Raw genomic sequence first — 57,671 nt, forward strand, 5'->3', positions numbered from 1 at the left:
TTCGGAGCCGCTTGGCTGTCCGCTCTCTCAACATCGTTCTGCTTTGCAAGGGCGCGCAGCGGCGAAGCCTCCCTTGTAAAGCAGGTTGTGGGGAGAAACGGTTAACAGCCTGCATGCCCGAAAATGATGCGAGTGAAAGAAAATCGGCGCATAAGAAAACAAGCCCTTACACGAACTTATTCGAAGACAGAGAGAACAACGAGGAGGAAACGACAAGGCGCTATGACTCTTAGGACAATAACGGGGTTCAAACAAGGCCTAGCTGCAGGGGAACCAAGGCAACGATAAGAGTCATGATTAAAGACACGTTTAAAGTGTTAGTCTTTACAAGGAGAGAAGGCCCAGAACAGGTAATAAGACGCTTCAAGTGTCATGTTCATCCGTGCTAGAAGTTAAGTCCAAACTAAGGCTCTATGAAATGTCTTAAAATAGATACAGAGCCTTAAAAGCAAATATGTATTACATAGGTAATACATATTCAATTCATTTTATTAATCAACTCAACGAGCTCTTCATCATCTATCTTGTCTCGATATAAAGCCAAAGCTCGGTACAGTTTCGCTGCAGACACATTTCTCTCTGTCTGCTCTTGCAGATTTGCTACCCAATCGGTTATCCGTTCTTTATCAGTAAGTGACATTCTAAGAGTCAGAGGAGGCACCATATAAGATGTCGTCACTTTCTTTTTGACAGTCGTAATTCCAGTCGACTTACTTGAACCTTCGTTCTTGTCAGTAGAGATAGCTGTTATAGCTCCTCGTTTTTTCAACTTGCTCATATGTATTACCTATGTATTACATCAAATTCAAAAGAAACGCAGCCAGTTTTCGGTAATCGTTATTAACAAGAGATCCCGATTTATAAAAGCGCACAGGAGAGGAAACGGCATTAGCTTGTCCAACATGCTCAGAACGACGGACAGATACTGGTAGCAATTTATCTTGTACTACCTCCAATTCCTCATCAATGAACTCATTAATAATAGTGTTTCTTGAGTCGACCTCGTTCCTCAAGATCAGATAATTGCCTTCATCCTCCTTAATTTCATAGACAGCTTCGAGTAAAGAGCTAATGCCGTCTAATGAAAATGCACCTGAATCTACAGGGATCAAGATAAGGTCTGAAGCCTGGATTGCGTTAAGAGTCGTTAGGGATAAGTTTGGTGGAGTATCAAGAAGAATGAAATCATAGGTATCACCTAACTTCGCTAATTGCTTTTCTAAAATTCGTTCACGATTAATCTTTGTCAGTGATGTTTCGATGACACGTGACAACTGAACATCAGCGGGAACGACATAGAGGTTTTCAATAGAGTTCCCATTAATCTGTGCAGGTTGAATTAAATCGACAATGGACACAACTTTAGGCTTATCAAACAAAGCAGCCACCGTCTCTTCAAACTTAAAATCACGTTGTCCGGTTAACGTTTTAGAGCAGTTCCCTTGAGGATCGAGGTCAATAACTAACACTTTTCGTTTTCGTGCAAGCTCAGCCCCTAAATTGACAAGAGTCGTGGTTTTTCCAACGCCACCTTTTTGGTTCGCCGCGCTGATGATCTTAGTTTTCATAATAAACACCTCATGTATTACATGTGTAATACACAATAAAAAACAAAAAGCACACTGTCAATGTATTACATATGTAATACACTTTTTCTATCAACACTTAAAGTTATTCCCCCGTTACCAGTCGATGATGTCAAGACACTAAAAATCCTAAAGAAAGTGACACCAGCCGCGAGATCACTATCCGTATGAATCAAGTTATTAGGCTCCTCACCAACCAAAACTTCTTGGTTAAGTTAATCCCAACACTAGAATCAAAGTCAGTTCTGAAATTGAAAATATTGTGACTACGACGGGGGACACTGTTTAAGCATGAATCGGATTCATCAAGTCCCGACGCGCCATCGATATTTGGAGCTATCTGACTCACACCAGAAAGACGCGAATTTAAACCCAAAGAATGGCTAAGTTTTGCCTACTGGCGTGATGAGCAGCGCCAACTGGTTGAACGCCACGACAAGATTGAGTCACCCACTGGGCAGAGTCATGGAAGTGAAATCCCACTGTTCATTGCGGCTGTTTGTAGAAAGGTGTTCCCAAAAGAAAATACCCATAATGAATGAGAAGCCCATTGAGTCTTCTACTCTTAACACGACATCGCCCTGATCTAATAACTCGCCCATCGCTTGTTGGTAAGCTTCTTCGACGATGGTTTGTTCCCAAATACGCTCGTATTCGGGTAAGACTTGTTGTCTAGAGATGGTCGACACCCTGAAGCTTAATGCGCCCTCGATACGATGTCGTCGGCTGGTGATCAGTTTAACCTCCGTCCATGAAAGTACTGGTTTGGCGAGGCGCCTAGATTGGCGTTCCTTTTTCTTTTTCGCCATACTCGAGTCTTAACGGATGTAGACCATCAGCTTATCAGAGGTGGCACAGACGCTTGACTGTTTGCTCATACAAAAATCAACATAAACCTTGCTCCGCGCGCATCACAAACAAGATGTACACCTTGTCCCCGTCTTGCTTGCAAAAAACACGACAAGGGTTGACCACAACTTCTCGGTAATTGAGGTGTTCAACTTTGTCGAAAATATTTTGAATCATCTGCTTGGCCGCAACCAGATATTCAAGGGCAATGTATTTCGCGATATCCTTGAGGTCCGATCACGCGGCTCACTCCAAATCACTTCAGCCATTTTGACATCTTGTCCTTAGCTTCATCCTGACTCAAGGACTTGCCTTGTGAAATGGCGCGCTCACCACATGCGATCCCTTCAAAGATAACCAAACGGTTTTGCATAAAATGATAGTCGTCCACATCAACCAAATACGCAGAAGGTTTACCGTGTTCGGTGATTAGCACAGGTTCTTTGGTGTCGTGTAAGTCCGCTAGGATTTGGGACGCTTGACGCTTGAGGGAAGTAACGATCTCGACTTTCATAAGAGTAACTCCAAAATAAGAGTAATAAAGTGATACTGTCGTATCACTTTCAAGGTGCCAGGTTTAGCGCAGAGATATTGAGCGTTAAGAATCACTCTTAAGTCATGCTTCTTATGAGTAGGAAACTCACTCAACAACACACAAACAGCAAATGGCGTCACTTGGGTTTCGGCCTTAGAGCCTTGCTATTCTTGTGATAAGATACCCTCACCAGAAAATAATCGATGTGAACAATGTCAGAACATTCATACCATCAACTTCTTAAGTCGACCTTCGAAAACACTCTTCTTCACCTTTACTTCAAAGTAAAAACTTCCAGTCACTTTGTTAAAGAAGAGCAACGAAACAAGATCATCATTGACTTCTTAAAGCCAAAAATCAAACAAGCTCGATATAGCCTTATCAAGAAAAAGCTTAAAACTGTTTGTTTGATGAAGAGTAAATTTGGCTCAATCGAAAAACACTTAGAAAGCGTTTTATCTCAATATTCAGCGATAGAGAGCAAAAACGACGTTGATAAGCTTTATGCCTTGTTAGAACGCTTTGAGAAGAGCGGATTAGAAACAAAACTTATTGAAGAGACCCCTAAGCAGGAAATGGACGTTGTTTATATCGACAGAGCACATATTGATCATTGCTTCGATAATGAAAACCGTCAGATTGCACCCATTTCGCTGTTTATACATACGAATGAATTAGACAGATTCACTAAGAGCTTAGCAACCCAACCTTATTTCACATATGAGTTGTGCCAAGCAAGTGAAGAGTTGAATAACTATCATTACAAAGTCCACCCAATTAGCTAACCATACTGCTTATCACACACTGTTTAGCCTTAACTGGTCCAAGACTCTTGTGAGTGCTTACCTGTACTTTTCCATCAATTGTCTATCCTGTACCTTAGTAATTGTCCCACAGCTATATGAAGCGCCAACTAACACAACCAAATCTAAAACGTTGGGCACTTCCAGCCCAAATCAAGATGTGTTGTACGCGATTTACCAAGCGGTACTACCGTCCTTTTTTCATCACAATCAAGGCCAATCTTTTGATCTTCTAACAGTAAGCTGATCAGATATAAGCCTAACGCTGAATGATCTTGGCCATTCGTCTTCACCGCTACGGCTTCAACAATGAATTCAATTCCTGTTGACAGTGTCTCTTTATCTTTAAAAGACATAACTCCTCCCTTAAGTTACTGTGTAAATATACAGCAATATGGAGCGGGTGAATCCATATTTAAACAAATTGAGACATCAATCACATTGAACAGGGTCATGTCGACTCACCCTTAGAACACATTTCATGTCTTTAAAAAGGAGCTCGCGGACAAAAAGTAAGAGAGGAGATGATCGGGTGTCCAATAAATGCAACCTAGTCTCAACTCCATAATTGAATTTACTAAGGGACCTCGTTTTTAGTCGATAGTTACTCATTATTATTTAACTCAAGGAAAAGCCGACTCAAGCACCGCCTTCTTTTTCCCTACTTCATACTCCGCCCTCTCTAACGTTATAGGGGCAGATATCTGATGAACAGCATAATTACCACGAGGCTCTGGCCCATTTCGCCTACTTTCGGATAAAGCAGACTTGACCCATTCAAACAGATAGACGTAACGACTGACGGTCTGGCGACACAAGTTCGCCTTACGCGCCACCAAACCAATCGTGAGCTCCTGATTTTTGCGTAACAGAAACAGACAGGCGCGGATAATTCGGCGAGTGGTCTTCGTCCGACGAAGGTTATGAGTTCTTCTGGCCGCTCTACGCTGCCTTTCCTGTAAACTTAATCCACTATCCAACCTCATCACACCTCGCTGGCAGTCTGACCGAGCACAATATTTATCCCAGGTCCAACGAGAGACGCTTTTTACCACCGCTAACACCTCACTGCATGGCAAAGACGGCTTACCCACCAAATTGGCATTATTGATATGTGCAAAGCTCTCTACACGGCCTTTAAAATTCGTATAGCTGCCCTTTTCCCTTTCTTCGTCGACGATGTCATAAGCGAACCGGCGAGTACGTTCAAACAAAGTACAATTCCGGGAATAAGAAACGTCACTCTCTTGACGAAGCCACGGCCGCGTACTCTCCAGTTCAAGCGAATCCGCTAACTCGTTAAGTTCATAGACACTGCGGTGAAGTTCGGTTGTCTGCCACCAAGGATGAAAGGGCGTTTTGGCAACAGGCCCTGAATAACTCAAGTCCGCCTCCAATCGCAAGGCTAACGCGCGATAAATGGCTTTGAGGTACTGAATGGGTTTGGAGCGAGCCTGATCACTGGTGCAAACCGGTACAATGGCATAAAAAAGGTGGGCTTTATTACTGGTACGGTTTCGGACAATCATATTGGGGGGCGGCAACCCTTCATCTTGCCAAATGTAGGGATTGGGGAAAGCTCGGTGTTCATGATCAATATCGAAAACCATCCACGCCTGCATCTCTTTTCGATTGACCTGCATATAGGGCCATCTGACGGCGTAGTTTCGAGGTCGAATTAGCATCGCGGTTTTGTTGTCACTGCACCTCGACAAATAAGGCGCTTCCTCAAGCAACCGGCTCAAACACGACATAGACGAAGACGCAGCGTATTCAGAATGAGCCGTCATCGGCTCGCCCTCACCGTCCCTTGTCCACGTTGACTTCCTGACTCGCTCTGGATAAACACCCTTTCCAAGGCCTCGTACGTTACGACCGAGTTGACGCTCTTAGTGGCGCCCAATAAGCCTGTCGAACCTGATGAATCCTTTCCATTCAGGCGTTCAATTGTTAAGTGTTCGTCATTTCCCCTCACCCCGCTTTTCACAGGACAGCGGAATGCATCACGCCATTGGTCTTCGCTCACTACCGCTAGATAGAAGACCGCTTCTTGGCTTGTTTGAAGCACCTTACCGCCTATGACCGCCCACTCATGATTATTCATCACGTTTTCCTTGGCTAACAGGCTCTCCTTTGGGAGCAGCCAATGACGTTACTCAGGCTAAGGACAACGCGTTAAAGCCAACGCTGTCTGATTCTTTGCATTCGCTTTTCAAGACCGAATAAACGAATTCGCAGCCGTACTTGTTCAAACACCCGATTCGAATGCCTTAATTGATACGTTAACCTCATCCACTCAACCAATAATGGCGAAAGTTGACGGTCACATAACTCGCGTCGGATGCGCCTGATATAGCGAAGGCCTCTTCGCTTATCTTCCTCTGTTAATCCATGACCAGACCTTTCAGAAGATGGCTTATGATCCGGAGCAATGAGCATCACCCCTCCGAATGAATACTTGAAACTGATATACCACTAGCGCCCACCTTTCCGCCCTATCGCTTTGAGCAGACCAACACCTTGATTCAGTTTTTCCAAACTATTGAGGAGCAAAACCTGACCGCTGATATTCGCGTGTACGGTCTGAACAATCTCATATTTCTGTGCCCGAGTAAGCCTAGGCTTTCCTGCATACTCCAAAGCCATTCGAGACAACTCACCCGAATGGGTCGAGCTCTCTAGTGCGCACAAAACAAAGGCATCATCGGTAGTGTTGGGCGGTATATAAGCGGTGACCACCCCAAGTCCAAGAAGTAAGCTGTTTACAATAATGTGATTACCGCTCACTTTGGCGAGAGTGATGGCTTCAACACAACTCAGGACATGAGGCTGATCAGGATTAAGTTTATTCCGCAGCATGGTCGGACTCATCCCTATGACCTCTGCCAGCCTAGCCATATTCTCTGACCTAGCGAACACGCAACACGCCTCATTAAAGGCCCCTTGTTTTGTGCGAGAAAATTCGCCTATTGAGTCAATTCCGTTCATAACCAATACTCAATTGAAGAAAGACGAGATGACAACGAAACTCCAACCAAGAATGTTAGCCCCAACGGACAAAGCTCTTTGGTCGAAGTTATGAAAGATAAACGCATGGCTATTTACCCCATTCTCTCCAACGTTTCACGCGTTGCCATTTCTAGCAACATGACCATATTGATGAGAGGGGTTTCTTTACCTTTTGCTTTAGTTTTAATAGGTAAGCGACCATCAGCTACCCAATCCATGATGGTGCGTTTCGGCATTCCGGAGAACTGAGAGTATTGGTCGTACGTCATGAAAGGCGTATTTAGGACTACTTGATATGAGAGCATAATGATATCCTGCTTGGTCATTGAATGTTTAATTTCGGAATGACGAGTTGCACCCCACCATTTCGAACTCAATTGCGATTATTGATCACATATGAATAACAAGCAACTTAAAATAGACCAAATATCGTATTTGGGAGGTAGAGATATTATCAAGAAGTTGATAGATATCACGAATTCAGACCGCCAACAGGACGTAGCAGACGTATTTGGCATCCCAAAATCAACAATCGCGACTTGGCGACAGAGAAACCTTACTCCCTTTGAAATTGCAGTAAGGACTCATTTGAGCACTGGAGTCTCACTTGAATGGTTACTTCTAGATAAAGGCGAACCGTACCCTAAAACACCAACCCAAAAGCATATTAATAAGAAGAACGAATCGAAAACTCTTTTCGATATCGACTGTTTCTCTATTGACGACGGTAAATTGGTTGGGAAAGGGATACTTGCATTCGATAAAGCTCTTCTAGACGAGTTAGGTGTGAGTAATGTAATAGCAATCAAAGATGGAACTACTACGTTCCTTATAAATAAAGAATCTCACCATGCAGTAAGCGGTACATACCTAGTTGATATGGACGGCCTACTCTCGCTAAACGACATCCAGCGCTTACCAGGCAAAAAGCTAGCAATCAGCTTTAACGGTTCGATTCTAACCGTCGAAGAAGATGAAGTAAGTGTTGTAGGTAGAGTCGCGTTAGTGATAGAAAAGCGTTAACTGTTGCACTCATCTGTTTGAGAGCACTGCAGCTAATTTGATTAATAGCGTCACCGATACTTAACGAGCCTCTTATCACCCTACCCTCGTGGGGAGTGGCACTTGCAAAGAAAAAGACGGCCTTATGGCAGTCTTCTTCTTTGGCTCAATGTTGGACAAAGACGTGTCAATGACTCTCCCAATTTAGCCGCGCCTGAATATCTTTTAGTATCTCAAAATGCGGAAAGGCACTGTTGCTACAGGTGGCGATTTTGATAAGAACTAGGCAGTTTCTTCTATCTTCAGTTCATTGTGTCGGGTTCACTTGATGCAATTTTATTTGCCGAACATTCAACTCCCCCTGAATCGCTTATACCCCTTAGTCTCTGATGTGAATACTTAACAGCAAGTTCAAGTATTAGTTTTAAAATACTTCCAGTTATTGCTCAAGGTAGATAAATACTGTACTAAATCTTTCTGGCTCTATGTCGGCATAGCCTACCAATCATATACAATTGACATATATATCAATATCTTACATTTAGATCTTTATCAACATAACTAAAGTATTTAGCTGGTAAATTGCACAAAAATAATATGCATTTAAGTGAAAAAAAATGAAATACATGGCCATTGGATTAGTGCTAATCGCAAGCTCGGTATTTGCCAATCCACTCGATAACCTTAACTGGGAATATGAAGGTATATATGACGTACCAAATCAAGACGCAACGATCCTAGTTATGACTGAGCAGTCTTTGGTTAGAGGTGATGACGCAGCAATTTTAGAAGAAGAAATTAATGGAGTTCCTAGCTCTCCAAATGCAGTTCTTTTAAACCAAGATTTAAGCAGGTTTATTATAACAGAAAGCAGACCTGGCTTTATAAAAATGGATGATTGGGAAGAAAGTATTGATAGCAATGATTTACTTCAAGAGCTTATCGATAGTACAGAGGATGATAATAAGCATAGGAAAGGCGCGCTTCTCTTTATTGATGGATGGGCAGAGAAACCAACATTAAACAAGAAAGAAGCAACGATGTATTATGCTATAAGGGCGCACAGTAGTGAGAATGAGAAAATAGTTAATGCAAGAGCATTGAAATTATCTAGAGAAGGTTATAGTCAAATCACTTGGGTAGGATCTCAAGAGCAATTTATATCAGCGGAAGATAACTTAGCGCCGACTCTAGAACAGCTAAAGTATGAAAAAGGCCATACCTATAAAGACTTTGTTCCAGAGACTGATACGGTTGCAGCTTTTGGAGCTGGTGCTTTGATGTACAAATTGATCACAGGAAAGGTTGCAGGTAAAGGTGGATTAGCTATTGGAGCTCTCTTACTCGCCTTCGGGAAAAAGCTATGGTTTCTTATATTCTTGCCTGTGGTTTGGTTAAAAAACAAACTATTCAAAAAAGACAAATAGCAGTGAGGTTAATTACTGGGGCTACTGTACTATTTAGTCCAGATATCCTCGCAGTCATCAATAAGTGCACGCAATTTGGCCAGTTGCGAGATATTACTGCCAACGAGAAACACAATGATGCATACGAAAATTACAAGCTGAGAACATCGTCTGCGCACACTTTTGGGAGATTCCTTTCACTACGCTGCTAGTCGCAACCATGAGAAAAAGTACTGTAATTTCAGTGTCACGATTTGTCACTGAGTCATTACGTTAGTATTTAAAGGGGCACTTTCGTGCTAGAAAGTGCCACAGGTAAAAATTAAATATAATTTAAGCGGTTTAAGCGGTTTAAACACGTCTCTGGACAAAACCGCGCCAGCGACATTTCTAAATTAGCATTTAACGGATTATCTTAGGTATAGAAAAACCTCTAACCTAGTGGCCAAATTTACTTATCTATTCCACTAATTGAGGGTTTTATGCACTAGCCCCAACGGTTTTTTTTACTCGATTTTGGTATGAGAGTCGATAATTAACGGGTATTGCTGATCCAAATATCAGCTCTTGCTCTAGTTCTGTAAAGTTACGTAACATGTTGGCAGTAAGTGTGTTGATTGTTAGTTACGCAAAGTAACATTGATTTACATCCCACATCTAAGCTGTGATATATGAATGTGCTTTACTGTATTTTGATTCATCTTAAAGATGTGTTTGAGAATACTCTGAAGCGACTAAAGAGCTTGGAGCATGATGGTTTATACGGCATAAGGGGTTAGATATGTTGGGTTTTGTGTTTATTTTAGCCTCGGTGACATTACAGGCATTCGCTTTGTCTCGTGTTAGTTTCCAGTTTAGTAGTGGGGAGATTATGATTTTCTCTGCGACCTCCTTTTTCCTGTGCTCGATATTTTTTCTGTGCAAACTGGTGGTTACGAAAAAGCTGAATCTCACTAGGGAGAAGGTGCTGTCGTTGGCTAAGATGAATTTATATACCTTGTTAGCATTCTTCTCGTTTCATTTGGCTTTGACCTATATTCCAGCTTCCAGTGCCGCTCTATTTGAGTCGGCAGTGGCCGTGGTTGTAGTGTCTGTGATCACTCGTGAGACTTTAGGTAGGTTGGCGCAGGCTTTCACCATCGCTTTGCTAACTCTTTTGTTTTCAGTTAAGGCCAACGTGATGGATGTAGCGTTGTTGCTGGGTTTGGTTTTAGCTGCATTGGCCGGGATCGGTGCTGCACTAATTTCATTAAAGTCGAACGCTAAGTTTATGGGTGATTTGTCTATTGATGAGATCTTAGCATTTCGTTTTCTATTATCAGGTATTGTCGCTACGAGTGTGGCCCTCTCAACGGGTGCTAGTCTTGGCGGGGAAGTAAGTCTAGCTGAGGTGTTCGGGCTTTCTGTATTTGGTTTTGTACTCCCGTTCTTTTTACTTCAGAAAGGAATGGAGGTGACTAAGCCTGTACTGACGGTCTGTATGCTATCAGTGATTCCTGCGATCTCTTACTTGTTTGAGTCGACGCTATATTCGGAGCCTTCAATTCAAGAAGTAATGTTAATAAGCAGCTCGGTGGCCTTGATTGTCTGGTTTTCGATATCGGACATTATTAAAACTCGAACCAAATCGGTACCGGTGGAAGCTTAGCTAAATCGAGTAGGAGGAGGCCTCGCGGCCTCCGTCCTCTCACACCACCGTACAAGCGTGGGTCGCATACGGCGGTTCCAAGGTATACCAACATTCGTTGACCTAGATGAACTGTCTAACTTCAACGCCACTGTGTCTTGTCTCTCTTCGTTAGTTGCAGATCCGTTTCCGACTTCTCCACCTATTCCTAACGTAGCTGTAGGGTTTCTACTCTTTACTGAGACTCCGCACACACTGAGAATTTGTTATCCGTTTATCTAAAACCTTGGTTCAGGCCTTCCCTACGACGTAGGTACTATGCCCTCTGCTGACTTCTTATCAATCTTCGTCTAGCATCACTGCTAGCCTAGTCTCGAAGACAATTGATAAGATCTCCCGAGGTAAGATGCCACCCTTTCCCATAGCTCCTGCCTGATTTACATAATCACACTTCTGTTCGAGACTTTGGGCTATTCTATCTGTTGCTAGGTTACCCAAGTTGATTATGCCTATTATCAGATTTCTGTTCGTCAAAGCTATGTTTTGCCATTTGCTTCCTTCAGATTCCACCTCACGATGGATACCCTTGCATAGGCTAACGCTTCCCGCTCGACAAGGCACGTAGAGGACTTTCACCTCTTAGGTTGACACCATGCTCGGCGCACAACTATAGAGACATCATATTGATGTCTTTTTTCTATTTATAGAGTGAACGGGGGCTCAAGTTGCTTATCCAAGGTCAGTCAGAACATTAATCAACTAAACATACCAAGTTACATTAGCAAAATTAGGTCAAATTTCGATAATGAAGAATGATGAGAATAAAAGGTCTAAGTTGATGTATGGAATCCACTCCCTCTCTGCCAGTCTACACTTAGCAGAGTGCCATTATAACGAGGGCTCCAATATGTTGACTAAAAATGTTATCGCTATCGACCTAGCAAAAAATGTTCTGCAAGCCTGCCATATCAGTGTTCACGGTGAGATGCTGTCCAATAAACCTCTAAGTCGACAGAAAATGAAAGAGTTTCTTGCCAAGGCTAAGCCTTCCATTGTCGCAATGGAAGGGTGTTGCGGATGTCATTATTGGGGTCAGTTAGCTCAAAAGTTTGGACACGAAGTGCGGATTATCAACCCGAAGAAAGTGAAAGGCTACCTAGAAGGACATAAAACTGATCATAATGATGCCCTTGCTATCGCTAATGCCGCTATCCAAATTGGTATCAAGTACAGCCGTCCAAAGTCATTAGAACAACAATCTATGCATTCATTAGAAACCAGCCGTAGGTTCTTATCTCGTAGTGTGGTTTCCTTAGGGCTTCACATTAGAGGGACGATTTTGGGCTACGGGATAGCAAACCCTAGAGGTGAAAAAGGTTTAAAAGCGTCGGTTCAAACAGTACTTGATGGAGAGACCTCAATACCAGCAAATGTTGTATCCGTTCTGTCCATGTTGTGGGAGCAATATAAAGAACTGAAAGCAAAACTCATCGCGTTCGAAAAAGAGAAAAATGCTTTAACCCGCCAGATAGAACCATGCCAACGATTAATGGAAATTGAAGGTGTTGGTGAAACAACAGCTGCGATGCTCTATACAACTCTTGGTGATGGAAAGCAGTTCAAGAATGGAAGACAAGCTTCAGCGTTTGTTGGTCTTACACCCAAACAACACAGTTCAGGTGGCAAGGTCTTTATGATTGGGATCGATAAATGCGGTGGAGTGAAGGAGCTACGCTCCCTTCTCTATCTTGGTGCAATGTCTTACGTTGGACGACTCCCCGAAAAACCGAAGACTCAAAAGGATGCTTGGTTGAGGAGTATCATAGATCGTATCGGCTTCAAGAAGGCCTGCATTGCACTGGCGAACAAAGTGGTACGGACTGCGTGGGCAATGCTTCGGTATGAGACTGAATACAAACCAGTATTACTTACTAATTAATCACTAACAAATTCTAAAATTTTACAAAATGATGAAGCATAAAAGGTAAGACCAACCTACTGAAAACCTGGCCGTTCTGTCATGCTAAGCAAGCTGCTAACTCGATAAGGACAGTAGGTGCGCAAAACATCAAAGGCTAGAAGGTAGCTCCTTCAATAAGAAGCCGAATATACGACCGCATCTTAACTTTTATTACCAAAATCACTTTGTAAATACGTGGATTCCATATAGGCGAACAAAGTGGTACGGACTGCGTGGGCAATGCTTCGGTATGAGACTGAATACAAACCAGTATTACTTACTAATTAATCACTAACAAATTCTAAAATTTTACAAAATGATGAAGCATAAAAGGTAAGACCAACCTACTGAAAACCTGGCCGTTCTGTCATGCTAAGCAAGCTGCTAACTCGATAAGGACAGTAGGTGCGCAAAACATCAAAGGCTAGAAGGTAGCTCCTTCAATAAGAAGCCGAATATACGACCGCATCTTAACTTTTATTACCAAAATCACTTTGTAAATACGTGGATTCCATATACGGAATGGGGCACTTTCGAGTTAGAAAGTGCCATGAGTCAAAATTCAGGTCTATGAAGCCTCTGGACAAAAATGAGCTAGCCAACCTGCTAATCTATAAGATCAAGCCGACAATACGGACTGTAAGTTTCTGGCCTAACTGATTTATAAATTATCACCTCTACATTAAAACAACCCAAACACATTATTTTTCCCATCTTGTTCAAGGCCTTTGATCTGATGGTGCTTTGGTTCTCCACCAAACAATAAAATATACAACTTCCGGTCTTGATACGTCCCCACTACATAATGGTCTTTTTGTATCACGTACTCGATAGTTTCGGCTTCTTCATCAGTACACAGATATTTAATATCAACTAGCTTCACCCACTTCAAGCCGATCACATTTTCAGCTTCTATAAACCCACCAAATGGTGCCGTAAAGCGATTACCTAGTTTCAAAACCGCGTCAATCTCACCTTGGTTCTTCTTACTTACTCCAATTGGACCATCACTGTTGATTTTGAAATGACTGTAGCCAGCAGTCACATGAATTGATTGATACATAGCAATAACCTATTAGCTTTCTTAGCACTTTGAGAGAGGAGCCTAACCTGTGCTTTTTGTCCGATATAAAACATTGTTCTACGTTTCAGCTCTAATTATACTGTTTTTATATACAGTAATCTTAGGCTTTATTATGTCTATCCGCAATTTAAAAGATGGTTCTACCAAACCTTGGCTCTGCGAATGTTACCCAAATGGGCGAACGGGGAAGCGTGTTCGTAAAAAGTTTACGACTAAGGGAGAAGCAAAAGCTTTTGAGCTTCACACGTTGAAGGAGATTGACGATAAGCCATGGATGGGAAGTAAACCCGATCACCGTAGAATGAGCGAACTGTTAGACACTTGGTGGAACATACACGGTCATACGTTGAAATCAGGTAAACAAGCTCGGGATCTAATAGCCAAAACAATTGAAGGATTAGGTAACCCGATTGCCTACCACCTTAAAGAACGAGACTACTTGGACTATCGTGCAGCGCGAATACCCTACCGTGGCAAAAATAAATCTGTTGAGGTCTCACCAACAACACATAACATGGAATTGATTTATCTAAAGGGAATGTTCAAGAAACTAATCAAGTACAATCAATGGATATACCCCAACCCGATTGAAGCTATCGATACAATCAAAACTAGCGAGAAGAACCTGGCATATCTAACCAAGCCACAAATTGAAGAGTTCTTAGTTAACTTAAAGAATTGCAACCGAGTCATTACAGTCTCGATTCCACAGCTCATTGTAATTTCTAAGATTTGCTTAGCCACCGGTGCCCGTATAAGTGAAGCTCTAACTCTTACCCGTTCACAGGTAGCTGAATTTAAACTGACTTACACCGAGACAAAAGGTAAGAGGAATCGAAGTGTGCCCATCTCACCAGCTTTATATCAAGAGATCTTAGATATCGCCGTGAGCGACCATGAAATTTTTAACACGAGTTACAAGGACGCCTGGCGCTACATTAAAAGAGCTTTACCAGAGCACGTTCCGAGTGGGCAAGCGACGCATGTTCTACGGCATACCTTTGCTTCGCATTTTATGATGAACAAAGGGGATATCTTGGTGTTACAGCGTATTCTTGGGCATACTAAGATTGAGCAGACAATGGCGTATTCTCATTTTGCTCCAGAACATTTGATACAAGCTGTACACCTCAATCCATTAGAGAATTAATGGCGACAAAGTGGCGGCAGACACTGTAATCGACCGTTATTTAGCGGTTTTATTCGTAAAAAAGGCGACAGTTTTCACTGTCGCCTTTTGCTATTTAGAGCCTAATTTTTTCTATTCCCAATCAAGGATAACCTTGCCAGAAAGCCCACTACGCATAGCATCGAAGCCAGCTTGGAAATCATCAATTTTAAAGTGATGAGTAATGATTGGTGATAGGTCTAACCCTGATTGAATCAAACTCGCCACTATATAAAAAACAAAAATAACCATTAAATATCAATAGATTATGCTGATTATCAATTAAAAATGGCTACAGAGTGGCGACAAAAAAGGCAACAGTTTTACCTGTTGCCTTCTGATATTCAAAACCGGTAATAACTTACTCCCAGTCTAAAATCACCTTACCAGACATACCAGAACGCATCATGTCGAAGCCTTTCTGGAAGTCGTCCACTTTGTAGTGGTGAGTAATGATTGGTGTTAGATCTAAACCTGACTGAATCAAAGAAGCCATTGTCTACAACGAGAAGATAAGTAAATTTAAAACAAACACTTACAAAAAAATAAAATTACTAATGGCGACAAACTGGCGACAAATTTTTCTCTCCAAGATAAAAATAAGGTCAACAATAAGCCTATTTCCCGTCTTACTTCCAATCCAGCTTCTTTGACCAATCAAAAGACAATAAAAAACAATATATAATTAAAATAACTTTACGCTGCCCTCCGTCCCGTGTTTTTTTGACTTTCCATTCACCTTCGTAGTAAACCTTAAGGCCAGTAGCATCAATGACTTGGTCCTGACTTGCTCCTCTCGTTTTAGTACTAAATGAGACCTCAACTTACTTTGTTCCACGACTGAGGCAGGTCTAATGCGGACAACTTAACGGAAAATTGGCTAGCCTAAATATTGAATAGATAAATCATTGTAAAGCCCCCAGTGGCATAGAGAAGACTCGCTTCACCATGAGCGGCAGTGTTAAACGCTAAATAACTAAACCGATGTGGTCTACCACGCCAGTTTTGCATGCTTTGGGCCACCCGCTTATGGATTCCTCATCAATCCAAAAAGTCAGAGAACCACGTTTAATGAGTGCTCGGGTTGTATTGCTTCCATTTGGTTGTTTTGTAACGAGGCTTAGACATGAGGCTACGAGGAAAAGTGAGTGTTGCTGAACAGAGTGTAGGTTGTAGATTTAGTTTCCTCGAATTACGCAACAAAGCCCAACGTATGCCTTAACCACCTAACAATCAGACACTTTAAAAATGCTTTCCAGATGAAGTTAAATCAATCATTGTATGAGAATTAAAATAAAAAAGCCGGCTTCAAAAAGAAGACGGCTTAGATTAATGTTTGAAATTATAGTTTATTAGCTATGCAAAAGCGTTTTTCCCTCTAGAAACATCGGACCATGCCTTAGTGATAGCAACTCGAGACTTACTATCAAGGTTATCCATAAAGCCATTGTCGCCACCCTGAGGCGCAAAACCACTCATAGCTTGAACCAATGCGTCAATCGAGGTGGCAGATAACGCGGTATAATCTCGTTCACCTTTCGCATCCTTATCTCTCATATCAACAACAACTTGTGCACGATTACCATTGAAGTAATCAGCGAAAGTGACAGAACCAATATGTTCAAACTTCGCTTGGTTAGTATCGCTTTCAGGATCACGTAATATAGAAAGTTTTAAATCATAACCACTACGCTCAAACCACAGTTTATTCCAATCAATGCCATTGAACACAATCTTATCTTCACTACGGATGTCTTCAACAAGGTTGTCGATAACATCACCGCTCACGACAAAACTGTCGACACCAGTCCCACCTTTGAATGTATTTTGGTATCCACCAAGTACCATCAAATCATGTCCTTCACCGCCATTGAACTGACTGAACTTTGACATGGCCGCTGCAATCAAGTGATCGTCCCCTTCCTCGCCGTTCAACACTGCGTGATAACCCAACAGCTTGACCACATCGTTACCAGTGTCAGCATTGATACGATTATAGTTCCCAAAGACATTGGCAAAGTCGTTCCCCGAACCTAACTCTACTTGGTTGTTATTACCGATCGTAACTGAGTAATCTTGCTCATCACCTGTATCCACGCGGTTATAATTACCAGAAGTCACAACATAATCTCGCCCTGTTCCGGTATCAATTTGTCCACCTTCCCCAAAGACAAATGCTTGATCATTACCAGCACCAAGGAAAACATGGTTAATTCGTCCAGCGACCACAGCAGTATCATTACCTTCACCACCAAACATCATATTTTCACGCCCCATAAGAACGCCCATATCATTACCTTCACCGCCGGTAAAAATATTGGATGTACCAGTTGCGTAATACACATCGTCACCTCGACCGCCCCAGAAGTTGTTGTTATCCCCTAGATAAGCCCCTAAATCTTTGCCGTCGCCACCCCAGTTGAAGTTATAGTTTCCTAGAGAAACATGGACATCACCATCCCCTTTTAAATGACCACTCTTACTTAAGAAATCGAATGTTTTTTCTTTCATATTCAGTAGATCTTTCGTTAGGTTCCCTTTCAGGTTTTCTACCAACGATTTCATCTCTTTTTGCTTATCTTGGCTAAAGATAGTCGTAAACAAGTTAGGTAGACTGAACGAATTAAAACCAAATGCACGATCTTTTTTCGGGGTTTTTTCAGGCGTTGTAGCCTCATCGCGACTTTTTTGAACACCATTTACGTTGGTCCCATTAACGGAAACTGATGCTTTATCCTCTTTCTCTTCTGGCGTTTTTTCTTTCAAACCATGAGTTTCTGCGAACGACTTAAGGCCATCTGCGCCCATATCAATTCCCGATTTCAAATCGTCTAACAGCTTAGTAGGATCGACGAAAGCTTGAAGTTGATCACCACTAAACTCACCAATCACTTCCAGCATATCTTTGAGGATTGCAACCCCGTCTACCGGCTTACCATTACGAGCAAGAATTTGCCCAGATGCGGTGTAATCCACACCGAAGATGTCCCCAAGTGTCGTATCCGCACCCACACCAGACAACTGGCCAAGTAGTTTATTCTTTAACTGTCGGGGTAAATCTTTAGGGTTATATGTGAAGGTTGTTTTCGCTTGACCTGTTGCAGAGAACTGCTGTGTCATTAAGCCAAACAAAGAACCTAGATTGGTATCAAGGATAGACTGGATATTGTCACCAAACATAAAATTCCAATTGCCCGACGTGACCTGAATATCCGCACCTTGGCCACCAACAGCGAAGTTAAATGCTAACTTCTCATTCGCTTGACGAAACTTATCTGCGCGACTTAGTTTGTTTGCACTGGTGTCATTACCACCTAACCATTTGTTGAACTTCTTGTTCAGAACAGCTTCAGTGTCATTCTTCAAACCTCGGCTACTACGTCCATTTTGCGAATCCAAACTCACAAGAGTGTCATAGTCAACACTGCTACTTTGATCTAAACCAGACATATCTTTAACGAACTTCTTCGCGCCTGACAATGTCCACTGTTGATTTTGAGCAGAAACCCAATCTTTGCCTTTGCCCGAATTTGCTATACCTTGCAGAACTCCAGAAATACGAGCGGCCCCATCAAACGGGTTAACAAGTGGTGGGGTTGGGATCGATTTATCCAGCATCACAATCAAATCATTGCTTCGTCCTAAGTTGAAGCTCACGTTGCGATTTCCGATAAACATCTGCGCACCTTCCAGAGCCTGATAGCCACCGATATCGAAGCTGTGTTTGCTCTGACCATTACCGATATGAACCATCACATTGTTATCACCAAATGCCAATGACTTAAAGCCACCAGTGCCCACTTTAATGCTAACGTTAGATGTGCCCAAATTCACCGCGGTAAACTCGCCATCGCCCACATTCACTTGGATGTTCCCAGAGTAGCTGAGCTGATTGCTGTTTCCTGAAGTTGAGGAGGTTCCTTGATTTATTTTTCTTTTTTCTGGTGCCTCAAAAACATTGTTGTTTTCACCAATAGCCCCACGGACAGACTCGTCCGTCTTGCTCATACCAACGTGAGAAAGATTAATGTTTCCTTCAGCAATGCCATTTCGAATACGCTCTTCTTTCGTCGTCACTTCACCTTGAGCATCCAAACTAAATGTAACTTTGTGTTGTGTCGCTTTTTGTACCCAGTCGCCATTAGCATCACGAGTGTGTTTACGACCAGTTGAGTCAACCGCAACCTCTGAGCTCCGGACTGAAACATCGCTACGAATTCCATTTATATCCATCGCTTTAATAAGCTGCTTACCAAAGCCTTTCTGTTTGTCATCACTAATTAAAGAACAGCCCACGACGCTAATATGATTAGGTTGAGTGGTGATGCTTCCTGATCCACTGAAGGCTTGATTCAATTTAGCAAGCTTGACTGCTAATTCATCAGCACTATAACCACTCATGCGCATATTATTGTTTTCTGAATCACCACGGCCATGACCAACTAATTGCCATCTAACCTTTCCATCAAGCTTCGAGGGGTCACCAAACACCACTCGATAGTTTCCGTCTGAATCAAGTTGAACTACCACACTCTTATCAGGATGTTTACCTGCTAAGTTCCCCGCAGCTTTAGCCACCACAGGGTCGTTCTCCATTTGAACAATAACTTGTCCATCAAATCGAGTTTCCCCGCCACCCGTTTGAGGTAGAACTTCAACACGCTTCCAACTATCAACATGTTTATTATTAACATGACCGTCCTCTCCACTTAAGGAGCTAGTGAAAACAATCTTTGGTTTATTCACGACATCTTCGTAAACAGCACGTAGACTCACATCATCCTTCTCAATCTTGAATTGGTTCGTTTCACTCACTTTAAGTGCCGGTAAACCTAAACGATGGGTAATGCCAGGAACAAACCCTTCAATGCCTTTGTGAGATTGCAAATGTGCTCTCCCATAGATAGCAACAAATTTTTCACCCGCTGGCAATTTTTGCAACGTGTCTACCGCTATATTATTTGCAGCTCCAGCCCGATACATCAACCCATGCTCTGTCCCTTGAATGTTAGGGCGAGCCGTAATATTCGCATCAAGAGCAACAATGCGCATACCATTTGAACGTGCATTTTCAAACAAAGTAACGTCTATATGCTTAGTTTTGAGCATTGCACTTAATTCATTGGACATCACACCAGTAGCCAGATAATTGTCAATCAGTGGCTGCGCAAGATCCGAACGCAGGTGCTCTAGACCAATGACAGTGATACCTTGCTTCTTGAGTACATCCATTTGCTCATTAACAAAGCGCAAACCATTAACATCGCTGCCATGTACTTCGCCAATTAAAAGACCTTTACGGTCATTTAGAAGTAGAGAAAGCTGCTCTTCGACATTCTTCTTTTCGGCAAGTTTCTTACTTAGGTCTTCGTATCCAATACCAGAATATTGGCGATCCCAGCTCTCAACATCTGTCTCATGACTACTGTGGTAAATACCTTTAATTTGATCCATTCGACCGGCTTCAACTTGAGAAACATAGTTTCTGTCTGCGAATTTCTTTAGCAAGATCATTTCAGCTGAATCGCCGGAGCTCCGATTCGACGACTTAGCTGCTTCTTTCAAGAAATAGAAAGCCATCTGAACAGACTCAACCCCGGTCAAGTCTTGAAGCTCTTGGTAACTGTAACCCAAGTGGACAGTTTTCGTCGCTTCATCCAAGACAGCTTTGCTTAGTAAATCGTTCGCCTGTGATTTTTCCAACCATTGTTTGAAGTCTGAATAATGTTCGCCAAGTTCGATGTGATATTTAGCGTCAAAGCCCAAATCCTTCGGAGTCTCTCCATTATATCCTTGCTTTGGCGATAAATACGGGTCTTCATTTGCCCAACGGACCATCATTTCGGTTAGACCCGCATGTTCACCATTGGCTTCCTCGATCGCCACCATATAAATGTCAGCGGCAAGTTCGGGGCGTGTCTTTGCAATAGCGTCAATGGCCTTTTGGGTAACTTTCATTTCCCCTTTAAATAACTCAGTACTTACCTGCTCTTTCAATTGCGTTAGTGCATGATTACGACCGGAGGTTGGATGTTCAGCTAAATAAGCGTTAATCTTATTGCAAAGTTCAAAGCTCGCGCTCATCTGCTCTTGACCATTGGAATGATGCACCAAATCAACTTGGTCTAAGATACTTTGATAAGAAGCACCAATCGGTTTAGCAAAAATTTTCGCTCTATCTTTCAGCTCTTGCTTCGTAAATACTTGAGATAAATCTACTTTTAATCCGGTCTTTTTTCCTAATGATTCAAGATCCGCAACTTTGTCACTTGTCGCCCTCTTAACTGGTAACACTTCCCCTGGTTCATCTGATGCAGAATTAGCATGCTCTTTGTAGAACTTAAGCGTTTTATCCAATGCCTTGTCCAGCGCATCGCGCACTGTGCCCTTTGAGCTATCATCAACTAGGTCTATCAGATCCTGATAGTTGGCGGTGTAGCTTTCCAATACTTTTTTGCGATCCTCTCCCGTTTCCTGCAAAGCTTTGTACACAGCAAGGCTTTCGTTGACTGAGTGACCGCCGTCAAAAACTAAGAAAGACAAGGTGTTTAGGTAAGCTTGATCAACAGAGAATCCTGGATTCTTACTCGCAATATGTTGGTTCAGGTGCGTCATGATATTGGTTGAACCCGACGCGCCCGTCACTACCGGCAGACCATTATTCAAGGCATTACTTTCGAATGTTGTCTTTTTACCCGGAGTAAGAATTCGACCATCTGCGACACTGCGGCCTTCTATAAAGTCATCGTAGTTATCACCTTTCGGTTGATATTGAAGCGCCGTACCATAATCACTGGTTTTCTTTTCAATAAGGGTAACTTTGTTTTCACCTTCAACCCCTGATGATATTACCGCATCAGTTGAACGAGCCTTGGTGATAACATTCCGATAGAAACGGTCCCCTTCAGCTTTCCACGGGGCCATTTCCATTCCCAAACCAGGGGTAATTGCCATTTTCACAGCCAGGAAAGGAACTTTTATAACACCGAAACCATCATCAACTTGTGTCATCATAGTTTTGAAGTTGTCATAATTCGGTGTTTCAAGGAATTGAGTTAAGGTCGGGACGCGACTAAACCATGGACGCTTGTCTTTAGCGATCTCTTCTGCAAACGCTTCCATTTTTGTCTGGATTCGCTCAGCGCGCAACACATCGTCTCCCGCATCCGGCAGCAAGCCATGTATCCATTCGTCAAAATCATTAACTAAACTGGTTCCGATTTGAACTGAAGTATTAATCGCTTGTTCTGTCGGTGTTTTCACCAACTCATGAGCTATTTCAGAGTCAAAACGACGGCCAAACAAATTATCGAGATATTGACCTGTCGCTTTATCTTTCTTTGCATCAGCCAGTAATTTATTTGCCAGTGTTTGCAGTTTAGGGTGTTCTGCTAACTTTTCATGAGCCTCGCTAAACAGCTTAACCGCTTTCTCTTGAGTCACACTTCCGCTCATCCATAGCGTTTTAGCTTGCTCTACTAACTCATGTATTTCATTCGCATAAGTTTCAGTAGTCTCTATCTGACCTAGCTTATAAATAAATTCAATAAGGCTCTCATTTTCAGTTTTTGGCGCATCTCTCTCTGAAGTTGAATTCGTCAGGGTCGGTGAAACCACTCCGAACGACTTTAAGCTATTGATTTCGTGCTCGGTCAAAGGTTCAATCAAACCAACCACACGACCAATACCGTCAAACACGAGCTTAGACTCAAACGCTTCAACAGCTTTCGGATCAATTGCAATACCAAAGACATTGGCGTCCTTCGAACGGTTCCTCTGAATATGGCTTTGCAGCGACACCATTTCAAATTGGAGTGTCTTAACTAACTCACCACGTTGAGCGAACTCTTTTGGATTTTTTTGCTGCCACTGGTGAAGAGCCAACTCTAAGGCAGCAAGATTCTTTTCAGATGGGGTACGCTGAATTGACTGAATGTTACTTCTTACCACTTTCAACTCTTTACTAGGTAAATCCGTTAAAAGCTTGCCAATGTGTCGCTTAGTCGAATCGACAAATCTTGCATCATTAGAGCCAAGCAATGAGAAGTCAAAACCATCTACGCCTTTTCTTACAGCTAAAGAAGTGTCAGCCGCTTCACCCAGCCCGTGAAGATTGACACCTGAAATGCGAATATCTTTTCGGTTTACATCTTGTGATGCTCGATTTACAACTCTGATACTGTCGGTATTGCTCTCAGTGAACATGGAAGTGATAGCTCTTCCGGTATTTTTAGAGCGAATACCTGCATTGATTTGTAGTCGGTTTACGGCTTGAACAGCATCGTTTAACGCTTCTTGCTCTTGCTCGCTCAATCCTTCACTGAATCGGCCATCGGCGCTTGACTTGTTGTTGGCATTCACATGGTTACCCGTGACGCCTGCACCTTCTATTCTGCGTGCTTTACCCGAAAGTCCACTGCCCACAGCACCTTGACGATCAGGACGATCCTCTTCGTTCTGCTTTGAACCTTTCGCATCCGCTTGTGCTTGATCCGCTTTGTTTTCAGCATTTCTTGCATCACGATTACCACGTTCTTCAGCGTCTCTAGCTGAATTATTCGCATTCGATTCAGCTTGTTTAGCTTCATTAGCTTTCGTAGTGGCGTCTGTTTTACGCGCATCAGCGTCGGCTTTAGTATTCGCAATATCTTTCTCTGCACCAGAGCGATTCTGTTCGCCTTTCGCAACGCCTGCTTCTGATTTCGCCACAGAATCGTTGACACTTTTTTGGTTGTCTACGTGCGCTTTTTTCGCAGCGATGATGCTTTCCCCAGCAACATCTTTAGCCTGACCTAATTTGGTTTGAGCATCCTCTAAAAGACCGTCTGCGAAATGGTTGCGCCAATGCTCACCAGATTCACCTACATAAACCGCTTTGTTATCCAGCACATCAAGTCCCTGGGCCAATGTCGTCAGATCTTTAGTTACCGCTTCAGACTCTTCGCTCACAGCATCACGCTGCGCTTGACCATTGCTCTTTAATGCTTCTTGATCGGTGGATTCTAATTGAGCCTGAGAACCCGATACGGCTTCAAGTTGTTTCTGCTTTTCTTGCTCTAAGCGTTGACGATCGGCTTCCGCTCGTTCTTTGTCAGACATTGCATTTTGCGCAGCTTGATTTTGTTCCGCATTATCGGCAACAGCATTAGCTTGGTGTGATGTTTCAGATTTCGCCACAACATTATCTAAAACATAGCCCAACCCATCATCATGGCCTGTGCCTTTAAATTCTATTCGGTTGCTGCCAGAATTCGCAGTCAACTTAAGTGTTTTTTGTTGCCAAGCTGTTTCATCGCCAGAAGTTGAGAATACAACATTACCGTTCCAGAGAACTTCTATGCCTTCGTTGCTTGAAATACCTGCACGTTTTGCAAAATCAAAGCTAACCGCAATGACTTCACCTTCCGCTAAATCCGTTAAATCTTGAGAAAGACTTGTATTAGTATAAGTATCTAGCTCTGTAACAAGTGAACCATGACCATCACCACTTACGCCATAATCCTTACTTGAAGAGGCAACTTCAACACCGTGAGTCGATTCCCATCCCAGACCACCTTGCTCAAAATCACCATTGACGATCAAGTTAGGTGTTTGCGTTTGATTTGAAGATTCTTCGATGTTGAGTTCATTTTCCATGTTGCTGAGATCAGGCGTTTCAACGTTGGTCACGCTTCCACTTAAACCGTCTCCTAGATCGGAACCCACTTCTTCGATTTCATCTAAGTCGAAACCATCAAGTTTAGTGATTTCAGGCGTTGAAATAGCACCTCGTCCTTTCTGAATTCCTGATGAAGAAGCTTCATCACCTTGAACTAGGTAATTAATCGCTTGGCTGCCACCCACTCCAAGAAGAGTTTGTTTAATATTATCAAACAGTGCGGAAAGCTTATTGCTGCTCGTGTTACTTGACGCGACGGCTAGGCTATAGAAATCACCGTTACCCACTTTGATAGCAACGTTATTTCTGGCATAAGAAGCGTTAATCCCTAAGCCATCACCTACGTGAATATTCACGTTTGCTTTGCCTTTCATCACCGCAACATTGAGACCGTCACCCACTTTGGTGTTAACGTTATATTTGCCCCATGCAACGTTCACTGAAATACCGTCACCAATTTTGGTGTTGATATTCGCATCACCATAGGCCGCCGTTACACTCAGGCCATTACCCACGGTTGTCGTAATATTGGCTTTACCTTTTGCCGCCGTGACCTGCATACCATCACCGACTTTAGTGACGATATTGCCTTTGCTCCAAAGTGCGTTGAAGCTATCTCCGTCACCCACTTGAGTAACGATGTTCGCTTCACCTTTCGCTAAAACAACATTACGGCCATCACCCACTTTCGTAATGATATTCGCTTTGCCCCAAGCTCCCGTGTAATCATCGCCATTACCGACGTGAGTAATGACATTCGCCTTACCTTGAACCACAGAAACTTCTTGGCCATCACCGATTTTGGTGATGATGTTCGCTTCACCTTTGGCGAAGTTGTATCGATCACCGTCACCAACGTGAGTGAAGATATTTGCTTGTCCCCAGGCCACGTTAACGCCTAATCCATCGCCCACTTTTGTGATGATGTTAGCTTTACCTTTCGCCAAACCAATAGTCGTACCATCCCCCACATGGGTCATGACATTGCCCACTTTTGATATCAGTAAACCAACGGTGGTTCCTTCGCCAACTTTGGTTAAGATATTACCTTTACCCGCCAACACAGCTGCGGTTGTTGCATCACCAACATGGGTCACTACGTTTGCTTTCGCAGCTGCGACAACACCCATGAAGTCATCACCGACTTTCGTTATGATATTCGCTTCACCAAGGGCTAGTACGCCAGTAAGACCATCTCCTACGTGAGTCATAATGTTTGCTTTACCAAACATCGCGGCTAAGGTTGTGCCATTACCCACTTTCGTCATCACGTTTAGTTCGCCAGCAAATAAACCTAAGCTTGTGCCATCACCAACGTGAGTATAGATATTCGCTTTACCGATCATTAATGCAGCAGTTAGGTCATTACCCACTTTCGTCATGATATTGGCTTGGCCAAGCATTGCAGTAAACGTGCTGCCATTACCCACCTGAGTGAATATATTTGCGTTACCTACCATCGCGGCTATCGAGGTACCATTACCCACCTTAGTCGCGATATTACCTTTTGCTATCATTAATGCGACTGTTGTGCCGTCACCAATATGCGTAAAGACATTCGCTTCTGCGACCATAAGCGCTAATGCATCACCATGACCAACCTTGGTAAATACATTGCCTAGGCCGCCCATTAGCGCCCACGCGTTCCCTTCACCAACGTGAGTGAAGATATTGCCTACGCCGATCATAGCGGCTATTGAAGTGCCGTCGCCTACTTTGGTGAAGATATTACCCGCAGCACCCATTACGCCAAGTGTTTGGCCATCGCCAACATGAGTCAATACGTTACCAATACCCAACATAATGCCTGTGGTATCGCCATCGCCCACCTTGGTTAGAATGTTCGCCCCACCAACCATGACGCCAGTTGTCGAGCCATCACCAACATGTGTAAGTACGTTGGCGCCTCCTCCCATAACGGCAAGCGCATTGCCATTGCCTTTTTTGGTTAGGATGTTTGCACCACCAAGTGCGACTGCGGTCGTATTTGAGGCCGTATCATCACCGCTAATATGAGTAATGATATTGGCGCCACCAAGCATACCCGCCGTGAGGTCACCGTCACCCACTTTAGTCATGACATTCGCGCCACCGACAAGTACAGAAGCGATGTCGCCCTTACCAACCTGTGTCATGACATTAAAGCCACCGACCGCTAACCACAACCCGTTGCCAGACCCAATTTGGGTGTGCGTGTTGTAGCCGCCTAGCATAGTCAAACGACTATTACCGTTACCTTTGTGAACTGAAATATTGCCATAAGCAAGTAAGTGGGCTAAGTACTCGCCGTCACCAATACGAACCAATACATTGACCGCACCGCCTGCGTAGACATCCATTTTCCCTTGTTTGCTCTGATGAACGAGCACGTTAGCTAAACCAGCACCACGGAAAGTGAGGTCGCCTTCATCGCCACTTTTAACAATGACGTTAGCCGCGCCGCCGCCAACAAATTCGGTATCACCAAACTTAGAGCTGTGAAGGATAACGTTGGCGAGACCACCACCGTTAAAGTAGACATTACCGCGTGTCACATTGGATTTGATGACGTTACCGCCACCGACACCATTGAACCGAACGTCCCCTGAACTTTCACCACCATCGCTAGCAGACTTAAACAATGATTGTTCATTGTATTCATCAATATCCGCTACTATTTCACTGGTACTTCTCAACGTATTAACGCTGTATTGTAGCTGACTCAACGAGTAACCATTTTTGTACCCAGAGCTGTAACCGTTTGCGGAAGAAATATCTTCACTAGACAAATTTTGGGTGTGGTCGCCTTCTTTATACCAAGGACGAGCTTGATACCTTAGTACTCCGGTATCGGGATCGTTTGCAAGTTCGACGACAACTATTTTTGTGTATGACCCCAAGACTTTTGCATAGACGTACGTGTTTGCTTTTCGATTCGATTTAACTGCTTTGACATCGACAGTCGAGCCATCCGAAGAGATAGCATGCCCACCCATTTTTGCATCAGATAATGACACGTCTTTAGCATCAATCACCGCACCGTTAGCGTAGGTCACCCACTCATATTCTGTAAGGTCTTTTTCAACGGCGTGAATAGTCACCGCTTTCTGGTGTTCAACTTTCAAATCCGACAGCGTATATGCGCCATAGACTTTAACGGGGTTAAACCCGCTCTCAGAGGAAATATCCTGGCTCGTTAAGTTACTTAAATGATCGCCTTCTTTGTACCAAGCGGTAGAATAATACTTAAGCTCTCCAGTTTCAGGATCGTTACTCAGCTGAATTTTATTTATTTTGGTGTACTTAGAATCCGAGAAAGCAAACAGATAAGTATTCGGCTCACGTGTCGATTTTATACCCGTAACTTGATGATCCTGGCCAATCCAAGTTCCACTTAGTACCGCTTGAGTAAGCACGATTTCATCGGCATTGACATGCGCCATCCCTTCGCCGTCGAAGTCTTTACCTATCCCTTTACGGGTAATATTATTGTATGCTCCCCCCCCGGAAAAACTGACATTTCCGTGGGCGACATCAGAGTAAAGGCTGTTGTACCCTCCAACCCCTTCAAATGTAACATTCCCTCGTGTTTCAGCATAAACGTCATTAGCTTGGCGTGTACGTTCAATTCGATTTGATGCGCCTGCACCCTGTAGGGTTATATCTCCAACTTTACCTTTTCGAACCAGATGATTATCAGCACCAACACCACGGAAAGTGATATTGCCAGTTTCCACTCGTGAACTAATACTGTTAGCCGCACCGCCCCCATCGAATGTCACATCACCACGTGAACCCTGGTATTTATTGAACCAAGTTCGGTCGAGTTTGTTTCCGGCCCCTGCCCCCGTAAAGGATAAGTTACCCTGGTTTGTTTCATGCCAAAGACTGTTGTAACCACCAACACCACCAAATGTCACATTACCACTTAGACCTTTACGGGTTATACCGTTGTATGCAGCTGCACCTCCATAATTTACGTCACCGCGATTACCTAAGTGGTCAATAGTAACTCCACCAGCAAGGCCGGCAAATGAGACATCACCACCCCCACTTTTATTGATATCAACATACCCAGCCGCACCTTTTACACTAAGGTTACCAATAGAATCCTCTACCTTTAGATGGGCCGCACCGCCTACGACTGTATCATTACCACTACCCGTATAAACTGTGGCAGTAATTGAAGCGACGGTGATATGATCATCACCGCCGTAAGCTCGAATATCGCCGCCAATAAGACTAGTCGCAACAATATTATTGTCCCCATCGTCAGCGGTATAGCTCCCTGTAAAGAAGTATTCAACACTTCTCCAAAATGGTTTTCCCATAAAATAAACTCTAATTTCGGATTAAATAGAAAACCACTGTACCTTTCTGATACAGCGATCACTTTGAACATTGACCTTGCCGCGGACCGTACAAACTTTCTGCCCCTGCCACGGAAGGAATACACGGCGACGAAGGTCATTGACAACTTCGCGGCCATGACCGAATGGCGCTATCATCTCTGGGATATAAATATGCTGGCCAGATTGCCAGTCAGATAAAGAAATTTCCCGCACTCCAGATAACAACTCATCTCGGCTTTGCTCAGACAAAAACGCCCAATTACAAAATGCAATTGGGCGACCTTGTTCATCTTCGTAATAGCAAAACTGGTTTAGCTCAAACGCAGGCATAATACGTTGCTGCCATTCAGCAACAACGTATCTGCGATGAAGAGGTGAATGCTGACTTAACAACATCACCCCTCCGATTATTTTTTGAATTTGCGCTAACGTAAGATTTGCTGATTGATATGCAATAGACATATGCCCAATATCACCAAATGCAGTTGCTATTTAACTTTAGAAACTCGCTTTTTTGGCGCAGTTTTTTCTTCCGTTGTTCCCTCTTCAGCCTGAGGGTCAACCGGTTCACTTGATGGTAAAAAACCCGCTGCAACTAACTTGTCAAATTCAGCTGACATGCGAGGATCTTCGAGCATGTTTTTAACCATGGAAACCATATACATAAAGCCAGAAGCTGGCATATGAACCACTTGTTTAAGCTCAAGGTCATCATCATTTTCAGCCATTACGCCACTAGCCATATTTTTTTGGTCTTGACCTACGAAATAAAGGGAAAAAACGCCTTTATTATAATTAACACTAGAAATGGTTTGAACAAACTTCTCTGTCATAAAATAAAATCTCAAAAATTTAACAAAACAAAATGAAATGAACCTTAATCGCATTTAATTGCGAAAAAAGAAACTATAATTGAAATAAATTGAATTGTTAATAGAAACAATTAAATTTAAATCAAAAACCAAGTTAAATTAAAATTAACTCAATAAAATCAATAAGATACAATGAAATTAAATATAAAAATAAAACGAAAACTTGCTGGAAAATATATCAAATGCTAGTATAAAACCTCTAAAAAATCTAATTAGAATGCAAAATGACAGCTAAAGAAACAATGATAATATTATGCATAAACCTTCACCTGAAATTAATTGAAGATGGCAAAAAGGACATAATCAATGGAGAAAACGACATATCAAAAATTAAAGAAATGAATTATTTTGATTTTATTAAAAAAATAGAAAATGAAAAAGAAATCAAAGTATCAGCTAAGTTTTCACAATTTAAAAGTCTAGATAAAGTAAAAACTCCTTCGATTCTATTCGATATGGAAGGTTTACCATTAACTTTAGCAAAATCTAATAAAGATAAGTGTTTAATACAAAGACCTAATAAAGAAACTCCTGAAATAATTTCGTATAACGAACTCAATTCAATTTGGAACCACAGATGGCTGGAGATAAAACAAGCTCAATCACGTTTTGATATCGCCTGGTTCATTCCTGAGTTTTTGCAACACAAAAGAATACTCGGGGAAATTTTTTTGTTTTCTTTTGTATTGCAAATACTCGCCTTAATCTCACCGCTATTTTTTCAGGTTGTGATGGATAAAGTGCTTGTACATCAAGCTTGGTCAACCCTTGATGTGCTTGTGATAGGGCTTGTGTTCACTGGCATTGTAGAGGTTCTACTTCGCGGCTTACGCGAATATCAATATGCGCACACAGCCAATAGAATTGATATTCAATTAGGACTTAAGTTAGTAAAGCACTTGTTTGGCCTTCCTTTGATGTTCTTCAAAACACGTCAAGTAGGCGCTATCGTAACTCGCGTGCGCGAGCTTGATACTGTACGAGAATTCTTAACAGGCTCGATGTTTACTTTAACGGTCGAGTTCTTGTTCATGTTTGTCTTTCTCTATGTAATGAGTTTGCTTTCACCTCCTCTCACATGGCTATTTATTGCAACCATCCCTCTTTACGTATTGCTCGCTTGGTGGCTTACACCTCGAATGCAAGCGGCGGTAGAAGAGCAATTTACGCACGCCGCTGCAAATACCTCTTTTCTCACAGAGACAGTGGCTGGCAGTGAAACTCTAAAAAGCTTAGCCGTAGAGCCTCGTTTTGTTCGCCGTTGGGACGATCAAACGGAAAAAATGGTCTCTACTGGGTACGTGGTTCAGCAACTCAACAACCGATCCAACCATGTCGTTCAACTCATCCAGAAAGTAACAAGTGTTGGAGTTCTGTGGTTAGGGGCAACAGAAGTACTGTCATTGGAAATGACTATCGGACAACTGATCGCTTTTAATATGATGACAAACCATATAGCCCAACCTTTATCACGCATGGTTGAGTTATGGGGGCAATTTATTCAAACGCGCGTGGCACTAGAAAAATTGGGAGACATGCTTAATTTACCTGTGGAGCAGCACACAGGGAGCGATACGATTGCATTACAAGGCGCAATTTCGTTCAAAAACATCCTATTTCGTTACCAACCAGATATCCCACCGACCCTTAACAACTTGTCGCTAGATATCCAAGCAGGTGAAACATTAGGCGTTGTGGGAACATCAGGCTCAGGGAAAAGTACTCTAGCTCGATTACTGCTACGACTCTACTGCCCAGAAAAAGGGTTAATAACGGTTGATAACACACCACTTAATCAAATTGGCATCCAGCAACTGCGCCAACAAATCGGCATAGTTCTGCAAGAAAACTATCTATTTAACAAAAGTGTTTGCGAAAATATTGCCCAATCGAAGCCTGAAGCTAGCTTAGAAGAGGTTATCGAAGCGGCAAAACTTTCTGGAGCTCACGAATTTATCATGAAGCTCCCAATCGGCTATGACACGATCTTAGCCGAAGGTGGGCAGTCCCTTTCTGGCGGACAGAGACAACGCCTGGCGATTGCGCGAACTCTACTTTCAGATCCCAAAATCATGATCCTGGATGAAGCCACGAGTGCACTGGATGACGAATCACAAGCGTTGATTCAATCCAATATGGCAAATATCGCGAAGGGCCGTACGGTCATCACTATCGCTCACCGGTTATCCACCGTACGAGATTGCGACCGAATTATCGTTCTACACCAAGGTAATATCGTCGAGCAAGGTAACCATCAACAGTTAATCACATTGGGCAAACAGTACAAACAATTATGGCAACTTCAGCAAGAGCTCAAGCAAGAGGATTCAAACGCATGAAAAGTGTCATCAAGCGATTCTTAGCCAAATTTAGAATAAACCAAGCGACTGAGAAGCATTACGAATTTTTGCCTGCGCACCTCGCCTTATCACAACGTCCTCCTTCACCATTTGCTCGCATAACGGCCATCACGCTCAGCTTGGGAGTCGTTGCCGTCTTAATTTGGGCGTATTGGGGGAAATTAGATATACAAGCGACAGCTACCGGACGTTTCGTTGTCTCTGGCCGCTCACAAGTGATTCAATCTTATGAGCAGAGCCGGGTTCTCTCTATTCACGTAAAAGATGGGCAACGAGTGACAAAAGGCGCGCCGCTTCTTACTCTTGATACCCTAGGCATCAATCAAGACATTACCCGTTTAATCACTCAGTCTGAATTTCAAACTAATGACCTAATTCGATACCAATCTTTGAATAGTGGCCTGCCACTCTCTAAGGACCTATTATTTTCGGCCTTACCACTCGAACAACAAGCGTTGATCAATGAAAACTTCTTGAGTGAGAAACGTGAATATGAGTCGACCCTGGCAAGTATCAAAGCAGAAATGCAGGTCAACAAAACATCACAAGCGGCTCGTCAAAGTGACATCAACGCATTAATTCAGTTAACCGAAAATATTAGTCAGAGACTCGCGGCACGAAAAACGTTGAATCAAATAAAAGTCATTGGACACGTAGAGTATCTAGAGCAAGAAAAAGAGCTACTGGAAGTTAAGCGCCAAGTGTCGCAACAACGAGCTGAATTAGAGGTTCTAAAGTCGCAATACCATAGTCTTGAAGAAAGGCTGACGGGGTTCAAAGCACAAAAACACAGAGAATGGCTCGAAAAAAGAAAACAAGCGAAATTGCAACTCGGGGGTTTAGCTCAGGAGTTGTCTAAAGTTCGTGAGCGTGAACAGTTAGAAATCATCCGTTCTCCTGTCGATGGTACGGTTCAGCAACTCAGTATTTACACGCTAGGAGCAGTACTTCAACCAGCACAAAATTTAATGATTATTGTCCCTGAAAATGCAGTACAGCAGGCGGAAATACAAATTCTCAATAAAGACGTAGGTTTTGTTTACCCAGGACAGCCAGTGACAGTAAAAGTAGATGCGTTTCCATACACTCGTTACGGTACTATCGAAGCTGAGCTATTGAGTATTTCTCGTGATTCTACTACAGACGAACGCTTGGGGCTCATTTTCCCAGCCCAAGTTAAGCTTAAGAATAACAACATCTTAATCAACGGTAAAAGTATTGAGTTGACACCAGGCATGTCCGTCGTTGCGGAAATAAAAACGGATAAACGTCGTGTTATCGACTACCTGCTGAGCCCAATACGTGAATACCAAGCAGAATCGCTAAGAGAGAGATAAGTATGGATATGACCTTATCAACAACGGAAAATAGCGTTTCTACCACTCAAGATGCTTCTATCAATCAGGACGCTTCTATCACACAAGATAATGGCGGAATCGACGCCGTCGTTTATGCGGGTAACTATTTCCACAAAAAGTCGACCAAGACACAGCTCAAGCATGCTTTAGGCGTCAGTCATTCCAATTTAAATGACTTGGAAATAAGGGAAGCTGCAGATTATATTGGCCTGAAAAGTCAAGTAACGAAAGTAAAATCGAACGAGCTAGATACCCTTCCACTGCCCGTTTTAATTGAAATCGACAATAGTTGGAAAGTGCTCACAAAATCAGCGGATGGTTCTTCTCTTTTATATGATCCAGCCACTCAATTGGAGCAGCAGAGTGAGCTTAGTCCGAGTAGTCACTCATCAACGTACAAGGTAATGTTGGTCGCGGATGAAAGACTAAGTAGCAAAGAAGTGAAATTTGGCCTTAGCTGGTTTGCCCCCTCTATTTGGCGTCAAAAGAGCCAAATGCGAGATGTGTTTATTTATGCTATTGCCCTTCAAATATTCGCACTGGTGAGCCCGATGTTGTTTGAAAATGTCATCGACAAAGTGCTAGTCGGTCGCAGCTTGTCCAGTTTACATGTGCTCGCCATAGCGATGCTTGCTCTTGCCATTGCAGAGCCAGCATACAGTTACTTGCGCAATACCGTATTTGGCCACCTCGCAAGTCAAGTAAATGCAGAGCTATCAGGACGCCTTTATCGCCATTTAGTCGGCCTCCCCCTCAATTATTTCAAGCAGCGTCAGACAGGACAAATCATTGCTCGAGTTCGTGAAATGGCTCAAATTCGCCAGTTTTTGACCGGTTCGACGTTGATGTTATTGCTCGATCTCATTTTTGTTACCGTCTTTCTTGCTGTTATGTTCCATTATGCCAAGACTCTGACTTGGCTAGTAATCGGCTCACTTTTTATCTATTTCTTACTTTGGCTTATTGCTGGTCCAATCATAAGAAAAAAAGTGGAATCAGAATACGAATCGGATGCCGATGCCACGACCTTTCTAACGGAAGCAGTAACAGGCATTGAAACCATTAAAACCACAGCGACAGAACATCGATTTTTACATCAATGGCAACATATCCTCAGCCAACAACTAAACCGTAGCTTTGATGCTCAAAAATCAGGACTCATTGCAGGGCAAGGCATCGGGCTGATACAGAAACTGACTGCGGCACTGCTCCTGTGGTGGGGAGTCAGCGAAGTACTTAACGGTGAGCTCACACCCGGACAATTGGTGGCCTTCAATATGTTGGCCGGCCACGTGACTCAGCCGGTACTTCGACTTGCGCAAATTTGGCAAGACTTCCAACATACTCTTATTGCACTAAAGCGAGTGGGCGATATTCTTGATGAACCAAAAGAAAATGGTAAACAAGGGTTAGCTTCTGTTCCTGAACTCAATGGAGGCATCGAATTTAGTAACATTCGCTTTCGTTATCACGAAGACTCTCCCGAAGTGTTGGCCAACTTATCGTTAGAAATAAAACCGGGCCAGTTTATCGGCATCACCGGGCCATCAGGCTCAGGAAAAAGTACCATCACCCGGCTATTGCAACGTTTGTATGTCCCTCAACATGGTCAAGTATTGGTAGACGGTATGGATCTCGCGATAGCCGACCCAATTTCGCTACGTCGCAACATGAGTGTGGTATTACAAGAAAGTATTCTTTTTTCTGGGAGCGTTGCAGAGAATATCCGCCTAAGTCAGCCTCAAGCTACTGATGAGGAAATACGCAATGCTGCGCAGCTTGCCGGTGCTTTGGAATTCATTGAAGGACTTCCCCACGGGTTTAATCAGCCCGTTGGGGAAAAAGGGGGCTCTCTATCTGGCGGCCAGCGTCAACGTATTGCGTTAGCAAGAGCCCTACTCGTTAACCCTAGGATTTTACTGCTTGATGAAGCAACGTCAGCACTCGATTACAACTCTGAAGCTGCCATCATGAGCAACATGAAAGAGATTTGTAGAGATAGAACCGTAATTAGCATCGCACACCGCCTTAACACCATTCGTCATGCGGATAATATTCTTGTTCTTGATAAAGGCCAAGTTTGTGAAAGTGGGACTCACGATGAACTGGTTGAGAAGGAAGGTCTTTATGCAAAATTATGGAAGCAACAAATTGGCGGCTGATTTATAAATTGAAATCTACGTTGTTATAAGAAATATGGATGGTGTGAGCTTTAACCATTGACATTCACTCAACCCAAAAAGTGTGTGTTGACACACTTTTTGAGCCTTTATTATGTCTTCTCGAAAATCAAAAAACGGCTTTTTCACCTTGGAACGGCGTTGTTGCCTAAATCAGTTGAACCTTTTTCGAGTCTTGCGATCTGATCCTTTATGATGGTTAGAGCGGTGGTGACATGGGTAAGGCAAAAAGAAGATAACTAACTGGGCGGAGTACATTTGAATTTACGGGCGGCCTTCGCAACTAACCCCTGACGCCTCATGCTCGCGGCGATGGTTTTTACATCGTGTTTATTACCATTTTCTTCAAGTTCTTTTTGAATGCGCCTTGCACCATCACGCTCCTTTTTATCATCAAAGACTTCACGAACTTTGCTATCAAGCTGCTTTCGGTGTTCGTTGCGTTGGGTGACTTTATGCCGATTATCAATCCAATAATAAAACCCACTTCGAGAAACCCCAAACACCTTAGCCATACGGACAACCTTATACTGCATCAGGTGTTCGAGCATAAACTCATAGCAATCTACTTTAGATTTTTCGCGAAGTAGGTGGCGGCCTTTTTTACGATATCTAGCTCTTCAGCTTGCTCTGCCAATAATCGTTTGAGTTTGGCATTTTCAGTGGCTAGTTCCTTTTCTCTATCGCTGATTTTCGCATCTTTTTTGACGGCTTTACGCCACCCATAAATTTGAGATTCATATAGCGAAAGCTGTCGTGCGGCGGCAGCGACACCGACTTTCTCTGCTAACTTAAGCGCTTCGGCTTTAAATTCAGGAGCATGTTTAATTCGTGTTTTCTTAGTTGTCATTGTTCACCTCGTTAGTGATTGTACTCACTTAACTCAGTGTCCAAAACTTCTGGTGCGGATCACACATCTTGGACAGTCTCAAACGAGAGTGATTTAAATAAAGGAGAGGTGCCTCCCTCTTGGAAAAATGAAATAGGGGGTTCGAAGTTATTATCAAACAGTACAATGGAGACCTATGTCCAAAACCCTCAATGGTTTGCTTTAGTGCATCCTAAAGAAGATAGGGGCTGTTTTGCTTGTCATAAATATGACCCTTTAACAAAGAAAGCCTTACATTTAAGCCATATGTTTAATGCGGCCCAAGATTACGGTCAGTGTTTTCTTTAAGGCTTGATTTAGAACCTAAAAATTGAAACTTCCTAACAAAGAGTGATCGGCTTTCCACTTTTATGATCTTACCCTTTCAGATTAAAAGGTTTTATAGAAATTAACGTTAATTAAACCGCATAATAACATTTCACAGCTCAACACAATTCGTTGGATTTATAATTATAAAGAGTTAAGTATGCGCTCCAGACACCCTTGGTTAGACCGCTTATTCAGTCCCCACCCTCAATGGGTCTATAAGACTGGTGTTATGTTATTGGCCCTGTTGTTTAGCTTATTGGCTTCATTAGCAACCAGTCTTTATCAAGTTCATAATGAAATTAAGCATGACGTCGACTACCTCGATCAAATCGTTTCTGTTGCGATTAAATATGGGCTTGAAAAACCCATTCTTTCTGAAGCCAGCGTCGCTAGCGGTGAATGCTCCACTGACACTATAGAGCAGTTAGAGAAGCTTTATGTGTCGCATCTACTTATGTCGATACCCATCGTTAATCTTGATAAGCAGAAACCTTATACCTATTGCTCTCCTTTCGGCGTTGAGCAATTTGAACAACGTAATTTTAAGAACTTACTCAGTACACAATTAAAAGGGGAAATGTGGCGTTTAGCGATTTATTCTCTCTCCACAACCCCAAAACATCCCCCCTATTTATACGGTTCGAATGGACAATATGGCTTCCTCTTTCCATTACGCACGGAATACCTTTTTCTTGAAAATGATTTAGACCATCAACGCTCTATTCGTTTATCTTTACCAAAAGAAAATTACACTATCCTTGAAATAGGCAGTTTGCCCAATGCTGATCGCCTGTACTCGAACTCAGTTGCTTCAAACTATCTTCCTCTTACCTTTGAATCCTCCGTCTCTGCCTCACGAGTGTTTTCGAAGTTTAAGCAAAACTTGTGGCCGGTCACCACTTTACTCTTTATGATTTCACTCACCATTCTTTGGTTATGTGTTTCCTATTGGCACGCAAAAAAAGAAATTGCTCTTCAAAAAGCGGTTCGAGACGCCCAGTTTTTCCCCTATTATCAACCCATTGTAGACGCACAAACAGGTAAAATGCTCGGTGTCGAAGCTTTACTCCGATGGCTTCCCTCTGATGGCCGCGTCATAGAACCAAGCAAGTTCATCCATTATCTAGAGCAAAGTGGGGATATCATTCCAACAACAGAAAATCTCATTACAACCATTTACCGCGACTTATCGTCTTTGATGAGTCAAAACGCTGAGTTTTATTGCAGTGTCAACATCACTCCTCTGCACCTACAAAATGACGATTTTTACCACTATTTAAAGCGGTTTCAGCACGACTACTCAAAACTGACGCTTGAATTGACAGAACGCCAACCGATTGAAAATTTGGCGTTTGCCAGTCAGCGCCTCGCCTTACTCAAAACATTAGGACTTAAAATAAGCCTTGATGATGCAGGTACCGGTTATGGCGGAAACTCCTATTTGCATTATTTCGATATTGACACTATCAAAATAGACAAAATGTTTACACGCTCCATTGATGAAGGAAAATCCGCTGTTCTCGATGGGTATATTAAAATGGCTAAGCAGTTAGAAATGAATCTAGTAGCGGAAGGGGTTGAAAATAAGCTTGAAGCTAACGGGCTTTTATTAAGAGGCGTCTTTCAACATCAAGGTTACTATTACGCTAAACCTATGTCGATTGAAGATCTCCATCGCTGGGCTTTAGATTATGGTTATACTCACGAGCGGGTTAGTGAGGCGCTCAGCTAAAAACATCACGGAGCTTACCTTAGTCAACAACGAAAAGATGCTCTTACTAATACTCGTGGTTTAGCCTATTTGAGTCCATAAAACGAACACGTCGGGAGTAAAGAAGATAACCACACTCTTTGCTCATTTGTGGCATCACTTACTTAAAGTGGTCCACCAAGGTCCCCTTGTGGGATAACGAACCATTCCCGCCTTACACATCAGAACATGTACGTCAGAAAACCCTTTTGGCCCGTTCTTTCACGATAGGTCGAAAACCAAGTCCCTTGTGCGTTGCTGATGCTTTCAAACATTGTCATCCCCATTGATGTTGATTCATACTGACTACGTTGATATCGCAGTCTTTGAAATCAAAGTCGAAAAACACATTCGTCGGCTTATTATTCCATCTGCATACCAACACCTGCATCACCGTAAGAGTGGCTGCCTTCACTATTGCAAAAAGCGCCGCAGATGGGCGCAGGCCTGCGTAATATGCCTAAAAAGTTCAGGAGCCTTATCTGGGGCGACGTCCAAGGCTGTTTTTCTACTCAATTAAGCATGCTGGTTGAGTGGTTAAACAGAGTTACTTGGGAATACCAGACACCACACCCTTTGGGTGTGCGTATTCTACTACAAGAATACACAAGCCAGTTTGTAGCACGGCTCTTGAGAGAGAGCCCATTGTTTTGTTCTTTTAAAAGAGCAAAACAATGTCCTTAAAAGGAGTTTGAATAATGCAAATTGTATACGGATATTGTCGTGAAGATGAGGCGGGGAGTTTATTGGACCGCTTTGTTGAACAAGGGGATTTTGTCAGCTTCAAAGAACTGGGCTCAGTCGGGCGTGAATACATGGCATTTGCTGCTTTGTTGCCTTTTACTGACCGCCTCCCCTTTCCTTTCTATTGGAAGGGTGTTCATTTCGTTTCGGTTCAAAAACACACTCAATCGGTCCGTCAACTCACGCCACCACCATCAAAAAATGCTCGCAAAAAACATTATCGTAAACTCAAGAACACGATCATGACCCCTCAAAATTGGAAACAACACGTCTGTCGCAATCGCGGTTTGAAGTCTGTAAACGCTTCCTTGTTGCCTTTAATGTAATCGAGAAGAACCATGGGGCTCAACGGCAACACCTTCACTCATGCGGCCCAAAGCCTTCCCCAAAATATGGGGAACTAACAACGTCCATTTTTCAACCCACCAGATGCACGACACCCCTTTTGATAAAAGCGGTGCGATGTCGTGCCTCTTTTATTTACATTTAAAGGTAACCACATGAAAGATAAAACCTCACGCTTCAACCTTCCTCTTACGTATTGGCGTCACTTTTGTACGCTACTGGCCGTCTACTTTGCCTGTGCGTCACCCGCTTACGCCGATGACCTTTTTGCCAGTGGTAAAGATACCGTGACCAACACGGTAGGGACGGGGTCTTCTGGCGAGTTCTACATTCTGGTGGCAGGCCTGATTGGCGGCATCATCGTGGGCATCATGCAAAAGAACTGGGTGGGTGGCATCATCGGCTTTTTCGTTGGCGTGGTGTTCTGGGAAGTTGGTAAAGGGTTTGTAGGCTTATAAACCACATAAGGAGAGCGCGAAACTATTCGCCCTATTTCACTATGGATCATCAAGACAAACAAACCCTCTTCGCTTTTCCAAACTACTTACAAACCGACGTCAAAATAGTCGGATTTCCAATCGATGAAATACTCCCTTCTATCTTGTTGTTTTTGATGTTGTTCAACATCAATCGGTTGGTCGCGGTCGCCGTGTGTATCGGCTTTTTCCTCACCATTCGCAGCTTAAAAGTCCGACACGGCCCCAAATTCATCATTCACTTCATCCACTGGTATGGGGATGACACAGCGAATAAAACCATTTTTAAACGCACGCCCCCAGCCACAAAAAAATATTGGATTTACTGATGCTCAATGAACATAACGGCGAGGCGCTTAAAGCGGCTCGCTTTATCAATTACGTCCTCACCGCGGTGGTGTTGATCACCGCCTTAGGAACCGCTGGGTTGAGTTTTGCTTTATTAAGCCAAAACCAAGCGGAAAAGCGCACCTTCGTGCCACCTCATATCGACCGAGCGTTTACGATCTCAAGCGATGCGGTTGATGAAGCGTATCTTTCTATGATGGCCGATTGGTGGATACACCTAAAATTTAATGTCACGCCCTCTAACGTTAAACGTCAATTCAACTTACTCATTACCTACGTGCCGCCTAAATACTGGAGTGGCTTACAAGACAAGTTGATGCGAGAAGCCGAATTTATCATCGAGAACGACGTCACCAGTTTTTTTGAAGTTGACACGCTGTCTATCAACCTGAATGAAATGAAAATACGGGTCAAAGGCACGCTCAACAAAACCATCGCGGGGCGCACACTTGACCCTGAGCCCGTGACGTATCTACTCCAAGCCGATTACTCAAGTGGCTTGATTGAACTTCACACCATCGCCCAAGAGATACCGTTATGAAAATACGCTTGATTTATGCTTTTTTTGGTTTGTTGTTACCCATCATGAGCCACGCCCATACGATTGACGCAAAGACCTACTATTTTGAGCAAAATGATACCATTGTGTTGCCCTTATCCTCGGTCAACACCAACCGTTTAGTAGTGAAAGACGACAAGATATTAAACCTTCATTGCCCTAGAGGGTTTTGTCTCGCTAAAGCCAATCAACGAGACCAATCGGGCTCTATTACCGTCAAACTCAACATCGCCTTGCCTTTTACCGCGCACGTCACCACAGAGAAAGGTCAAAATTTCTCGCTTTTTATCAACCCTAAAGCCGTCCCTGCGGTGGTGAATGAGTTTATTCCGCTTCGCTCTACTGCAGAGAAAAGTGTCTTTGAAAAAGATCTCGAATACCCTTTGGCCTTGGGGCAACTCACCAAACAAATGATACATTGGCAGCGTTCAAAGACGCCTATCCCAGGGTTTCGTGTCCATCCGATTGACCCCGAAACCCTCCCCAAAGACACGTCGCCACTGGCCATTATTCCGCAGACCCTTTTTGTAGGCCGCCCCTTCTCAGGGCTTATTTATCAAGTTAAAAACCAATCCAATGACACCGTCACTCTGACCGAAGCGCAATTTTACAGTTACGCCAGTCGGAGCGCCTCACTTGACCGTTATACCTTACCCCCAGGTGAATCTACACATCTGTACATCATCACAGGAGGTCGCGAATGAAACGATTGAAACAGTGGCTTTTTAGAGAGTCAGACTTAGAGGATGGAGTGCTCGCCAATGACCAAAGTAAGCAGCGTAACCAAATACTCAGCCTGTTAGCCGTTGCGCTCTTAGTCGCAGTTTTTTTTGCGTTTAAAGCCTTTAAACAACCTCGAACCTCGCTAGATACTGCGAAAGAAGTCGTTGAGTCAGCCCCCAATTTTGGGGAAATCATTACTGATGATTTTACCGACAAAGACAACCGCTCAGCCTTGACCTTACAAGGTCAAGACATTGAAGACGTCAAAGAAAAGATGGAAAACCTCAATCGAGACGTCGATCGTTTGATGACGAGCAACGAAAATACGATTTCGCAAATGAAGAAAGAGAACGAGATCTTACGCGAGGAATTACGCCAACATCAAGAAGCGCAGCGCACCATCGCCTTGCCATCAACCCAATCGCTATCCTCAAAGGAAGCCGGTCACCTCACCGTCATGGGAGAGCCTGCGCCGTTTGGCTCGCGCCCACTTCCTCCCAAACCTTTACCCTCTTACGCCACCAATGATCTGCAAAAAGAGAGCTTTCAATACAGCAAAGCCGATAAGGCCTCGTTTGATGACCAAGGGCAAGCGTTTGACTCGTTTGATTTTTTTTGGACAGCCTCCTCAGAGTCAGCGTACCAACGAACCGTCGACAATTACGTCCCGTCGGGCACCTTTGTGACCGCCAAAATCACCGGTGGCGCCGATGCCAATGCCGGGGCGTTCGGCCAAAGTGATACCGCCCCCATCGTGTTTCAAACCGTGCATGAAGGCGTGTTGCCCAATGGAGAAAAGAGCCACCTCAAAGACTGCACCATCATTGGGAGCGTGTACGGTGACCTTTCTTCCAATCGCGGCGTGGCGCGCACTCACACCCTCAGCTGCATTCGGGACGGTCGAATTTTAGATATCCCCGTTCAAGGCACCGTCTTTAACTTTGGGCGCAATGGCATCCGTGGCACCTCGATTTTACGTAACGGCAAAATCGTCCAAATGGCGGGGATCTCAGGCATCTTAACAGGACTGGGTGAGACCGGGGCGGGCTTGGCCAGCACCACCTCAACCTCAGCGCTTGGCTCAACGTCGAGCCTCAACAGCAAGGATGTGGGATTAAGTTTATTGGGCAATGCCACCTCGGACGTGGGGAGTAAGCTTTCGGATTACTACATTGCCTTAGCCGAGTTATATCACCCCTTCATCGAAATCAATCCAGGGGGCATCGTGAATATCGTCTTTACGAAAGGGTTCCCTCTCGATGATGAGGAAGCGATCAAACGCTATGTTGATCATCAGACAAAAGAGCAAGAGCAAGCAAAACCAGACACCCTTTTAGAAACCATCACACTCAACCCTCTCGCGGCAGAAGTTAACCAACAATTAAATTAAGGTCGGCTTTTATGACTATCAAACTTTTCACAGCGCTGCTTATTAGCCTACTAGCAGGTTGCTCTGCGGGCTTTCAAGATGAATTTAGTTGCCAAAAAATCGGCGGTATACCCGGCTGCGCCAGCATGGATGACATTCGCAACATCTCGACACACCCAACAACACAACAAGTCGCCGAGGCTAACGTCCTGGCTTCCCACCCTTTTGCCTTACTGCCAAGACGCACCCGTGAAGGCCATCCTATTCGAACCCAAGACACGGTTAGGAAGGTGGTGATTTTTCCCTTTACTTCGGATGACACCACCACTTACCTCGACACAATGGATATTTACATTGTGTTAGACGAGTCTACCTGGACAGGTCGCCCTGTTCAGGCTATCAAGAAGGATTAACGCCATGGGCGTCTCAAAAGATTTAAAGGGTTTTTATCAAGAAGCCAAACGTGAATATAACCACCTTCATTCTGAACTGCCTTACCGCACTTTTGATGCGCAGCACAGCCTCTTTCATAACAAAAAGGGCGTAGGATTTGGATTCAAATTGAGCGTCTTAACGGGGGCGAATGACGACATGGTGGAGGCATTTAACCGTCTCATCATGGATTTACCGCCTGGCCATAAATGGGATTACCATTTTTCCATGATGGGCCACAACCACGTGAGTCATTTGATTGAGCAAAATACCGCCTTGAAATCCGCTCGTGCGGGTATTTGCAGTGAATTAGCAAAACAAGAAGCCGATTACGCCAACTTTGCGGCTCACCACGGCTTTTTTCATCGTCAGAAGCATTACTTTGACATCAAAGATTACAGCGCGTGGTTGTTTGTCTCCAGTACGGACGATGTTGATAGTGTGTTGGATTGCAAAGAGGCGCTCACCACGACTTTATCCCAAATTGGACTGGAGCTCACGCCGCTTACCCCCGAAGGCTTAATCAACTACGTCGAAGGCATTCTCAATTTTGACCCCACACAAACCGCCCCTCGCGGATCTGACTACGCACCAGAAGCGTTGATCTACAGACAAGTCCTCTCTCCTGATACCGAGTTTTTAACTCGCCGACATTACACCGACGTTCGCTTTAGTAACCGCCAACATCAAACGGTGACCTCGCGGATCATTTCATTGGGTTTACGCAGTACACCTCGAACTTTCCGCCTTTACGCCTTGCCCGATTGTTTTGCGTCCTTAAAGAGCGTGGCCAAAAATGTGCAATGTCCACACCTCATGACCCTCAATTTTCGCCATCAAGAATCGGGCAGTTTTGCGACCAAAAATGGCGGACGCATTGGAGAGCTGGAAAAAACACTCAAGTCCCCGATGGCATTTTTCTTCCCTCAAGCGAAGAAAGAGCAGAGCGAACGCGAGCAAATTCGAGATGAAATGTCGGATGGCATCAACAGCATGGCATACATGCACCTGACGCTGACGTTATTTACCAACAAAAAATCCGAGCGACTGCATCGCACTACTGCCATTAACGCCTTTCGCTCTGGCGGGATTGATTTACAAACCGTCTCGATGCTGCAAAGCCAAGCGCTCATGACGACCTTACCGTTCATGATGACCGATGGGTTTTGGGCCGATTGCGACCGTGCTGGACGCATTCAAACCGTAAAAACCGGCAATGTGGCCAACCTCTTGCCTCTTGTGATGGACGTAAAGAATTTCAGTGGCGGCATGATGCTTCCCACCATGCGCCAACAAGCCTTTTGGTTTAATCCGTTTAATTGTGGCTCAGATAACTACAACATCGCCCTGACCGGAGGCTCCGGGGCAGGAAAATCCTTCTTTGTGCAAAAGCTCGCCGAAACCCTCTTTGCCATGAACGGTAAAATCTGGGCGTTAGATAAAGGAAAGAGCTTTAAAAAGCTCACCTTGATGCTTGGCGGCCGCTACATGACAGCTGAGAAGATTTACCTCAATCCATTCACTCACCTGGAACGCATTGCCATGGGGGATGACTATACCGATGAAAAAGGCGAACAGGTCAACCCTCTCAAGGAAACGCTGCACACCATCACCGGACTCTTTGCGACCATGGCCTGCCCCACACACGAAATGGGAGATTTTGAAAAATCGGTCCTCGGTGATTGCATCATTGCGGCTTGGCAGGCACACAAAAGCGAGACGTTGGTTGACCATGTGCAAGAAGCGCTGTTTGCGGCGGCCGAAAAACAAGGCGGTGATCGCCGCCTTTCTGATATCGGCATGCAACTGAATAAATACCGCTCAGAGGGGATCTACGGTGACACCTTCAATAAACCGTCCATGCTGGATCCCAATGTCCACTTTACCACCATTGAACTCGACGGATTTCCCTCGGACATCATGCGACCGGTGATTTTTGCGCTGATGTCGAGCATCACTCAGCAGATGTACCTTTCAGGCTCTCGTTCAACGCCGAAGATGTGCATCATTGAAGAGGCGTGGTCTCTGATGGCTGGCTCTAATGCACAGGCACAAGAATTCATCAATACCGGTTATCGCACCGCCCGAAAATTTGGGGGTTCGTTTTGCACCGTGACGCAAGGGATTGAGGATTTTTACAGCACACCTGAAGCGCTCGCTGCGTTCAATAACTCCGACATCCACATCACTCTGCGTCAAGGCAGTGGATTGGCGAAATTCATCAAAGACAATCCTTCACACTTTTCACCCTATGAGCAATTTGTCATCAAGAGTTTTGAAAAGTCCTCCATCGCCGGTTACAGCTCTGTCATGCTAAAAACCGGTGATGTAACGACCTTTCATCGCTTGTTTGCCGATCCTTTTACTCGTGCGTGCCTTTCGACAGAGCCGCATGAGTTTGAGTACTGTGAAACCTTGATGAACCAAGGCGTCCCACTCATGGATGCGGTCAATCAAACCGCAGAGCATTTTTACGGACCAGAAATTGAGATCTTCAACACCCTCATCTATGGTAAGGAGGCCAAATGAAATCCATCCGTCACACACGTCTTGTCGGTGCCCTGTTTGCCATAGTGTTGATGATGTTCACGCTGATGGCCGTCAAGCTCAACACCGCCCCTCAAATCGTGGTCTTCGATATCGAACAAACGTTAGCGCAATATCAAGACCAACTCATTGAAGCCAACCTCAGCGATCAGGAGCACAGCGCGCAATTGGCGACCTTTGATACGGAACTCAGGCGGCTCTTGAAAGAATACGCGCAAGCGCACCATCTCGTGATTATCGTGCCAGGCGCGCTCATCAGCGGCGCACCGGATAGAACCACCGAGATCCAACATTACGTTATTGAGGCGCTTAAAAAGGAGTCATGATCTTATGATTGTTCACGGGCATTCATTCATCAAACCAACAGCACTCTCAAAGGTGCTCGGTCTCACTTTACTTGCCATCGCCCCCACCGCTCTTAGTCAACAATTTGGGCGTCAAGGCGAACTTTTCCCTATTGCAGAGGTAGACATGTTGCAATGGATTAACAACAGATTGACACACTTAGAAGCCACGGGAGAAACCGCAAAGATGCAACAGCAGTTTGTGGAGAACGTAGAAAATAACGTGCGAAGACCCCCTCCCGTTAAAGGGTTGACCGCCACCACCGCGCCCAACACCTTTTACATCGACCCATCATTAAAGCTGGCCACCGATATCAAAGATGCACAAGGTAACCTCCTTTATGCTAAAGGCCTCGTCATCAACCCTTTTGATACCGACACTTGGCCAGTCGACATTCCCAAACAATCATTCGATTACTCGTATGTGATTGTCTTTCTTGATGGTGACGACCCAAGCCAGCGCGCTTGGGCTAAACAATACCGCGCAGATAAGCCGATAAAATGGACCCTCACCAACGGCAGTCCAGAAGACGTCGCCACGGAGTTTGACGCCCGAATTTATTTTGACCAACAAGGTCACTACAGCCGTCAATTTCAACTCTCACACATTCCCGCTCTGATTGAACAAGACGGAGCGCGGTGGAAGATCACAGAGATCGATGTGACGCCGTTCACCACCATAAACAAGAGTGCGACGAACACAAAATAAGGAGAAAGACCTTGAGATCCCATGGGTTATTACTGCTTGGTTTGTTCCTATTTCCTTGGCAAACCCAAGCTCAATCCGCCGCTTGTACGGGGCATTTCTTAAATCCATTGTCTGATATTTGTTGGGACTGCCTATTTCCTATGACACTGGGCAGTGTGCCTCTCATTAGCTCGACATACCCTGACACCGCCAACCCAAGCATGCCGATCTCCTATTGTCCTAAACCCCCGCCCATTTTTATGCAAATTGGCTTAAACATTGGGTATTGGGAGCCGTATTCCTTGGTGGACGTGACGCGAGTCCCTTATTGCATGGTCAACATGGGGATGCAGTTGAGTAATGACAATAGCCAACAAATAGGAGGCTCGCAGCACGACTCAAGCAGCAAAACCAGCGGCAATGCTTTTTATCACGTGCATTGGTACAAATATCCGGTGATTTACTGGCTACAACTGATGCAGTCGGCCGCCTGCATGGCCACGGATAATTTCGATGTGGCCTACCTCACCGAGCTTGACCCGTTTTGGGATGATGATGAGATGTCGTTCATTCTTAACCCCGAAGCCATTTTGTTTGGCCACCCCATCACGCAGCTCTCTTGCATCACCGAAGCCATGGCGACCACCACCGGGCGCGTTTTGCCTTTTGATGCGCTTTTTTGGTGTTTAGGCTCACAAGGCAGCGTCTACCCATTAACCGGTAATAGCGCTTACTCTCATACCGGCCCTCAAGTTGGCACACTGATGTTAGAGCGTTTTAATTTTAAAATGCACAGGCAAGGCATTGTGTGGGAAACCCGGGGCGAAGATGGCGCAATCTGTTACCAATGGCCAGAGCCTATCTTGCCGAAAAGTCGCTATCGCTATCAATTGTCGGCACCGATTGGTGATGCCGCTCATTGTTATCCCTATGGCACCACCTCGTCACTTTGGGAGCAAGGTAAAGACAACCCAACCACCGGCGGTAACTTTGGTTTTGTGAACTGGCGAAAACGTAATTGCGTATTTTTATAAGGAAATGAGACGATGTCATTTAGCCCAAGAGCCTCATGGCTGTTACTTATTCTGCTGGTTAGCCCTCTCTCAACAGCCGAGAAGGGTTACTCTCAAGAAGAGCTCAAAGCGCTTGCCAAGCAAGAGCAGACCATTGCAGCGCCAACCAATCACAGTGAACTGACCACCTTTCTTGAACGAGGTCAGCAACATAAGCAAGAAGCGTTGTCGATGAATCAACACCTCGATAACGTGTTGCAAGACTCGCCACTGGCGAGTGTTCTTGGGGTGCCTCAGGAAAATCCAAACAAAAAGGCGCAAGGTGTGATGGTGTTTGTGTCGCTTTCCATGCCAGATAACGCGCTTAGACAGCTACTCAAACAAAGTCAGCAATATCAGGTTCCTCTCGTGATACGTGGGGTACTGCCAGAAGGCATGGTACCGACAGCCTCTCGAATACTGAGTTTGTTAGAAGCGGACGACGAAGAAATGGCCATTGATAGCGGTTTTGCCATCAGTCCACAGTGGTTTCGTCAATTTAACATCACCCACGTCCCCGTGTTTGTGGCCATTGGAGAAGCGTGCAATGAAGCGTCTTGCCCGCAAAGTGATTACGACATGGTTCACGGCAACCTCTCCCTTCCTAACGCATTAACGATTTTAAGCCAAGGCGATGTAGGACACATCGCCAAACAAGTGCTCAATAGGAGTTCCCCTTGAATTCGCCCTTTTCACTACTTTTTGTTTTTCTCTCTTTCAGCGCTGCTCTCTTACTCTCCCTTCATACCCTTGCCGCCCCTCAAGAAAACACATTCTACGACAACGTGGAGTGGGCGAAAAACACCCCGAACGAGGCTTACAATGACTCAGAAATGACGCTTAACCTGTCAGACTTCTGCAGCGACAATAATCCAGGGTGTGAAAGCAAAATCCGACAGCCTGATGAAGCCGGGATGACTGATGCACAAATCACAAACCAATCCACGTCGGAGTTTGGCAACAACGAACACGCTCAAGCGATACAAGAGGGGTTTGACAATAATAGTGTCACCATTGACCCAAACGATGATACGTATCGATTCGCCACCCTTGGCATTGAGAACGCCTATGAAATCAGTCATGGTCAGTCTAATCAGTACGTGGATTGTGACAACGCCACGCAATGCGTCATTGATAACATCGCAAAGCAATGCTACCGACCAACTCACAACCCGGTCCCGTGTGACAAAGTCCCCGTCGCCTCCGTGAGCCTTAGTGAAGTGATCTACCGCTGCCCATCCGGCTGGACAAAGCAAGGGGATAATTGCCAACGCCCTCTCTCACAATGCCGACACGATAATCACAATTACGTGAGGCAAACGGGGGGAACAAGAGGGTTTACAGGGTCAGATACCACGTATTTCTGGGATGGGAAGGTTGTCTCTCCCAACCAAGGCTACACGCTTGGCGATTTAAAACAGACCGACCACATTGTCTGGAAAAGTAACGAATCCTGGTATAAACGCTACCAGATTTGTCGCCCCACCACACAAACGAAAAAAGTCACCTTGAGCTGCTCAAACGGATTCTCCTTATCCGGAGGGAACTGCATCAAGAACAACATTACTTGGCGAACAGAATGCAACCTGATGAACTCATGCAAGATCACTCGCCAGCAATGCATTGAAGGTCGAGCCACCCGCATCATTAATGGCATACCGACCACGCTTGATTGCTGGAAGTATCGGGTTGAGCACCAATGCACTCGACCCAATACGTGCAACGTCCTGCCCGCCGATTGCACCACGACGTCAACCCATTGCAGCCTCCAGCAAAACGGTGTGTGCATTGAGGAGAAAGTCAATAAATCCTGCCCACAGCGGCGCTGCAGTGCCACCCAATTAATCTGTGGAGAAGAGAGCTTTTGTCTGGATGGCGATTGCTTTGAAGCCATGGCGACCACTTCAAACCGCTTTAATGAAAGCACCTCAGCCTTAGCCGCGCTCGCAGAAGCCGCTGACGGTATGGGTAACCCACCGAAGATATTTACAGGCAAAGGCATGAAGTGCACAGACGCCGCTTTTGGTTTTGCCGACTGCTGTAAAGACGGCGGTTGGGGCACGAGTATTGGCATAGCCCAATGCAATGATGAAGAGAAAGCGCTCGGTCAAGCCAAAGAGCAAGGCATTACGATAGCCCTTGGCCGTTATTGCGCAGAAAAGGTCTTAGGCGCGTGTATCCGGGAAAAGAAGACCTACTGCGTCTTTGAGAGCAAATTGGCGCGCATCATCCAAGAGCAAGGCTCGAAAGGTCAACTTGGCATCAGTCTGGGAACCGCCAAACACCCCATTTGCGGCGCCCTTACCCCCGAGCAGCTTCAAGACATAGATTTTGAACGCCTCGACTTTTCGGACTTCTACGACGACATGCACGGCAACACCAACCTGCCTTCGGCCACAGAAATCCAAGAGCGATTACACAGCGCTTATCGCCATTAACTTAATCAATGATGAGGACATGATATGGATCCCCTACTCCCTTTACTTGTGGCCACCCTGTCGACAACCGGGTTTGCCATCACCCTTATTCGGCATCTTCTGTTCAAACGAAAACTCCATCAGCTCAAGCAAGAAATGATGAGGCACCAACAACAGCGTGGCATTGATGAAGCACTTTGGACGTTATTTCACACGCGCACCCACAAGATGCTGAGTTTCTGGCAATAATGAGGTCACACCATGAAGGACTTATCCACAAAAACGGTGAACAACTCAATTAACCGATTAACAATCAAACCCCTACCGTTAATGTTGTTGGCTTTATTGGCCTTTCACAGTATCGCCGATGAGCCCCCCAAGGGGTGGCGCTGGTATAACGAGACCAAAGCGCCCAAAGTCCCTCCCAAAGAGGAGGAGAGCCTCCCCCCCAACAGCGTCTCTACCGTGATGAGCGCCACCGAGCAGATGCAATGGTTCCACCGCGCGTTTGATGAAGCGTTAAACGATGCCACCATTAACCCAACCGATGAAGAGAAAAATCTAAAATTGATGAAGCTGAAAAAATTCATCGATGGCAAGACCACGCAAACGGGCATGACCTTCAAAAAGCTCATCAACGAACACCCCGAATACTCGTACACCAAAGACCGCCCCACAGAGCAAGCCGCAAGAGCGACGTACTATCAAGGTATCCAACTCAAAAACGAAGCCACTGTGCGTCAATTGGTACAAGAAGGTTGGGGCCTCTACTTCATCTACGAAGGGCAAGACGCCTTATCTCAAACCCTAGCACCCTCAATCCAAGACTTTGCCCACCGGTACCACATCGAACTGGTCGGGATCAGCAAAGACGGTCAGACCTTTGAGACGATTAATGAAAACCGTATTGATAAGACAGGGCGTGTACAGGTGCGCTACACACCGGCTTTAATGCTGGCCAATATCCACACCAAAGCACTCAAGCCCCTCGCCTACGGCTTCATTTCACAAAAAGACTTGCTCTCTCGCTTTCACAACGTCGCGACCAATTACCAAGACAGCGACTTTTAACTTAAGGACGCCCCGATGAACGCTTTTATCCGCACGTTATTGTTGAGTACGCTGATGACGCTCGCCTCAACCTCCCTCACTCAAGCGCAACCCCCTCATGCGATGACAGGCCAATACGCCTTGGTGTTCTTCCATTTTAGTCAGTGCGCTGAGTGTCACCACTTTGCCCCAACCATGAAGCGGCTAGAGCAAACTACTCAACTACCTGTGTACGATTTCTCCTTTGACGGACAACCCATCCCCGGTTACGCGACGCCTATACCGACCAACTCTGACATCACCGCTGCGTTTTTTGGGGATCTCAAAAACGCCATTACGCCCGCCACGTTCTTAATCAACGTCAGCAATGGTAAGTACGTGCGTTTGAGTGAAGGCAATGTTCCATACACTGAGCTGCTTAAGAGCTACCAAGCCTTGCGCGCCGATGTGGCCATCATGGAGAGTTTACAATGACGCGACCTACCCTCCTGGCTCTCTTAATGAGTCTTTCATGTTCACTTCATGCCGGCGGCTTGGGCGACGCCATGAACAGCTTTTGGGATGACAGCAGTTTTAACAGCAACATCACGAACCCAAGTGCCTATCAGGGTCAATCCGCCACCTACTATAATGCGGGCAGTTTGTTTGCTCGCACCAACATCAAAAACATTCAACTGGCCGCCATCACCTTGCCTTCTGTCAGCGCAGGGTGCGGTGGCATTGACGCCTTTATGGGCGGCTTTTCTCATATTAACTCTGACCAACTGGTGGCTTTTGGTAAAGCCGTCATTGCCAACGCCGTGCCCTTCGCGGTGGATTTAGCGCTGCAAACTTGGGCGCCGAGCATCAAAGAGAATCGGGACAAACTGCAAGCCATTGCTGATCAGTTCCTCACCACCTCGATGAACTCTTGCCAAGTAGCGCAATCGGCGGTCTCTGGTTTAGCGGCCTTTACCGATGGGGAAGCCAAGCGACATGCCTGCGCCACCCTAGGCACGCAAAGCAACGCTTTCGCTGATTGGTTAGAAGCGCAACACGAATGTCGCAACGTCCGTACCAACCAGAGCACACTGGCTAGCAACACCGATGACGCCACGGCGCACGCAGTGAAAGTGAACTTAAATGTGGTGTGGGATGCGCTCATGAAAAGCGCTTACCTTCAAGACAATCAAGAGGTCGCCGAGTTTATCGTAAGCCTCACTGGCACCGTCATTTACGACGCGCAGGGGACGCCAAGCTACATTCCGGCCATGTTAGTGGGTAACGACACCGCCATTAACGCCCTTTTGACCGGAGGGGATTTGGAGGTGTATCGATGCGACAACACCGAGACCTGCCTTTCGATGAGCCTAAGCGCCATCAGCCTAAATGAAAGCCAAGCCTTTAACGCCAAAGTGCGCCACACCGTCGATACGCTCTATGCCCACTTACAATCTGACCAACCTATCACCGACTCAGAGAAGAGCTTTGTTGAACTCAGTGACATTCCTATCTTAGCAATGCTCATTGATGATGCGCACCTCAACCTACAACCAGAAAGCCATTTATACGCTCAAAATATTGCCGCCGATCTCTTGCATGCCTATCTCAACAACATGCTGATGATCGTCAATCAATCCATGACCAACCTCGCTTCGGTTAACCCAACCGACGTCAATCGCACTCTCGAAGGCATCAACAGTGCAAGGGATTACTTACAAACCATTCGAGACCGTCACAAAACAAAATTGAACGCGTACTTAGCCCTCACTGAGCGCTTAAAACGCAAACGAAAGCTCCTTAGCCAATCGGCAAGTGACGCTACCCTATCGAACCTCACCTTTGGCCATTAAAGGAGATCCCCAATGACCTTAGACTTTTATCTCTATGGCGCAGGCCCTCAATTACAACGAGCCTTGAACGCCGTCGCCACTTTTTTTACCACCAACACCTTTGGCTCGTTAATCGAAATCGCCTTACAACTGGCCTTTATCATCAGTGCCACCCTATTTTTTGTGTCTCGAGACGCGAAACATGTGATGCGTTTTATGTTCATTTACTTGGCTATCCCCACTTTTCTTATCAGCATGAAAGCCACCGTCCATATCAATGACGCGCAAAATCCTATGCGCATTTATTACGTGAATAACGTGCCTTACATCGTCGCAATACCCGGTTGGGCGGCCACCACGTTCATGCACGGCTTAACCGAAGGCATTGAAATCGTCTTTAGCAGTACAGAGGATGAAAGCTACAGCTCCTCAGGCATGGTGTTTGGTTCGAATTTATACACGTTGCTTCGTAGCGCCAACGCCGAAACCATTGATCTGCAACGCTATTGGAAAGACTTTTATCACAACTGCATCGTCGGAGACATTCGAATTAACAAAAAATACACCATGCAAAACATCCTGCAAGCACCGGATTTGCTGGGTTTTCTCGCCACAAAATCGATGTCCCCCATTCGTGGGCTCTATAACCCCCAGGGTCAATACAGAACCTGCCGCGACGCGTTTCCTGAACTCACTCAACAATTTGATGAAGAGGCCAATCAAACCATGAATAAACTGGGCGCGTATATCTTGGGACGAGAGAGCAACATCCAATCAACGTTCTTAAGAAACGCCATCGAGAATAGTCACCAAGATTTAATTGGGGTCAGTAACAACGCGGTCGATATTTTAAAACAGAACATGGTCATCAACATGACGCGATGGAACATCGAAAACACGCACCGAGGTATCGCGGCCAACTACGCCTACACCGCCAACCAAATGCAAACCACCACCATGTGGGCCAACATTGGGCTGCAAGCCAAAGAGTTCATTCCAATGATGCACTCGATAGGAGTGATTTTGTTTGTCTGCTTTGGGGCGATCATTGCCATCATTGCCTTGCTGCCACATATGGCGCTGCCTGTCCTTAAAAACTACGTTGGCAGTTTTTTCTATCTGGCCACTTGGCCTATGATATTCACCATCCTCAACGCTATCATGATGTGGTTCTTAGAAGGGGCGACCCAGGGCGCGACACAAGGGTTACGCGGCATTACCCTCTCGAACATGAGCGGCATTGATTACGTCAACACGCGTTACGCCTCCATTACCGGATACTTGATGATGTCCACCCCCGCGATTGCTTTGGCGTTAACCAAGGGCGCAGCGGCCATGATGAGCAGCTTAAACTACCAACTGGCGGGGATGATAAACCAAACCAATGCCCGTACGTCGGCAGCGGCCTCAAGCGGTGATATCAGCCACGGTAATACGCAAATGCAGACCCACACGTTTAATAACGTCAATGGCAATAAGTTTGATACGTCGACATTGCTGAAACAACACGGCAGTACCACTCAAAGCGAAGACGGTATGCTTTCAACGCAATACGGTGATAGAACGGTGTATGACACTAGCCCTACCGCGTCGAATTTCCAGTGGAATGTCGCCAGCTCTAGTCAATACAGTGAAGCGGTGCAAGACTTGCACACTAGCGCTCAATCCAACCTCTCGACACAACAAACGGCCTTGTCACAAAGCACACAAAGTGGCTCTCAATTGATGGCCGATTGGAAAGAGAGTTATTCTTCAACCCAAGGTTACGGTTTAACTCATGGACACGGTGCAACTGCTGCAGCATCAAAAGGCTTAGAGCAGGTCAGCTCCGCCACTGAGCAAGTCAGTGCGGCAACCGGATGGAGCCATGAGAAAGCGAATGCCTTCTTACACTCTGCGTACGGCGGTTATGACGTGAACGCTGGACTGTCAAGCGGCGCTCTCGGTGACGCCGTAGGGTTTAATGGGAGTGTGAACGCGTCCACGGGACAAAAATGGACACAGGAAGACCGCGAAACGCTCAGCAGCATGAGCAACGAACAACAAAGCCAAATGCAAGCCGCTATCGAGTCCTACCGCTCTGGCGCCAACCAAACCATCGAGGCGAGCAACCGCCTCACGGCCGATGAACGTAATACGGAGATGGGCACTTACGCCACTGGCTTTACGGCGAACTTTAGTGAGACACAAGGCTTGATAACGTCCACGACACAATCTCAACAAGAGGTCGATACGCTCAGCCAAGTCAACAGCCAAGATCAACGTCATCTGGCCAGCCTGACTGAGAAACTGGAAAAACCATTCCAAGCGTTTGTTGAAAACGGGCGTACGAAAGACGAATCAGGACTCATACTAACGGGACAGGGCGACGATGCTCGTCAAGATCGCGCTGACTTATGGGAAAAATTTAAAACAACCGACACGTTTAAAGATTTTGTGCTCGCCAGCGTACCCACTCAAGAAGAGCACGAACAAGCCTTTAACCCTGAGCCGACCCAAGCCGAGTGGCAAACGATGGTGGGGGAACAATTTAAAGGCCAGGCTCTAGGTAATACCGGTCAAACGGTGCTGGAGCAGCATCAGAAACGCGGCGGCACAGAGCGTTATTACAACCCCGACAACCACTCACAAATCGTGGATGAAACACGTGAACAATTTGAGGGCACCAGCAAGCGTGTTGAGCCACCATCAACCTTGCAGCCAACAAAGAAAGAGTAGGATCAAACCCATTCTTAATCTATAAATAATGGTTAATTATTGAGCAATCCAAGTGAGATATCAAAACAACCTAGTATTATACACAGTATAAAATGGAGGATTAGTAATGAATAAATGGACCATATTAGGCTTAATCACATGGTGCTCTTTTTCGAGTTTAGCCAATAATCAAATTCCAGAAATTGATCGCCCCATCAGCAGCAAGAACCCTGCTAGTATGGGTTACTACGTTGAGCACTATCAAGATCCCGATAGCCCTGAGTATCGAGATTTATTGATCGGCGTTCGTGTCGCCGCGGATACCATAAATCTTTATACCACGCGCTTAGACGCTCACAATCAACGTATCGATTATTGCTTGCCAATGAAAAGCCAGGTAAACCGCGAAACATTACGGAATTGGAAAACCGAAGAGTTAATGGAGCTGATTAATAACCAAATTGAACGTAATATTAAAAAATACGGTAAACCAGGCATTAACGGGTCTATCGGTTATTACTTAACAATGGGGCTCAAAGAGCAATACCCTTGCCCGGTACAAAAGCAATTTTAAGCTGTTGGTTTACCCTACCAAAGGTTATGTTTGAGTTGACGACAGATATGCTCTTGAGCAATTTAAAGAACTAGAACAAAGAAACTTTCAAGCCAAAAATAGATTTATATAACAAGTCAATTCTGGTCAAATAAAACCTACTTTCTTAACATCTATTCATTAGATTGATTTCGTTTGAACTCAGCAAAGGCTCTAGCGTGAATCAGAACATCTTCGATCCCTTGTTCGTCATTTAACAAGTCAGCAAAAGAACAATTGTAGTCTGGTAATCCCTGAGCCTTATAGTGTGGTTCCGTAATAAGATACTGTTTCCAAGCTTTAGGTACTGAACCTAGCACTTTCTTTTCTGATAACAGAGTTAATATTTCATCTACTTTAACAGGATACTTAAACCATGATATCGGTTTAATTGCAGGTCCTCGCTTATTTGCCACGTAAGGAGGGAGTTGAGATGAAATCAACTCAGATTCTTGAATGAATCGTACTGTCCAATCTGCAATATTTACCAATTCACCATTCGGAGTACGATTGGGGTGATTTTCAATAATCGGCGCAATGTAACCAATCTTAACTTTACGCTCAGAGATATCATTGAAAGCTTTTATTTTTTCTAAAGCTGGCAAAATATCGGTATCGTTAGTTACAAACACAATTTGCTCAAGCTCAGGATCGGTCAGAGCATCAAAAACAGCTTCAACAGCAACATTGACATCACTTTTCTTCTCTTCAAGCTTCCAAACTTTAACTCGACTAGAATCT

General features: G+C 44.6%; 41 protein-coding genes and 6 pseudogenes (1 of these 47 running past the window's edge). 29 read left to right on the forward strand and 18 right to left on the reverse strand.

Going from position 1 to position 57,671, the window contains the following annotated elements; all coding sequences use genetic code 11:
* Positions 1-478: 478 nt before the first annotated feature.
* From ACED28_RS14905 to ACED28_RS14925, 5 genes and pseudogenes are all read right to left on the reverse strand, one after another.
* The gene (locus tag ACED28_RS14905; RefSeq protein WP_016799982.1) at positions 479-778 is read right to left on the reverse strand and encodes a hypothetical protein; all 300 of its coding nucleotides are present in this window, start codon (positions 776-778) and stop codon (positions 479-481) included.
* A gap of 16 nt (positions 779-794) precedes the next feature.
* Entirely contained in the window at positions 795-1,568 is a 774-nt protein-coding gene (locus tag ACED28_RS14910; protein ID WP_016799981.1) for a ParA family protein, read from the reverse strand.
* Between the two features lie 464 nt (positions 1,569-2,032).
* Positions 2,033-2,275 carry a hypothetical protein gene (locus tag ACED28_RS14915; RefSeq protein WP_240700347.1) on the reverse strand — a complete coding sequence of 81 codons (243 nt, stop codon included), beginning with the start codon at positions 2,273-2,275 and terminating at the stop codon, positions 2,033-2,035.
* A 196-nt stretch (positions 2,276-2,471) separates the two neighbouring features.
* A pseudogene (locus tag ACED28_RS14920) lies at positions 2,472-2,704 on the reverse strand (type II toxin-antitoxin system RelE/ParE family toxin).
* The gene (locus ACED28_RS14925) at positions 2,692-2,949 is read right to left on the reverse strand and encodes a type II toxin-antitoxin system Phd/YefM family antitoxin (protein WP_016799979.1); all 258 of its coding nucleotides are present in this window, start codon (positions 2,947-2,949) and stop codon (positions 2,692-2,694) included. The pseudogene ACED28_RS14920 and the gene ACED28_RS14925 overlap by 13 nt, the downstream one beginning before the upstream one ends.
* A gap of 233 nt (positions 2,950-3,182) precedes the next feature.
* Between ACED28_RS14925 and ACED28_RS14930 the strand changes: the two genes are divergently transcribed.
* Positions 3,183-3,755, forward strand: coding sequence for a DUF2913 family protein (locus tag ACED28_RS14930; RefSeq protein ID WP_016799978.1), 573 nt, complete (start codon positions 3,183-3,185; stop codon positions 3,753-3,755).
* Positions 3,756-3,898: 143 nt separating this feature from the next.
* Here ACED28_RS14930 and ACED28_RS14935 read toward each other — a convergent pair whose 3' ends face one another.
* From ACED28_RS14935 to ACED28_RS14950, 4 genes are all read right to left on the reverse strand, one after another.
* Positions 3,899-4,129: a hypothetical protein gene (locus tag ACED28_RS14935; RefSeq protein ID WP_016799977.1), complete on the reverse strand. Its 231-nt coding sequence runs from the start codon at positions 4,127-4,129 to the stop codon at positions 3,899-3,901.
* A 267-nt stretch (positions 4,130-4,396) separates the two neighbouring features.
* Positions 4,397-5,563 (reverse strand): replication initiation protein, encoded by a 1,167-nt coding sequence (locus tag ACED28_RS14940; protein WP_016799976.1) that lies wholly within the window; start codon positions 5,561-5,563, stop codon positions 4,397-4,399.
* A gap of 685 nt (positions 5,564-6,248) precedes the next feature.
* Entirely contained in the window at positions 6,249-6,761 is a 513-nt protein-coding gene (locus tag ACED28_RS14945) for a phage regulatory CII family protein (protein ID WP_016799974.1), read from the reverse strand.
* 113 nt (positions 6,762-6,874) lie between these two features.
* Positions 6,875-7,087 carry a hypothetical protein gene (locus ACED28_RS14950; RefSeq protein WP_029203682.1) on the reverse strand — a complete coding sequence of 71 codons (213 nt, stop codon included), beginning with the start codon at positions 7,085-7,087 and terminating at the stop codon, positions 6,875-6,877.
* A gap of 91 nt (positions 7,088-7,178) precedes the next feature.
* Here ACED28_RS14950 and ACED28_RS14955 point away from each other — a divergent pair, with 91 nt between their 5' ends.
* The 4 genes from ACED28_RS14955 (at position 7,179) to ACED28_RS14970 (ending at position 12,756) form a co-directional block, all read left to right on the forward strand.
* The gene (locus ACED28_RS14955) at positions 7,179-7,805 is read left to right on the forward strand and encodes a phage repressor protein CI (RefSeq protein WP_017091823.1); all 627 of its coding nucleotides are present in this window, start codon (positions 7,179-7,181) and stop codon (positions 7,803-7,805) included.
* Positions 7,806-8,401: 596 nt separating this feature from the next.
* Positions 8,402-9,211, forward strand: a complete 810-nt coding sequence (locus ACED28_RS14960; RefSeq protein ID WP_102257508.1) for a DUF2167 domain-containing protein — start codon at positions 8,402-8,404, stop codon at positions 9,209-9,211.
* A gap of 760 nt (positions 9,212-9,971) precedes the next feature.
* On the forward strand, positions 9,972-10,838 hold the full coding sequence (locus tag ACED28_RS14965) for a hypothetical protein (protein ID WP_102538662.1): 867 nt from the start codon (positions 9,972-9,974) through the stop codon (positions 10,836-10,838).
* An 886-nt stretch (positions 10,839-11,724) separates the two neighbouring features.
* Positions 11,725-12,756 carry an IS110 family transposase gene (locus ACED28_RS14970; protein WP_017100620.1) on the forward strand — a complete coding sequence of 344 codons (1,032 nt, stop codon included), beginning with the start codon at positions 11,725-11,727 and terminating at the stop codon, positions 12,754-12,756.
* Between the two features lie 703 nt (positions 12,757-13,459).
* On the opposite strand, the gene ACED28_RS14975 is transcribed toward ACED28_RS14970, so the two are convergent.
* Positions 13,460-13,840: a hypothetical protein gene (locus tag ACED28_RS14975; protein WP_145571655.1), complete on the reverse strand. Its 381-nt coding sequence runs from the start codon at positions 13,838-13,840 to the stop codon at positions 13,460-13,462.
* A gap of 133 nt (positions 13,841-13,973) precedes the next feature.
* Here ACED28_RS14975 and ACED28_RS14980 point away from each other — a divergent pair, with 133 nt between their 5' ends.
* Complete coding sequence (locus tag ACED28_RS14980; RefSeq protein ID WP_182796471.1) at positions 13,974-15,011, forward strand: tyrosine-type recombinase/integrase; 1,038 nt, start codon at positions 13,974-13,976, stop codon at positions 15,009-15,011.
* 111 nt (positions 15,012-15,122) lie between these two features.
* On the opposite strand, the pseudogene ACED28_RS14985 reads toward ACED28_RS14980, so the two are convergent.
* From ACED28_RS14985 to ACED28_RS15010, 6 genes and pseudogenes are all read right to left on the reverse strand, one after another.
* Positions 15,123-15,266, reverse strand: a pseudogene (locus ACED28_RS14985) (L-threonine 3-dehydrogenase); the annotation flags it as partial.
* Between the two features lie 124 nt (positions 15,267-15,390).
* Positions 15,391-15,525: pseudogene (locus ACED28_RS14990) on the reverse strand (L-threonine 3-dehydrogenase); the annotation flags it as partial.
* A 196-nt stretch (positions 15,526-15,721) separates the two neighbouring features.
* Positions 15,722-16,157, reverse strand: a pseudogene (locus tag ACED28_RS14995) (transposase); the annotation flags it as partial.
* A 228-nt stretch (positions 16,158-16,385) separates the two neighbouring features.
* Positions 16,386-28,997 (reverse strand): MARTX multifunctional-autoprocessing repeats-in-toxin holotoxin RtxA, encoded by a 12,612-nt coding sequence (gene rtxA, locus ACED28_RS15000; protein ID WP_371710172.1) that lies wholly within the window; start codon positions 28,995-28,997, stop codon positions 16,386-16,388.
* A 21-nt stretch (positions 28,998-29,018) separates the two neighbouring features.
* Complete coding sequence (gene rtxC, locus ACED28_RS15005; RefSeq protein ID WP_032545857.1) at positions 29,019-29,480, reverse strand: RTX toxin-activating lysine-acyltransferase RtxC; 462 nt, start codon at positions 29,478-29,480, stop codon at positions 29,019-29,021.
* A gap of 26 nt (positions 29,481-29,506) precedes the next feature.
* Positions 29,507-29,851 (reverse strand): hypothetical protein, encoded by a 345-nt coding sequence (locus ACED28_RS15010; RefSeq protein WP_017082577.1) that lies wholly within the window; start codon positions 29,849-29,851, stop codon positions 29,507-29,509.
* Between the two features lie 263 nt (positions 29,852-30,114).
* Here ACED28_RS15010 and ACED28_RS15015 point away from each other — a divergent pair, with 263 nt between their 5' ends.
* From ACED28_RS15015 to ACED28_RS15025, 3 genes and pseudogenes are all read left to right on the forward strand, one after another.
* The gene (locus ACED28_RS15015; RefSeq protein WP_371710173.1) at positions 30,115-32,229 is read left to right on the forward strand and encodes a peptidase domain-containing ABC transporter; all 2,115 of its coding nucleotides are present in this window, start codon (positions 30,115-30,117) and stop codon (positions 32,227-32,229) included.
* Positions 32,226-33,587, forward strand: a complete 1,362-nt coding sequence (locus ACED28_RS15020; protein WP_017083706.1) for an HlyD family type I secretion periplasmic adaptor subunit — start codon at positions 32,226-32,228, stop codon at positions 33,585-33,587. Before ACED28_RS15015 ends, ACED28_RS15020 begins: the two co-directional genes overlap by 4 nt.
* Before the next feature lie 89 nt (positions 33,588-33,676).
* Positions 33,677-35,770 (forward strand): annotated as a pseudogene (locus tag ACED28_RS15025) (type I secretion system permease/ATPase); the annotation flags it as partial.
* Between the two features lie 260 nt (positions 35,771-36,030).
* Here the strand turns inward: ACED28_RS15025 and ACED28_RS15030 are convergent.
* Positions 36,031-36,638: pseudogene (locus ACED28_RS15030) on the reverse strand (transposase); the annotation flags it as partial.
* A gap of 505 nt (positions 36,639-37,143) precedes the next feature.
* Between ACED28_RS15030 and ACED28_RS15035 the strand changes: the two are divergent.
* The 20 genes from ACED28_RS15035 (at position 37,144) to ACED28_RS15130 (ending at position 56,912) form a co-directional block, all read left to right on the forward strand.
* Positions 37,144-38,718, forward strand: coding sequence for an EAL domain-containing protein (locus ACED28_RS15035; protein WP_371710174.1), 1,575 nt, complete (start codon positions 37,144-37,146; stop codon positions 38,716-38,718).
* A 716-nt stretch (positions 38,719-39,434) separates the two neighbouring features.
* A complete protein-coding gene (locus tag ACED28_RS15040; RefSeq protein ID WP_016800280.1) occupies positions 39,435-39,806 on the forward strand; it encodes a hypothetical protein in 372 nt (123 codons plus the stop codon).
* A 174-nt stretch (positions 39,807-39,980) separates the two neighbouring features.
* Complete coding sequence (locus tag ACED28_RS15045; protein ID WP_016800279.1) at positions 39,981-40,283, forward strand: type IV conjugative transfer system pilin TraA; 303 nt, start codon at positions 39,981-39,983, stop codon at positions 40,281-40,283.
* A 41-nt stretch (positions 40,284-40,324) separates the two neighbouring features.
* A complete protein-coding gene (gene traL / locus ACED28_RS15050; protein WP_016800278.1) occupies positions 40,325-40,630 on the forward strand; it encodes a type IV conjugative transfer system protein TraL in 306 nt (101 codons plus the stop codon).
* On the forward strand, positions 40,630-41,190 hold the full coding sequence (gene traE / locus ACED28_RS15055) for a type IV conjugative transfer system protein TraE (RefSeq protein WP_016800277.1): 561 nt from the start codon (positions 40,630-40,632) through the stop codon (positions 41,188-41,190). Before traL ends, traE begins: the two co-directional genes overlap by 1 nt.
* Complete coding sequence (gene traK, locus ACED28_RS15060) at positions 41,187-41,912, forward strand: type-F conjugative transfer system secretin TraK (protein ID WP_016800276.1); 726 nt, start codon at positions 41,187-41,189, stop codon at positions 41,910-41,912. The genes traE and traK overlap by 4 nt, the downstream gene beginning before the upstream one ends.
* A complete protein-coding gene (locus ACED28_RS15065) occupies positions 41,909-43,321 on the forward strand; it encodes a TraB/VirB10 family protein (protein WP_017061841.1) in 1,413 nt (470 codons plus the stop codon). Before traK ends, ACED28_RS15065 begins: the two co-directional genes overlap by 4 nt.
* A gap of 11 nt (positions 43,322-43,332) precedes the next feature.
* On the forward strand, positions 43,333-43,713 hold the full coding sequence (gene traV / locus ACED28_RS15070; RefSeq protein ID WP_016800273.1) for a type IV conjugative transfer system lipoprotein TraV: 381 nt from the start codon (positions 43,333-43,335) through the stop codon (positions 43,711-43,713).
* 4 nt (positions 43,714-43,717) lie between these two features.
* Positions 43,718-46,261, forward strand: coding sequence for a type IV secretion system protein TraC (traC, locus tag ACED28_RS15075; protein ID WP_371710175.1), 2,544 nt, complete (start codon positions 43,718-43,720; stop codon positions 46,259-46,261).
* A complete protein-coding gene (locus tag ACED28_RS15080; protein ID WP_016800271.1) occupies positions 46,258-46,605 on the forward strand; it encodes a TrbI F-type domain-containing protein in 348 nt (115 codons plus the stop codon). The genes traC and ACED28_RS15080 overlap by 4 nt, the downstream gene beginning before the upstream one ends.
* Positions 46,606-46,609: 4 nt before the next feature.
* Positions 46,610-47,332 (forward strand): type-F conjugative transfer system protein TraW, encoded by a 723-nt coding sequence (gene traW / locus ACED28_RS15085; RefSeq protein ID WP_102561070.1) that lies wholly within the window; start codon positions 46,610-46,612, stop codon positions 47,330-47,332.
* On the forward strand, positions 47,329-48,345 hold the full coding sequence (gene traU, locus ACED28_RS15090) for a conjugal transfer pilus assembly protein TraU (RefSeq protein WP_029222902.1): 1,017 nt from the start codon (positions 47,329-47,331) through the stop codon (positions 48,343-48,345). The genes traW and traU overlap by 4 nt, the downstream gene beginning before the upstream one ends.
* Before the next feature lie 12 nt (positions 48,346-48,357).
* Positions 48,358-49,044 carry a type-F conjugative transfer system pilin assembly protein TrbC gene (trbC, locus tag ACED28_RS15095; RefSeq protein WP_016800267.1) on the forward strand — a complete coding sequence of 229 codons (687 nt, stop codon included), beginning with the start codon at positions 48,358-48,360 and terminating at the stop codon, positions 49,042-49,044.
* Complete coding sequence (gene traN / locus ACED28_RS15100) at positions 49,041-50,801, forward strand: type-F conjugative transfer system mating-pair stabilization protein TraN (protein ID WP_371710176.1); 1,761 nt, start codon at positions 49,041-49,043, stop codon at positions 50,799-50,801. Before trbC ends, traN begins: the two co-directional genes overlap by 4 nt.
* A 24-nt stretch (positions 50,802-50,825) precedes the next feature.
* Positions 50,826-51,029, forward strand: coding sequence for a hypothetical protein (locus ACED28_RS15105; RefSeq protein ID WP_016799995.1), 204 nt, complete (start codon positions 50,826-50,828; stop codon positions 51,027-51,029).
* Positions 51,030-51,110: 81 nt separating this feature from the next.
* Positions 51,111-51,851: a type-F conjugative transfer system pilin assembly protein TraF gene (gene traF, locus ACED28_RS15110; protein WP_080582247.1), complete on the forward strand. Its 741-nt coding sequence runs from the start codon at positions 51,111-51,113 to the stop codon at positions 51,849-51,851.
* Between the two features lie 15 nt (positions 51,852-51,866).
* Positions 51,867-52,304: a conjugal transfer protein TraF gene (gene traF, locus ACED28_RS15115; protein ID WP_016799993.1), complete on the forward strand. Its 438-nt coding sequence runs from the start codon at positions 51,867-51,869 to the stop codon at positions 52,302-52,304.
* Positions 52,301-53,662, forward strand: a complete 1,362-nt coding sequence (locus tag ACED28_RS15120; protein ID WP_017061846.1) for a conjugal transfer protein TraH — start codon at positions 52,301-52,303, stop codon at positions 53,660-53,662. Before traF (ACED28_RS15115) ends, ACED28_RS15120 begins: the two co-directional genes overlap by 4 nt.
* Before the next feature lie 12 nt (positions 53,663-53,674).
* Entirely contained in the window at positions 53,675-56,359 is a 2,685-nt protein-coding gene (locus ACED28_RS15125) for a conjugal transfer protein TraG N-terminal domain-containing protein (RefSeq protein ID WP_102556624.1), read from the forward strand.
* 106 nt (positions 56,360-56,465) lie between these two features.
* A complete protein-coding gene (locus ACED28_RS15130) occupies positions 56,466-56,912 on the forward strand; it encodes a hypothetical protein (protein ID WP_017102791.1) in 447 nt (148 codons plus the stop codon).
* A gap of 152 nt (positions 56,913-57,064) precedes the next feature.
* Here ACED28_RS15130 and ACED28_RS15135 read toward each other — a convergent pair whose 3' ends face one another.
* On the reverse strand, positions 57,065-57,671 hold the 3' portion of the coding sequence (locus tag ACED28_RS15135; RefSeq protein WP_253815844.1) for an NYN domain-containing protein. Its footprint extends 113 nt past the window's final position; 607 of the gene's 720 nt are visible here — the last part of the coding sequence; its start codon lies beyond the right edge, outside the window; its stop codon occupies positions 57,065-57,067.

The sequence above is a fragment of the Vibrio sp. 1F253 genome (genome assembly GCF_041439295.1).
Lineage (GTDB): Bacteria > Pseudomonadota > Gammaproteobacteria > Enterobacterales > Vibrionaceae > Vibrio > Vibrio tasmaniensis_A.

Bases quoted from the DNA above. Each gene is read 5' to 3' on its own strand.
- ACED28_RS15020 (WP_017083706.1), top strand. From the start codon at position 32,226: ATGAAAAGTGTCATCAAGCGATTCTTAGCCAAATTTAGAATAAACCAA.
- ACED28_RS14965 (WP_102538662.1), top strand. From the start codon at position 9,972: ATGTTGGGTTTTGTGTTTATTTTAGCCTCGGTGACATTACAGGCATTC.
- rtxC (WP_032545857.1), bottom strand. From the start codon at position 29,480: ATGTCTATTGCATATCAATCAGCAAATCTTACGTTAGCGCAAATTCAA.
- ACED28_RS15010 (WP_017082577.1), bottom strand. From the start codon at position 29,851: ATGACAGAGAAGTTTGTTCAAACCATTTCTAGTGTTAATTATAATAAA.
- ACED28_RS15125 (WP_102556624.1), top strand. From the start codon at position 53,675: ATGACCTTAGACTTTTATCTCTATGGCGCAGGCCCTCAATTACAACGA.
- ACED28_RS14970 (WP_017100620.1), top strand. From the start codon at position 11,725: ATGTTGACTAAAAATGTTATCGCTATCGACCTAGCAAAAAATGTTCTG.
- traV (WP_016800273.1), top strand. From the start codon at position 43,333: ATGACTATCAAACTTTTCACAGCGCTGCTTATTAGCCTACTAGCAGGT.
- ACED28_RS15045 (WP_016800279.1), top strand. From the start codon at position 39,981: ATGAAAGATAAAACCTCACGCTTCAACCTTCCTCTTACGTATTGGCGT.
- ACED28_RS14980 (WP_182796471.1), top strand. From the start codon at position 13,974: ATGTCTATCCGCAATTTAAAAGATGGTTCTACCAAACCTTGGCTCTGC.
- ACED28_RS14945 (WP_016799974.1), bottom strand. From the start codon at position 6,761: ATGAACGGAATTGACTCAATAGGCGAATTTTCTCGCACAAAACAAGGG.
- ACED28_RS15120 (WP_017061846.1), top strand. From the start codon at position 52,301: ATGACGCGACCTACCCTCCTGGCTCTCTTAATGAGTCTTTCATGTTCA.
- ACED28_RS15015 (WP_371710173.1), top strand. From the start codon at position 30,115: ATGACAGCTAAAGAAACAATGATAATATTATGCATAAACCTTCACCTG.
- traF (WP_016799993.1), top strand. From the start codon at position 51,867: ATGAACGCTTTTATCCGCACGTTATTGTTGAGTACGCTGATGACGCTC.
- ACED28_RS14960 (WP_102257508.1), top strand. From the start codon at position 8,402: ATGAAATACATGGCCATTGGATTAGTGCTAATCGCAAGCTCGGTATTT.
- traL (WP_016800278.1), top strand. From the start codon at position 40,325: ATGGATCATCAAGACAAACAAACCCTCTTCGCTTTTCCAAACTACTTA.
- ACED28_RS15065 (WP_017061841.1), top strand. From the start codon at position 41,909: ATGAAACGATTGAAACAGTGGCTTTTTAGAGAGTCAGACTTAGAGGAT.
- ACED28_RS14930 (WP_016799978.1), top strand. From the start codon at position 3,183: ATGTCAGAACATTCATACCATCAACTTCTTAAGTCGACCTTCGAAAAC.
- traF (WP_080582247.1), top strand. From the start codon at position 51,111: ATGTTGTTGGCTTTATTGGCCTTTCACAGTATCGCCGATGAGCCCCCC.
- ACED28_RS14950 (WP_029203682.1), bottom strand. From the start codon at position 7,087: ATGCTCTCATATCAAGTAGTCCTAAATACGCCTTTCATGACGTACGAC.
- ACED28_RS15080 (WP_016800271.1), top strand. From the start codon at position 46,258: ATGAAATCCATCCGTCACACACGTCTTGTCGGTGCCCTGTTTGCCATA.
- ACED28_RS14935 (WP_016799977.1), bottom strand. From the start codon at position 4,129: ATGTCTTTTAAAGATAAAGAGACACTGTCAACAGGAATTGAATTCATT.
- ACED28_RS15105 (WP_016799995.1), top strand. From the start codon at position 50,826: ATGGATCCCCTACTCCCTTTACTTGTGGCCACCCTGTCGACAACCGGG.
- ACED28_RS14955 (WP_017091823.1), top strand. From the start codon at position 7,179: ATGAATAACAAGCAACTTAAAATAGACCAAATATCGTATTTGGGAGGT.
- ACED28_RS15035 (WP_371710174.1), top strand. From the start codon at position 37,144: ATGCGCTCCAGACACCCTTGGTTAGACCGCTTATTCAGTCCCCACCCT.
- traW (WP_102561070.1), top strand. From the start codon at position 46,610: ATGATTGTTCACGGGCATTCATTCATCAAACCAACAGCACTCTCAAAG.
- ACED28_RS15130 (WP_017102791.1), top strand. From the start codon at position 56,466: ATGAATAAATGGACCATATTAGGCTTAATCACATGGTGCTCTTTTTCG.
- ACED28_RS14975 (WP_145571655.1), bottom strand. From the start codon at position 13,840: ATGTATCAATCAATTCATGTGACTGCTGGCTACAGTCATTTCAAAATC.
- ACED28_RS14940 (WP_016799976.1), bottom strand. From the start codon at position 5,563: ATGACGGCTCATTCTGAATACGCTGCGTCTTCGTCTATGTCGTGTTTG.
- trbC (WP_016800267.1), top strand. From the start codon at position 48,358: ATGTCATTTAGCCCAAGAGCCTCATGGCTGTTACTTATTCTGCTGGTT.
- ACED28_RS15040 (WP_016800280.1), top strand. From the start codon at position 39,435: ATGCAAATTGTATACGGATATTGTCGTGAAGATGAGGCGGGGAGTTTA.
- traE (WP_016800277.1), top strand. From the start codon at position 40,630: ATGCTCAATGAACATAACGGCGAGGCGCTTAAAGCGGCTCGCTTTATC.
- traK (WP_016800276.1), top strand. From the start codon at position 41,187: ATGAAAATACGCTTGATTTATGCTTTTTTTGGTTTGTTGTTACCCATC.
- ACED28_RS14925 (WP_016799979.1), bottom strand. From the start codon at position 2,949: ATGAAAGTCGAGATCGTTACTTCCCTCAAGCGTCAAGCGTCCCAAATC.
- ACED28_RS14905 (WP_016799982.1), bottom strand. From the start codon at position 778: ATGAGCAAGTTGAAAAAACGAGGAGCTATAACAGCTATCTCTACTGAC.
- traC (WP_371710175.1), top strand. From the start codon at position 43,718: ATGGGCGTCTCAAAAGATTTAAAGGGTTTTTATCAAGAAGCCAAACGT.
- rtxA (WP_371710172.1), bottom strand. From the start codon at position 28,997: ATGGGAAAACCATTTTGGAGAAGTGTTGAATACTTCTTTACAGGGAGC.
- ACED28_RS14910 (WP_016799981.1), bottom strand. From the start codon at position 1,568: ATGAAAACTAAGATCATCAGCGCGGCGAACCAAAAAGGTGGCGTTGGA.